The sequence below is a fragment of the Oceanisphaera sp. IT1-181 genome (assembly GCF_033807535.1).
Taxonomy (GTDB): domain Bacteria; phylum Pseudomonadota; class Gammaproteobacteria; order Enterobacterales; family Aeromonadaceae; genus Oceanimonas.
On record NZ_CP136856.1, the window covers coordinates 1,132,852 to 1,190,522 of the forward strand.

The 57,671-nt window shown below is 50.0% G+C and carries 46 protein-coding genes, 4 tRNA genes and 1 riboswitch (2 of these 51 only partly in view); of the genes, 30 read left to right on the forward strand and 20 right to left on the reverse strand.

Annotated features, from left to right (window positions below):
- Positions 1 to 327 carry the end of a class 1 fructose-bisphosphatase gene (fbp, locus tag R0134_RS05260; RefSeq protein ID WP_319783785.1) on the forward strand. The gene continues 693 nt to the left of window position 1, outside the view, so only the last 327 of its 1,020 coding nucleotides appear in the window; its start codon lies beyond the left edge, outside the window; it ends in the stop codon at positions 325 to 327.
- A gap of 422 nt (positions 328 to 749) precedes the next feature.
- On the opposite strand, the gene R0134_RS05265 is transcribed toward fbp, so the two are convergent.
- A complete protein-coding gene (locus tag R0134_RS05265) occupies positions 750 to 2,036 on the reverse strand; it encodes a citrate synthase (RefSeq protein WP_319783786.1) in 1,287 nt (428 codons plus the stop codon).
- 403 nt (positions 2,037 to 2,439) lie between these two features.
- Between R0134_RS05265 and sdhC the strand changes: the two genes are divergently transcribed.
- The 8 genes from sdhC (at position 2,440) to sucD (ending at position 11,986) form a co-directional block, all read left to right on the forward strand.
- Positions 2,440 to 2,838 carry a succinate dehydrogenase cytochrome b556 subunit gene (gene sdhC / locus R0134_RS05270; RefSeq protein WP_319783787.1) on the forward strand — a complete coding sequence of 133 codons (399 nt, stop codon included), beginning with the start codon at positions 2,440 to 2,442 and terminating at the stop codon, positions 2,836 to 2,838.
- Positions 2,832 to 3,176: a succinate dehydrogenase, hydrophobic membrane anchor protein gene (gene sdhD, locus R0134_RS05275; protein ID WP_087034638.1), complete on the forward strand. Its 345-nt coding sequence runs from the start codon at positions 2,832 to 2,834 to the stop codon at positions 3,174 to 3,176. The genes sdhC and sdhD overlap by 7 nt, the downstream gene beginning before the upstream one ends.
- Before the next feature lies 1 nt (position 3,177).
- Positions 3,178 to 4,944, forward strand: a complete 1,767-nt coding sequence (sdhA, locus tag R0134_RS05280) for a succinate dehydrogenase flavoprotein subunit (protein WP_319783788.1) — start codon at positions 3,178 to 3,180, stop codon at positions 4,942 to 4,944.
- Positions 4,945 to 4,958: 14 nt separating this feature from the next.
- Positions 4,959 to 5,675 carry a succinate dehydrogenase iron-sulfur subunit gene (locus R0134_RS05285; protein WP_087034637.1) on the forward strand — a complete coding sequence of 239 codons (717 nt, stop codon included), beginning with the start codon at positions 4,959 to 4,961 and terminating at the stop codon, positions 5,673 to 5,675.
- A gap of 121 nt (positions 5,676 to 5,796) precedes the next feature.
- Positions 5,797 to 8,607: a 2-oxoglutarate dehydrogenase E1 component gene (sucA, locus tag R0134_RS05290; RefSeq protein ID WP_319783789.1), complete on the forward strand. Its 2,811-nt coding sequence runs from the start codon at positions 5,797 to 5,799 to the stop codon at positions 8,605 to 8,607.
- A gap of 18 nt (positions 8,608 to 8,625) precedes the next feature.
- On the forward strand, positions 8,626 to 9,864 hold the full coding sequence (gene odhB, locus R0134_RS05295) for a 2-oxoglutarate dehydrogenase complex dihydrolipoyllysine-residue succinyltransferase (RefSeq protein WP_319783790.1): 1,239 nt from the start codon (positions 8,626 to 8,628) through the stop codon (positions 9,862 to 9,864).
- Positions 9,865 to 9,939: 75 nt separating this feature from the next.
- A complete protein-coding gene (sucC, locus tag R0134_RS05300; protein ID WP_319783791.1) occupies positions 9,940 to 11,106 on the forward strand; it encodes an ADP-forming succinate--CoA ligase subunit beta in 1,167 nt (388 codons plus the stop codon).
- Positions 11,107 to 11,110: 4 nt separating this feature from the next.
- On the forward strand, positions 11,111 to 11,986 hold the full coding sequence (gene sucD, locus R0134_RS05305; protein ID WP_319783792.1) for a succinate--CoA ligase subunit alpha: 876 nt from the start codon (positions 11,111 to 11,113) through the stop codon (positions 11,984 to 11,986).
- A 475-nt stretch (positions 11,987 to 12,461) separates the two neighbouring features.
- Here sucD and R0134_RS05310 read toward each other — a convergent pair whose 3' ends face one another.
- Both R0134_RS05310 and xseA read right to left on the reverse strand, forming a co-directional pair.
- On the reverse strand, positions 12,462 to 13,556 hold the full coding sequence (locus R0134_RS05310) for a transporter substrate-binding domain-containing protein (RefSeq protein WP_319783793.1): 1,095 nt from the start codon (positions 13,554 to 13,556) through the stop codon (positions 12,462 to 12,464).
- A gap of 427 nt (positions 13,557 to 13,983) precedes the next feature.
- Entirely contained in the window at positions 13,984 to 15,339 is a 1,356-nt protein-coding gene (xseA, locus tag R0134_RS05315) for an exodeoxyribonuclease VII large subunit (RefSeq protein ID WP_319783794.1), read from the reverse strand.
- Positions 15,340 to 15,498: 159 nt separating this feature from the next.
- Between xseA and guaB the strand changes: the two genes are divergently transcribed.
- The 4 genes from guaB (at position 15,499) to R0134_RS05335 (ending at position 22,238) form a co-directional block, all read left to right on the forward strand.
- Positions 15,499 to 16,962 (forward strand): IMP dehydrogenase, encoded by a 1,464-nt coding sequence (gene guaB, locus R0134_RS05320; RefSeq protein ID WP_319783795.1) that lies wholly within the window; start codon positions 15,499 to 15,501, stop codon positions 16,960 to 16,962.
- 105 nt (positions 16,963 to 17,067) lie between these two features.
- Complete coding sequence (guaA, locus tag R0134_RS05325) at positions 17,068 to 18,642, forward strand: glutamine-hydrolyzing GMP synthase (protein ID WP_319783796.1); 1,575 nt, start codon at positions 17,068 to 17,070, stop codon at positions 18,640 to 18,642.
- Positions 18,643 to 19,386: 744 nt separating this feature from the next.
- Positions 19,387 to 20,367 carry a TAXI family TRAP transporter solute-binding subunit gene (locus R0134_RS05330; protein ID WP_319783797.1) on the forward strand — a complete coding sequence of 327 codons (981 nt, stop codon included), beginning with the start codon at positions 19,387 to 19,389 and terminating at the stop codon, positions 20,365 to 20,367.
- A 71-nt stretch (positions 20,368 to 20,438) separates the two neighbouring features.
- A complete protein-coding gene (locus tag R0134_RS05335; protein ID WP_319783798.1) occupies positions 20,439 to 22,238 on the forward strand; it encodes a TRAP transporter fused permease subunit in 1,800 nt (599 codons plus the stop codon).
- On the opposite strand, the gene R0134_RS05340 is transcribed toward R0134_RS05335, so the two are convergent.
- Positions 22,235 to 22,789 (reverse strand): hypothetical protein, encoded by a 555-nt coding sequence (locus tag R0134_RS05340; protein ID WP_319783799.1) that lies wholly within the window; start codon positions 22,787 to 22,789, stop codon positions 22,235 to 22,237. The genes R0134_RS05335 and R0134_RS05340 overlap by 4 nt on opposite strands.
- Before the next feature lie 367 nt (positions 22,790 to 23,156).
- Positions 23,157 to 23,266, forward strand: a riboswitch (glycine riboswitch).
- 183 nt (positions 23,267 to 23,449) lie between these two features.
- Here R0134_RS05340 and R0134_RS05345 point away from each other — a divergent pair.
- Positions 23,450 to 24,709, forward strand: coding sequence for a D-amino acid dehydrogenase (locus R0134_RS05345; protein WP_319783800.1), 1,260 nt, complete (start codon positions 23,450 to 23,452; stop codon positions 24,707 to 24,709).
- Between the two features lie 261 nt (positions 24,710 to 24,970).
- Positions 24,971 to 25,423, forward strand: coding sequence for a DUF302 domain-containing protein (locus R0134_RS05350; protein WP_319783801.1), 453 nt, complete (start codon positions 24,971 to 24,973; stop codon positions 25,421 to 25,423).
- 94 nt (positions 25,424 to 25,517) lie between these two features.
- On the opposite strand, the gene R0134_RS05355 is transcribed toward R0134_RS05350, so the two are convergent.
- The gene (locus R0134_RS05355; protein WP_319783802.1) at positions 25,518 to 27,911 is read right to left on the reverse strand and encodes a fatty acid cis/trans isomerase; all 2,394 of its coding nucleotides are present in this window, start codon (positions 27,909 to 27,911) and stop codon (positions 25,518 to 25,520) included.
- Between the two features lie 72 nt (positions 27,912 to 27,983).
- On the opposite strand from R0134_RS05355, the gene R0134_RS05360 reads away from it, so the two are divergent.
- From R0134_RS05360 to R0134_RS05370, 3 genes are all read left to right on the forward strand, one after another.
- Positions 27,984 to 28,265, forward strand: a complete 282-nt coding sequence (locus R0134_RS05360) for a DUF1496 domain-containing protein (RefSeq protein ID WP_319783803.1) — start codon at positions 27,984 to 27,986, stop codon at positions 28,263 to 28,265.
- Positions 28,266 to 28,425: 160 nt separating this feature from the next.
- Positions 28,426 to 28,584, forward strand: coding sequence for a YqaE/Pmp3 family membrane protein (locus R0134_RS05365; protein WP_319783804.1), 159 nt, complete (start codon positions 28,426 to 28,428; stop codon positions 28,582 to 28,584).
- A gap of 7 nt (positions 28,585 to 28,591) precedes the next feature.
- Positions 28,592 to 28,981: a DUF4112 domain-containing protein gene (locus tag R0134_RS05370; protein ID WP_319783805.1), complete on the forward strand. Its 390-nt coding sequence runs from the start codon at positions 28,592 to 28,594 to the stop codon at positions 28,979 to 28,981.
- A gap of 216 nt (positions 28,982 to 29,197) precedes the next feature.
- On the opposite strand, the gene yfaE is transcribed toward R0134_RS05370, so the two are convergent.
- The 5 genes from yfaE to ubiG form a co-directional block, all read right to left on the reverse strand.
- Positions 29,198 to 29,470 (reverse strand): class I ribonucleotide reductase maintenance protein YfaE, encoded by a 273-nt coding sequence (yfaE, locus tag R0134_RS05375; protein WP_319783806.1) that lies wholly within the window; start codon positions 29,468 to 29,470, stop codon positions 29,198 to 29,200.
- Positions 29,467 to 30,600, reverse strand: coding sequence for a class Ia ribonucleoside-diphosphate reductase subunit beta (nrdB, locus tag R0134_RS05380; RefSeq protein WP_087034621.1), 1,134 nt, complete (start codon positions 30,598 to 30,600; stop codon positions 29,467 to 29,469). Before nrdB ends, yfaE begins: the two co-directional genes overlap by 4 nt.
- 48 nt (positions 30,601 to 30,648) lie before the next feature.
- Positions 30,649 to 32,922, reverse strand: a complete 2,274-nt coding sequence (nrdA, locus tag R0134_RS05385) for a class 1a ribonucleoside-diphosphate reductase subunit alpha (protein ID WP_319783807.1) — start codon at positions 32,920 to 32,922, stop codon at positions 30,649 to 30,651.
- A gap of 364 nt (positions 32,923 to 33,286) precedes the next feature.
- Positions 33,287 to 33,964 (reverse strand): HAD-IA family hydrolase, encoded by a 678-nt coding sequence (locus R0134_RS05390; protein WP_319783808.1) that lies wholly within the window; start codon positions 33,962 to 33,964, stop codon positions 33,287 to 33,289.
- Complete coding sequence (ubiG, locus tag R0134_RS05395; protein WP_319783809.1) at positions 33,954 to 34,739, reverse strand: bifunctional 2-polyprenyl-6-hydroxyphenol methylase/3-demethylubiquinol 3-O-methyltransferase UbiG; 786 nt, start codon at positions 34,737 to 34,739, stop codon at positions 33,954 to 33,956. Before ubiG ends, R0134_RS05390 begins: the two co-directional genes overlap by 11 nt.
- Before the next feature lie 259 nt (positions 34,740 to 34,998).
- Here ubiG and gyrA point away from each other — a divergent pair, with 259 nt between their 5' ends.
- From gyrA to aroA, 4 genes are all read left to right on the forward strand, one after another.
- Entirely contained in the window at positions 34,999 to 37,836 is a 2,838-nt protein-coding gene (gene gyrA, locus R0134_RS05400; RefSeq protein WP_319783810.1) for a DNA topoisomerase (ATP-hydrolyzing) subunit A, read from the forward strand.
- 272 nt (positions 37,837 to 38,108) lie between these two features.
- Positions 38,109 to 39,194, forward strand: coding sequence for a 3-phosphoserine/phosphohydroxythreonine transaminase (gene serC, locus R0134_RS05405; RefSeq protein WP_319783811.1), 1,086 nt, complete (start codon positions 38,109 to 38,111; stop codon positions 39,192 to 39,194).
- A gap of 136 nt (positions 39,195 to 39,330) precedes the next feature.
- Complete coding sequence (gene hisC, locus R0134_RS05410) at positions 39,331 to 40,440, forward strand: histidinol-phosphate transaminase (protein ID WP_319783812.1); 1,110 nt, start codon at positions 39,331 to 39,333, stop codon at positions 40,438 to 40,440.
- 146 nt (positions 40,441 to 40,586) lie between these two features.
- Positions 40,587 to 41,867: a 3-phosphoshikimate 1-carboxyvinyltransferase gene (gene aroA, locus R0134_RS05415; RefSeq protein ID WP_319783813.1), complete on the forward strand. Its 1,281-nt coding sequence runs from the start codon at positions 40,587 to 40,589 to the stop codon at positions 41,865 to 41,867.
- A gap of 98 nt (positions 41,868 to 41,965) precedes the next feature.
- Here the strand turns inward: aroA and R0134_RS05420 are convergent, their stop codons facing one another.
- Positions 41,966 to 42,358 carry a MerR family transcriptional regulator gene (locus tag R0134_RS05420; protein WP_087034614.1) on the reverse strand — a complete coding sequence of 131 codons (393 nt, stop codon included), beginning with the start codon at positions 42,356 to 42,358 and terminating at the stop codon, positions 41,966 to 41,968.
- A gap of 134 nt (positions 42,359 to 42,492) precedes the next feature.
- Between R0134_RS05420 and R0134_RS05425 the strand changes: the two genes are divergently transcribed.
- A complete protein-coding gene (locus tag R0134_RS05425) occupies positions 42,493 to 42,987 on the forward strand; it encodes a hypothetical protein (RefSeq protein ID WP_319783814.1) in 495 nt (164 codons plus the stop codon).
- 9 nt (positions 42,988 to 42,996) lie between these two features.
- On the opposite strand, the gene R0134_RS05430 is transcribed toward R0134_RS05425, so the two are convergent.
- The 5 genes from R0134_RS05430 to R0134_RS05450 form a co-directional block, all read right to left on the reverse strand.
- Positions 42,997 to 44,811: an EAL domain-containing protein gene (locus R0134_RS05430; protein WP_319783815.1), complete on the reverse strand. Its 1,815-nt coding sequence runs from the start codon at positions 44,809 to 44,811 to the stop codon at positions 42,997 to 42,999.
- A gap of 110 nt (positions 44,812 to 44,921) precedes the next feature.
- Positions 44,922 to 44,997: transfer RNA gene (locus tag R0134_RS05435), tRNA-Asn, on the reverse strand.
- A gap of 72 nt (positions 44,998 to 45,069) precedes the next feature.
- Positions 45,070 to 45,145, reverse strand: a tRNA-Asn gene (locus R0134_RS05440).
- Between the two features lie 40 nt (positions 45,146 to 45,185).
- Positions 45,186 to 45,261, reverse strand: a tRNA-Asn gene (locus R0134_RS05445).
- Between the two features lie 40 nt (positions 45,262 to 45,301).
- Positions 45,302 to 45,377: transfer RNA gene (locus tag R0134_RS05450), tRNA-Asn, on the reverse strand.
- Positions 45,378 to 46,210: 833 nt separating this feature from the next.
- On the opposite strand from R0134_RS05450, the gene phbB reads away from it, so the two are divergent.
- The 4 genes from phbB to phaC all read left to right on the forward strand — a co-directional run bounded on the left by phbB (position 46,211) and on the right by phaC (position 50,499).
- Entirely contained in the window at positions 46,211 to 46,963 is a 753-nt protein-coding gene (phbB, locus tag R0134_RS05455) for an acetoacetyl-CoA reductase (RefSeq protein ID WP_319783816.1), read from the forward strand.
- Positions 46,964 to 47,008: 45 nt separating this feature from the next.
- Positions 47,009 to 48,217, forward strand: coding sequence for an acetyl-CoA C-acetyltransferase (locus tag R0134_RS05460; protein ID WP_319783817.1), 1,209 nt, complete (start codon positions 47,009 to 47,011; stop codon positions 48,215 to 48,217).
- Positions 48,218 to 48,257: 40 nt separating this feature from the next.
- Complete coding sequence (locus tag R0134_RS05465; RefSeq protein ID WP_319783818.1) at positions 48,258 to 48,590, forward strand: phasin family protein; 333 nt, start codon at positions 48,258 to 48,260, stop codon at positions 48,588 to 48,590.
- Between the two features lie 109 nt (positions 48,591 to 48,699).
- Positions 48,700 to 50,499: a class I poly(R)-hydroxyalkanoic acid synthase gene (phaC, locus tag R0134_RS05470; protein WP_319783819.1), complete on the forward strand. Its 1,800-nt coding sequence runs from the start codon at positions 48,700 to 48,702 to the stop codon at positions 50,497 to 50,499.
- A gap of 47 nt (positions 50,500 to 50,546) precedes the next feature.
- Here phaC and R0134_RS05475 read toward each other — a convergent pair whose 3' ends face one another.
- Positions 50,547 to 51,872, reverse strand: coding sequence for an IS4 family transposase (locus R0134_RS05475; protein WP_319782802.1), 1,326 nt, complete (start codon positions 51,870 to 51,872; stop codon positions 50,547 to 50,549).
- 258 nt (positions 51,873 to 52,130) lie between these two features.
- Here R0134_RS05475 and glnS point away from each other — a divergent pair, with 258 nt between their 5' ends.
- Entirely contained in the window at positions 52,131 to 53,795 is a 1,665-nt protein-coding gene (gene glnS, locus R0134_RS05480) for a glutamine--tRNA ligase (RefSeq protein ID WP_319783820.1), read from the forward strand.
- Positions 53,796 to 53,942: 147 nt separating this feature from the next.
- Here the strand turns inward: glnS and R0134_RS05485 are convergent, their stop codons facing one another.
- Together R0134_RS05485 and fur are read right to left on the reverse strand one after the other, a co-directional pair.
- Positions 53,943 to 55,268 (reverse strand): IS4 family transposase, encoded by a 1,326-nt coding sequence (locus R0134_RS05485; protein WP_319782802.1) that lies wholly within the window; start codon positions 55,266 to 55,268, stop codon positions 53,943 to 53,945.
- Positions 55,269 to 55,433: 165 nt separating this feature from the next.
- Entirely contained in the window at positions 55,434 to 55,871 is a 438-nt protein-coding gene (fur, locus tag R0134_RS05490; RefSeq protein WP_087034606.1) for a ferric iron uptake transcriptional regulator, read from the reverse strand.
- A 175-nt stretch (positions 55,872 to 56,046) separates the two neighbouring features.
- Here fur and R0134_RS05495 point away from each other — a divergent pair, with 175 nt between their 5' ends.
- Together R0134_RS05495 and R0134_RS05500 are read left to right on the forward strand one after the other, a co-directional pair.
- On the forward strand, positions 56,047 to 56,520 hold the full coding sequence (locus R0134_RS05495; protein WP_319783821.1) for a DUF4442 domain-containing protein: 474 nt from the start codon (positions 56,047 to 56,049) through the stop codon (positions 56,518 to 56,520).
- 125 nt (positions 56,521 to 56,645) lie between these two features.
- A complete protein-coding gene (locus tag R0134_RS05500; protein WP_087034604.1) occupies positions 56,646 to 56,885 on the forward strand; it encodes an LPP leucine zipper domain-containing protein in 240 nt (79 codons plus the stop codon).
- A 266-nt stretch (positions 56,886 to 57,151) separates the two neighbouring features.
- Here R0134_RS05500 and R0134_RS05505 read toward each other — a convergent pair whose 3' ends face one another.
- Positions 57,152 to 57,671 carry the 3' portion of a L,D-transpeptidase family protein gene (locus tag R0134_RS05505; protein ID WP_319783822.1) on the reverse strand. It continues 386 nt past the right edge of the window, so 520 of the gene's 906 nt are visible here — the last part of the coding sequence; its start codon lies beyond the right edge, outside the window — the gene reads right to left on this strand; it ends in the stop codon at positions 57,152 to 57,154.

The following is a 57,671-nucleotide window of genomic DNA, read 5'->3' on the forward strand; positions in this document are numbered from 1 at the left end:
GACGACGCCACGCAGCGCCCATATAGCTCACGCTACATTGGCTCTTTAGTGTCTGACTTTCACCGCAACATGCTCAAAGGTGGCATCTACATTTACCCGTCTGGCACCAACTCGCCCAACGGTAAGTTACGTTTGTTGTATGAGTGCAACCCGCTGGCCTTTATGGCCGAGCAAGCCGGTGGTAAAGCCACCGATGGTTTCCGTCGCATCATGGAAATCAAGCCGACCGAATTACACCAGCGCACCCCGTACTTCGTAGGCTCTGTTAACATGGTCGACAAAGCCGGCGAGCTGATGAACGAATTTTCTAGCGTAGAAAAAGCGTAAACTATAGCCAGCGGCTGGTAGAGGCCAATTTATTCGGCCGGTTTTGTGTAGCAAAACTATAAACCAAGCACCCAGCTGAAAATAAAACACCGAGCCCGTAATAGGCTCGGTGTTTTTGTTTGTGCTGGTGTCATATCTGGCTCTGCCGTCGTACCGGGCTCGCTCCGGTATCTCGCTCTTGGTTGTAAAATATCCAGCTACGCTGGCCCGTCGAATAAATTGACGGCTACATGGACAGCTGTCTTTTGTAGGCGGCCGTCTCTTAGGTAAAGAGTCTTCGCTGCTGTTTGTTTTTAGTAAAGTTTTACTACGAAAAACTGGCCTCTACCAAACCGATATTTTCGCCTCACGCCTTTCAGGCATAAAAAAGGCCGACATTACTGTCGGCCTTGTTGTGCGCTAGCGGTTAAGAAAAATGCAGATTATTTCTTAACTTGAGTACGAAACTCGCGCTCAGGGGCACCTGTGTAGAGCTGGCGCGGACGGCCGATTTTTTGCTTCGAGTCCGACATCATCTCATTCCAGTGCGACATCCAGCCTACGGTACGAGACAGGGCGAAGATCACGGTAAACATACTGCTTGGAATGCCAACCGCTTTCAGCACTATGCCCGAGTAGAAGTCCACGTTCGGATACAGTTTACGTTCCACGAAGTAAGGGTCAGACAGCGCAATACGCTCCAACTCCATAGCTACGTCTAACAGTGGATCTTCAACTTTAAGATCGTCTAACACTTCATGACAAGTGTCACGCATTACGGTGGCGCGGGGGTCAAAGTTCTTATACACCCGGTGACCAAAGCCCATTAAGCGGAACGGATCATCTTTGTCTTTGGCGCGTTCGATAAACTCAGGAATACGATCTACTGAGCCAATCTCTTCGAGCATACTCAAGCAGGCTTCGTTAGCGCCGCCGTGAGCAGGCCCCCACAAGGAGGCAATACCTGCAGCAATACAAGCAAACGGATTGGCACCACTGGAGCCGGCTAGGCGCACAGTCGAGGTAGAAGCGTTTTGTTCATGATCCGCATGCAACGTAAAGATGCGGTCCATGGCGCGCTCAACAATCGGGTTCACCTTGTAGTCTTCGCAAGGTATTGCAAACATCATTTGCAAGAAGTTTCCGGCGTAGCTTAAATCGTTACGCGGGTAAACGAAGGGCTGGCCGACCGAATATTTATAGGCCATGGCTGCTATGGTCGGCAACTTAGCGATCATGCGATGCGCGGCAGTTTCCCGATGCGATTGATCGGTAATATCCATAGGGTCATGGTAAAACGCGGATAAACCGGCAATCACGCCACATACAATCGCCATCGGGTGTGCGTCGCGACGGTAGCCCTTGAAGAAGGATGACAGCTGCTCATGCACCATGGTGTGGCGCATAATGACACGTTGAAACTCTTCAAACTGCTTGGCAGTGGGCGCTTCTCCGTACAACAGCAAGTAGCATACTTCGAGATAGTTGGCGTCTTTCGCCAACTGCTCGATAGGGTAACCGCGGTACAGCAAGATACCCAAATCACCGTCTATGTAGGTAATTTCGGACTGGCAGGATGCCGTTGCCATAAAACCAGGGTCGTAGGTAAAGTAGCCATGTGAGCCTAGTGTGCTGATATCGATCACATCATAACCAGCAGTGCCTGAGGCAATAGGAAGCTCAATCGCTTCTTTGCCGGGCAAATGCAGAGTGGCCTTTTGGTCAGCCATAGCACGTCTCCTTCGCTTTTTTATAATTTTATAATAGGTCCGCAGGTAAGCATTTTTACATAGTTTGGGTAGATGTTTAACTACTAATGCGTCCTTCGGTGCGCGCATATTGAAAACAGAATTAACAGTCAATGTCAATTCAGCCGTACATCCTTGTATTTGCCTCGGTTCGTTGTGCGATCGGCTTTACAGATTTAGCAATTGGATCAAGGCCTTCGTTGTAATTACAAATTGCGCTTCATATACTGGCCCACGAGGATATATGAGGCAGTAGTGAGAAGTTGACCTGCGATGAGGCGGACAAATAATGCTCAAGCGTAATTTGTTATTAGCCAAAACGTACGTAGCGTTCTCATTTCGTGTATCTGGGCTGTGTCTATTACAACAATAACTAACGAGCTCAATGGAGCCAAGTGGGCAGACCGTGACTAAAAAACAGAGACCTGTAAACCTCGATCTACGGACTATACGCCAACCTGTCGCTGCAATCGCATCAATTCTGCACCGGGTTTCCGGCGTTATCACCTTATTTTCACTCGCTATCCTATTGTGGCTGCTTAAGTCTTCGCTCTCGTCAGAGACTGGATTTCTGGAAGTCGTGGATATATTAGACGGCTTTTTCGTCTGGTTTATCCTGTGGGGTATTCTGACGGCGTTGGCTTATCACATAGTGGGCGGCATTCGCCACCTCATTATGGACGCAGGCTACGGCGAAAACCTGGAGTCAGGTGCACTCAGTGCCAAAGTGGCATTGGGCGTAACGGCAGTGTTGTCAGTGCTAGCGGGGATAATGGTATGGTAACGAATACGGCAAGCATTGGCCGCAATGGCGTACACGACTTCATTTTGTTGCGTGTAACTGCGGTTATCATGACTTTATACACCCTCTATTTGGTGGGGTTTATTGCCTTTAATGACATTACTTATGATGTCTGGCAGGGCTTTTTTGCCCAAACCTCGACTAAGGTGTTTACGCTATTGGCCCTGTTAAGCGTGTTAATTCACGCTTGGATAGGTGCCTGGCAGGTGCTCTCCGATTATGTGAAATGCGCGCTGTTGCGTGGCGTGGCACAGTTTGGAGTAGTGGTGTTACTGCTGGTTTATGTACTGACCGGAATTGTCGTACTGTGGGGTGTATAAGTTGACTATTACCATTCGCGAATTTGATGCCGTGGTTATCGGCGCAGGTGGTGCCGGCATGCGCGCCGCCTTGCAAATAGCCGAGTCGGGGAAAAGTTGTGCACTGTTATCGAAAGTGTTCCCAACCCGCTCTCATACTGTGTCGGCGCAGGGTGGCATTACTGTTGCTCTGGGCAATACCCATGAAGATAACTGGGAATGGCACATGTACGACACCGTAAAGGGCTCCGATTTTATCGGTGACCAAGACGCCATTGAATTTATGTGCCAAAGCGGCCCTGAAGCCGTGCTTGAGCTAGAAAAAATGGGCTTGCCCTTTTCTCGCCTCGACAACGGTAAAATTTATCAGCGTCCCTTCGGCGGCCAGTCACTGAATTTTGGTGGCGAACAAGCCGCGCGCACAGCCGCAGCCTCTGACCGTACCGGTCACGCGCTGTTGCACACGCTTTACCAGCAAAACGTTAAGCATAAGACAACGGTTTTCTCTGAGTGGTATGCGCTGGATCTGGTGAAAAACGCCGACGGCGATGTGGTGGGTTGTACCGCCATCGATATCGAAACTGGCGAGCTGGTGTACTTTAAAGCCAAGGCCACCATTTTAGCCACCGGCGGTGCAGGGCGTATCTATCAGTCCACCACCAATGCACACATTAATACCGGTGACGGTATTGGCATGGCAGTGCGCGCCGGTGTGCCCTTGCAAGACATGGAAATGTGGCAGTTCCACCCCACAGGTATCGCCGGTGCGGGTACGCTGGTCACCGAAGGCTGTCGTGGTGAAGGCGGTTATCTGCTCAATAAAGATGGCGAGCGCTTTATGGAGCGTTATGCGCCCAACGCCAAAGACTTGGCCAGCCGCGACGTCGTTGCGCGCTCTATGATGATTGAAATTCGTGAAGGCCGGGGCTGTGATGGTCCTTGGGGCCCGCACTTGAAGCTAAAACTCGATCACTTAGGCAAAGATGTACTGGAGTCACGTTTGCCGGGCATTTGTGAACTGGCCCGTACCTTTGCGCACGTGGATCCGGTGTTTGAGCCAATCCCAGTGATCCCGACCTGTCATTACATGATGGGCGGCGTGCCGACCAACGTAAATGGTCAGGCGATTACCGTGGACGGCGAAGGTAATGAGTCGCACGTTAAAGGCTTATTTGCCGTTGGCGAAGTGGCCTGTGTGTCGGTACACGGCGCTAACCGCTTAGGCGGTAACTCACTGCTGGACTTAGTGGTGTTTGGTCGTGCCGTGGGTCGCCACCTAGTGGAAGCACTGCAAGAGCTGGATGATGTGAAAGACGCCACCGAGGCCGACATTCAAGCCGCCATGGCCCGTTATAACCGTTGGGAAAATAACCGCGACGGCGAAGATCCAGTGCAAATTAAGAAAGACTTGCAAGAGTGCATGCAGCATAATTTTTCTGTGTTCCGTGAAGGTGCGGCCATGGCCGAGGGCTTGGCGCAGCTGAAGAAAATCCGCGAGCGGTTAAACAATGCGCGTTTGGATGACACCAGCTCTGATTTCAATACTCAGCGTATTGAGTGTTTGGAATTAGATAACCTACTGGAAACCGCCATTGCCACGGCGGTTGCGGCGAATTTCCGTACCGAAAGTCGCGGCGCGCACTCACGCTTCGACTATCCGGACCGGGATGATGCGAACTGGTTATGCCATTCCTTGTACAGCCCAATTACTGAGTCGATGAGCACCAGACCGGTGAACTTGTCACCCAATCACCGTGAAGCGTTTGAACCCAAAGCGCGGACTTACTAAGAGAGGGGAGCAAGATGCAAGTCACTATTTCGGTTTACCGTTATAACCCAGAAACAGATGCTAAGCCGTATATGAAAGACTATCAGCTGGAAGTGGCTGAAGGTTCCGACATGATGGTGTTGGATGCGCTGTTGGCATTAAAAGAACAAGATCCCAGCTTGTCGTTTCGCCGCTCCTGCCGTGAAGGCGTGTGTGGCTCAGATGGCATGAACATGAACGGCAAGAACGGCTTAGCCTGTATCACGCCCTTGTCTACTTTGCTTAAGCAAGGTAACAAGATAGTGGTACGCCCGCTGCCCGGACTCCCTGTGGTACGCGACTTGGTTATCGACTTAACCCAGTTTTACACTCAGTGGGAAAAAATTAAGCCGTTTCTTATCGCCGATGAAAAGCTGCCACCCGCCCGCGAGCATTTACAAAGCCCTGCCGAGCGAGAAAAGCTGGACGGTCTGTACGAGTGTATTCTGTGCGCTTGTTGCTCGACCGCCTGTCCGTCATTTTGGTGGAACCCCGACAAGTTTATTGGCCCCGCCGGCTTATTGGCCGCCTATCGTTGGTTGTCTGACAGCCGTGATACCGGTACTGAAGAGCGCTTATCGGGCATGGAAGATGCCTTTAGTGTGTTCCGCTGTCATACCATCATGAACTGTACCGATGTGTGCCCGAAAGGCTTAAACCCCAGCAAGGCCATCGGTAATATTAAGTCCATGTTGTTAAAGCGGGCAGTGTAGAATTAATCGCGAAAGGGCAGTAGACCTTAAGCAATGAGCAAGATAATGGCCGCTCGCAAGGGCGGCTTAACCTGACGACCCCCAGACAGTAACCCTGTCGAGACGTTATAAAGGGATAAAAATGCACAATGGCGTTATGCAAGCCTGGCTGGAATCCTCTTACCTGGCCGGTGCCAATGCGACCTATGTCGAAGACCTTTACGAAGATTATCTGGCCGATCCTGAGTCGGTGCCTGAGCAATGGCAAGTCGTGTTTAGCGAATTGCCACCGCAAAAGGATAACGTAGAAGATCTGCCTCATTCACAGGTAAGAGATTATTTTCGCCGTCTTGCTAAAGACACTTCTCGTCATGACACACCAGTTAGCGACCCGCATACGGATGCCAAGCAAGTAAAAGTCTTGCAGCTGATTAACGCTTATCGTTTTCGCGGTCATCAAAATGCGAACCTAGACCCGCTTAATCTGTGGGATCGCAAGGCGGTGGCTGAGCTGGATCCGGCGTTTCATAATCTGACCGGCTCGGATCTTGAGGCCACCTTTAACGTGGGCTCTTACGCCATTGGTCAAGAGACCATGGTGTTAAAAGACTTAGTCGCCGCACTGAAGAAAACCTATTGTGGCTCTGTGGGTGCAGAATACATGCACATCACCAGTACTCGCGAAAAGCGTTGGATCCAAAGCCAGCTTGAGACTGTGATTGGTGAGCCTAAATTTAGCCAAGCGGATAAGCTGCGCTTCTTAGACAGCTTAAACGCCGCCGAAGGCTTAGAAAAATACCTAGGCGCTAAGTTCCCCGGTGCTAAGCGCTTCTCGCTGGAAGGCGGCGATGCGCTGGTGCCCATGACCAAAGAGCTGATCCGTCGCTTTGGTGAAAACGGCGGTAAAGAAGTGGTGATCGGCATGGCCCACCGTGGCCGCTTAAATATGCTGGTTAACGTCTTGGGTAAACGCCCACAAGACTTGTTTGATGCCTTTGCCGGTAAATACGAAGTGCAAAGCTCAGGCGACGTTAAATACCACATGGGCTTTAGCTCAGACTTCGACACGCCGGGCGGCAATGTGCATTTGGCACTGGCCTTTAACCCCTCGCATTTAGAAATTGTTAACCCTGTGGTTATCGGCTCGGTGCGCGCGCGCATGGATCGACTGGACAACCCAGACGGTCGCCAAGTGCTGCCGATTACCATACACGGTGACTCGGCCTTTGCCGGTCAAGGTGTGGTAGCAGAAACCTTTAATATGTCGCTGACCCGAGGCTACGGCGTGGGCGGCACAGTGCGTATCGTTATCAATAACCAAGTGGGCTTTACCACTTCAAACCCAAGAGATACGCGCTCTACCGAATATTGCACCGATATCGCTAAAATGGTGCAGGCGCCGATTTTCCACGTTAATGCCGACGACCCAGAAGCCGTGGTGCAAGTGACCCAATTAGCGCTGGATTATCGTAATGAGTTTGGTCGCGATGTGGTGATTGACTTGGTTTGTTATCGCCGCCATGGCCATAACGAAGCCGATGAGCCAAGTGCGACTCAGCCGTTGATGTACAAAAAAATCAAACAGCACCCCACGCCGCGTAAAATCTATGCGGACAAGCTGATTGCCAACGGCACTATTAGTACTGAAGACACCACTGTCATGATCAACGAGTATCGCGATTCGCTCGATGGCGGTGAGTGTGTGGTGAAAGAATGGCGTTCTACGGACAATATTACCGTTGATTGGACACCGTATCTTAATCACGAATGGGACATGAAATATGATGACCATTATGAGCTTGATGCGCTAAAAGACGTGGCCAAGCGAGTAACGGATTATCCTGAAAGTCATCCGTTACAGCGCCAAGTGGGCAGAATTTACGACGACCGTAAGCTGATGGCCAAGGGCGAAAAGCTCGCCGATTGGGGTTTTGCCGAAGTGTTGGCTTATGCCACCTTGTGCGAGCAAGGCTATGAAGTGCGCTTAACAGGCCAAGACTCCGGCCGTGGTACTTTCTTCCACCGGCATGCGGTGTTGCACAACCAAGAAAACGCCAGTACCTATACGCCTTTGTGTCATTTGTCCGAAGACCAAGGCCAGTTTCAGGTATATGACTCAGTCTTGAGTGAAATGGCGGTCATGGCGTTTGAGTACGGTTATGCGACCGCCGAGCCTGCTGGTTTAACCATTTGGGAAGCGCAGTTTGGTGACTTTGCCAACGGCGCCCAGGTAGTGATTGACCAATTTGTGAGCTCAGGCGAGCAAAAGTGGGGTCGTATGTGTGGCTTAACGCTGTTGTTACCGCACGGCTACGAAGGCCAAGGCCCAGAGCACTCCAGTGCGCGCCTTGAGCGTTTCTTGCAATTGTGCGCTGAGCACAACATGCAAGTGGTGATCCCGACCACCCCGGCTCAGGTGTTCCATATGCTGCGCCGCCAAGTGTTGCGACCCATGCGCCGCCCGTTAGTGGTGATGTCGCCTAAGTCGTTATTGCGCCATCCACTGGCGGTTTCTGACTTAGAAACCATGGCCAACGGCACTTTCTTGAACGCAATTGGCGAAATAGATGATCTGGATCCCAAAGGCGTGAAGCGTGTAGTGCTGTGCTCTGGCAAGGTGTATTACGATCTGCTGGAAGCACGCCGCAAGAACGAACAAACCGACGTGGCCCTAATTCGTATTGAGCAGTTGTATCCCTTCCCGCAGGAAGAGGTGGCCGCCATTTTAGAAGATTATCAACACGTCACCGATTTTGTTTGGTGTCAGGAAGAGCCACAAAATCAGGGCGCTTGGTATTGCAGCCAACACCATTTCCGTGCCGCCATTCCGGCGGGTGCCAGCTTAGGTTATAGCGGGCGTGACGCATCGGCCTCACCGGCAGTGGGTTACACCTCAGTTCACTTACAACAACAAAAAGCGCTAGTCGAAGACGCATTGACGCCGACAGCTTAACGCACTAAGGACATATTGATGACCATCGAAATCAAGGTTCCAGACTTACCAGAGTCCGTCGCCGATGCTACTATCGCCACTTGGCATAAACAACCTGGAGACAGGGTTGAACGTGACGAAGTGATCGTCGACATCGAAACCGATAAGGTAGTGCTGGAAGTGCCTGCACCTGAAGCCGGCATTTTAGAAGCCATTATCGAAGAAGAAGGCGCCACCGTACTGGGCCAGCAATTAATTGGTCGCTTAAAAGTGGGTGTCGCCGCCGGCGAAGCCACCAAAGAAAAAACCGCCTCTGCAGACAGCAAAGCGGATGCCGCATCAAACGATAAGTCAGACGCAAAATCAGACGTTAAAGGCGACGATGACAACTTAAGCCCAGCGGTACGCCGCTTAGTGGCCGAGCACAATATCGACGCTGCTCAAGTATCGGGTTCAGGTAAAGGCGGTCGCATCACCAAAGAAGACGTGGAAGCCTTTATCAAGCAGGGTGGCAAAAAAGCGCCCGCCGCTGCCTCAGCAAAGGCTGCTAGCCCTGTTGTTGAAGTGGCACTGGGTGAGCGCACCGAAAAGCGCGTGCCCATGAGCCGCTTGCGCAAGCGCGTGGCCGAGCGTCTGCTCGAAGCGAAAAACACCACCGCCATGTTGACCACCTTTAACGAGGTGAACATGGGTCCGATTATGGCATTGCGCAAGCAGTACCAAGATCAGTTTGAAAAGCGCCACGATGTGCGTTTAGGCTTTATGTCGTTCTATGTGAAGGCAGTGGTGGAGTCCCTCAAGCGCTTCCCAGAAGTGAATGCCTCACTGGATGGCGATGATATCGTCTATCACAACTTCTTCGACGTCAGCATTGCTGTGTCCACGCCGCGCGGCTTGGTGACACCGGTACTGCGCGACTGCGATCGCTTAAGTCTGGCCGATATCGAGAAAGATATTAAAGCGCTGGCCATTAAAGGTCGTGATGGTAAGTTGACGGTTGATGATATGACCGGCGGTAACTTCACTATCACCAACGGTGGTGTATTTGGCTCACTGATGTCGACGCCCATTATTAACCCGCCGCAAAGCGCCATCTTGGGTATGCACAAGATTGAAGACCGCCCAGTGGCCGTAAATGGCCAAGTGGTGATCCAGCCGATGATGTATTTGGCATTGTCGTATGACCACCGTATGATTGATGGCCGTGAGTCGGTCAGCTTCTTAGTTTCGATTAAAGAGCTACTCGAAGACCCGACGCGTCTGTTGTTAGACGTGTAACAATAATAATAAAAAGGTCGGACTTAGTGCCGGCCTTCTTTTTACTCTAAAACCCTCATAAAACGGAAACTCAACATGAATTTGCATGAATATCAGGCAAAGAAATTGTTTGCTGACTACGGGTTACCCGTGTCAAAAGGCTATGCATGTGACACTCCACAGGAAGCAGTGGACGCCGCCGATAAGTTAGGCGGTAGTATGTGGGTGGTTAAATGTCAGGTTCATGCCGGAGGCCGTGGTAAGGCGGGCGGCGTTAAACTGGCTAAGACGAAAGAAGAAATCAAAGAGTTTGCTCAACATTGGCTTGGTCAACACTTGGTCACTTACCAGACCGACGCCAAAGGCCAGCCGGTTAGCAAAATTTTAGTGGAAGCCTGCAGCAGCATTGCCAAAGAGCTGTATTTAGGCGCAGTGGTCGACCGTAGTACCCGCCGTGTGGTCTTTATGGCCTCTACCGAAGGCGGAGTAGAAATAGAAACCGTTGCCAAAGAAACGCCAGAATTAATCCACAAAGCGGCCATCGATCCGCTCGTGGGTCCGCAAGCCTATCAAGGCCGAGAGCTGGCTTTTAAATTGGGACTAGAAGGCAAACAGGTAAAGCAATTTACCCACATATTTTTAGGTTTAGGTCAGATGTTTAACGACCTGGACTTCGCATTATTAGAAGTGAATCCGCTGGTGATCACAGGTGAGGGCGATTTATTGTGCCTCGATGGCAAAATCAATATCGACTCCAACGCCATGTATCGCCAGCCAACATTACAAGAAATGCACGATCCCAGCCAAGATGATGCCCGTGAAGCCCATGCGGCCAAGTTTGAGCTGAACTATGTGGCACTCGATGGCAACATCGGTTGCATGGTGAATGGCGCGGGGCTGGCCATGGGCACCATGGATATCGTGAATCTGCACGGTGGATCCCCAGCTAACTTCCTTGATGTAGGGGGCGGTGCTACTAAAGAGCGCGTGACTGAAGCCTTTAAGATTATTCTCTCTGATCCTAACGTAAAAGCGGTATTGGTGAATATCTTTGGCGGCATAGTACGCTGCGACATGATAGCCGACGGCATTATTGGTGCGGTAAAAGAGGTGGGTGTTGAAGTACCGGTCGTGGTACGCCTTGAGGGCAACAACGCCGCTGCTGGCACGGCAAAGCTTGCCGAGTCAGGCTTAAACATCATTGCCGCCACCAGCTTGAGCGACGCCGCCGAGCGCGTGGTTCACGCCGCACAGGGGAAATAAACTGATGAGCATTTTAATTAATAAAGATACTAAGGTCATTTGCCAAGGTTTTACCGGCGATCAGGGTACGTTTCACTCTGAGCAAGCCATTGAATATGGCACCCAAATGGTCGGCGGTGTATCACCGGGCAAAGGCGGCACCACGCATCTAGGTCTGCCCGTGTTTAATACGGTGCGCGAAGCCGTTGAAGCCACCGGTGCCACGGCCTCGGTGATTTATGTGCCAGCGGCCTTTTGTAAAGACGCCATCTTAGAAGCCATAGATGCGGGCATTGAGCTGATTGTGACCATTACCGAAGGCATTCCAACACTGGATATGCTGGACGTAAAAGTGAAGTTAGAGCAAACCGGCGTGCGCATGATTGGCCCTAACTGCCCCGGTGTGATCACGCCCGGTGAAAGCAAGATTGGCATTATGCCCGGCAGCATTCATCGCAAAGGCCGCGTGGGTATTATCTCGCGCTCCGGCACCCTGACCTATGAAGCGGTGAAGCAAACCACAGACGAAGGCTTTGGTCAGTCAAGCTGTGTGGGTATTGGCGGCGACCCTATTCCGGGTTCAAGCTTTATCGATATTCTAGAATTGTTCCAAGAAGATCCCGAAACCGAAGCCATTGTGATGATTGGTGAAATTGGCGGCACCGCCGAAGAAGAAGCTGCCGCCTACATCAAGGCCCACGTCACTAAGCCGGTGGTGTCTTACATTGCGGGTGTTACGGCACCAGCCGGTAAGCGCATGGGCCACGCGGGTGCCATTATCTCTGGTGGTACGGGCACGGCAGATGAAAAGTTTGCCGCACTGGAAGACGCCGGCGTAAAAACCGTGCGCTCACTGGCCGATATCGGCAGCGCCTTGCGCGAAGTGACCGGTTGGAAATAGTGTACCGAGCGCGCTAGCTCTTAATGCTGTAGCGCATTAGCGACCCGAACAATACAAGGAGCCTCACGGCTCCTTTTTTATTGCTGATTAATTAAGCAACACCCAGAGTAAGACCAAGTAAAAAACCGAGCCTAACAGCTCGGTTTTTTTATGCCGTCATCCTGACGCACGTCAGGATCTCGTTGTACGTAGTCCTTTAAATTCTGAAGCCAACAACCGACACCATACTTGTAGCCGCCCGTCTCTTTGGTAAAGAGGACTTCGGCGGTCCTGCGAAGCAGGATGTTTTTAATCATAATAATCCCAAAACCATACCTAATACTCTTTATCTACGATACGGGCACACTACAAAACATCACTTTTGTTGGCTCTCGTAAACTCCGCAATACGCATAAAAAAACCGAGCTTATGAGGCTCGGTTTTTATTTTTATCTGCGCAATATTCACAGCTAGATTTTCTTAGCTTTTAGAAGGGCTATTGTTCTTTTCCCAAGTAGGTGGCTTGCACATCGCTCCAGTCGCTGTCTTCGGTGATCCTCAACACTTGCTGGGAGATTTGGGCACGCAACGGGCTGTGCTCTGGCAATGCCAAAGCATACAACTGCTGGGCAAATACGCCGGGCAGTACGGTGAGCTTTTGGCCTAGTTGTAAGTTGCGGTATTGCAGTAGCGCACGGTCATAAACAATGGCGTCTGTTTCACCGTTAATCACCGACTGCATGGCGGTAGTCAAATCCGGATAGGTTTGATAGCGAATGCGCTCTTCTTCCAAAAAGCGCTCGCTGGCGGTTTCGGGAATGGTGGCTACCAGCTTGCCGGGCAAGTCGTTAATACCTTGAATACCGGTACGCAGATTGCTCACGGTTAACGACGAGGTAATGGCGGCGGTAAAGCTGGCCACCATTATCATGCCGGCAAACATCCATACCAGACCGATAATACGCCCAGCAAAAGAGGCGGGGGCTTTGTCGCCGTAGCCGACCGTGGTCATGGTGACCGCAGCCCACCAAAAACTGGCACCTATACCTTGGGCGGGGGTACCGCCAAATTGTTCCGGATTCGCGCGTCGTTCAGCCAGCCACAACAGAAAACCCGCCGCTAACAGCAGGGCGCTCAGTGCCAGTACCACACTTAAAAACTGCCAGCTGAGCAGTGCCTTAAAACTGGAAAGTAGGCTGTGCGTCGGCACCTCGGGCACCGCAATCGACAGGCCGGTTTGATAGAAGGGATGGGTGAAATCAAAGCGCGTATCTCGGTCTGCAGTCATGGTTAATGCGCCGACGGCTACGTCTACCTCGCCGTTTTCAACCGCATCCAGCAAGGCACTAAATTTCATGGGCAGCAATTCAAACTCGCGATCTAGCCCTGCGGCTATGTCTTTCCAAAGATCGATACTGATGCCTTCCCAGCGGCCGTCTTCGGCTTGCATCACAAAGGGCGGCACTTCGGTAATACCGACTTTTAACACAGCTTGCTGAGCTTGCTCTTGCGCCAGAACTTGAGCTGAAAGACCAAACGTAGTGAATAACAGGTAAAAAACAATTTTTATAAGCTTCGTATTTCTAAACATAGAGATTCTAAACATGGCGTTATGGACCAGAAACGGCCTTCCCTGATGATTGGTAAGAAGTGACGACTCTGAACAGCCGCAGTTAGATAGTGGAAGCAATAAGCCCCAAGTGGAGAATACCGACTTGGACTGCAGATTTGAACCGCGGAAGCCGAAAGCAGGAAAAACAATGGTGGAGGTATTGAGCAGTTTGTCTTAAAGACTCAACACTTATTAGCAACGGAAGAACGCGGAACGCACGGAAAAATAGCGATTAAATCTGAAAGGTATTTAATAGTTAAGAGCTAATGCCAAGCCTTAAGCCGTCATCCAGATGACAATCAGGATCTCGCTTTAGGTGTTAATACTAAAAACGAGATACTGGGGCAAGCCCAGTATGACGGCTAATGCTGACGTACGGCGTAACGCGTTTAACGTTACTCATTCGTTATTCAGTAACTTGCTCTACGCGACTCACCACTTCACCTTGGGCTAAGCGGGTACGCAGTTTATCGCCCACCTGAACTTGGCTGGCGGCGGTAATTACTTGGCTATTTTGTGTATTAGTCTCATTAAGCGTAATACTGTAACCGCGCGCCAGTGTTGCCAAGGGGCTGATGGCATTCAAGCGAGAGCCCGCCAGTGCCAATTGATGTTCGCCGCGGGCTAAGCGGGTTTTCATCTGAGTTTGCAAGCGCTGCTGTAAGGCTTGTAGCGTCGCTCTGCGGCTTTGTAAGTGCTGAGCTGGATGTTGGTGGCTTAAGCGCAGCTTGCTTTGCCCTAGGCGCTGCTGGGCCTGACTAAAGCGTTGGCGAAACGCGCGTTGTAATCGAGACTGCAGTTGATCCAGCTGTTGTGCTTGTTGTTGTAGTTGCTGGCGCGGATGCTGCAGCTGTAAGCGCGCGCTTAAGCGGGCCAGCAGTTGGCCACTTTGTAACAGATAACGACGCTGAGCTTGTTGCAAACGCTGTTGCCACTGCTGATATTGCGCTTGCTGGGCATTGCCATCACGGCTGATTAATTCGGCGGCGGCAGAGGGCGTAGGTGCGCGCATATCTGCGACCAAATCACTTAAGGTGAAGTCCACCTCATGGCCCACGGCGCTTACTATCGGCAAATGAGAGGCGGCCATGGCGCGTATCAGGCGTTCATCGTTAAAACACCATAAGTCTTCTAATGAGCCACCACCGCGCGCCAAAATAAGCACGTCTGTCTCGGCGCGTCGATTGGCAGTTTCAAGCGCGGCGACTAACTGCATCGCTGCCGGCTCGCCTTGCACTTGGGCAGGGTAAATAATCACCTGCAAGTGCGGCGCGCGCCGTGCCAGTACGCTTAAAATATCCTGCAGTGCGGCACCGGTGGGTGAGCTAATAATGCCCACTCGGCTGGGGTGGGCGGGTAACGGCTGCTTCAGTGAGTCTGCAAACAAACCTTCTTCAAACAGGCGCTGTTTGAGCGCTTCATATTGTTGCTTAAGCAGGCCTTCACCGGCGGGCGCCATGGTTTGCGCCACCAGTTGATAATCGCCTCTGGGCTCATATAAGGTCACTTTACCGAAGATAAGCACCTGATCGCCGTTTTTCGGCCGAAAAGCCACGCTGCGGTTATTGCCTTTAAACATGGCGCAACGTAATTGTGACTGACTGTCTTTCAGCGAAAAATACCAATGCCCCGAGCTTGGGGTAGAGAGGTTGGAAATTTCACCGCTAATGGCCACCGTGCCCAGCTCGCCTTCAAGCAACAAGCGCGCATGCCGATTGAGGTGGGTGACCGTATAAACCTGAGTTGACGTTTCTTGCTGCAAAATGGCCTCGGAAGAGTATCTTTATGTGAAAGTAAGCCCTTTTAAGGCCTATTTTGCGCTTTATTGGCCAAAATAACAAAAATAGCTTTACCGACAAGGCCGACATGCCTAAAATTCTACTGCAATATTTTTACCCCCCCAACTATGGTGAATATTGCGATGCTAAGAATTATTCAAGACGCCTTAACCTTCGATGATGTACTGCTAGTTCCTGCCCATTCTACTGTGCTTCCCAACACTGCAGACCTTAAAACGCGCCTCACGCGTGACATTACGCTTAACATCCCCATTGTTTCTGCCGCCATGGACACCATCACCGAAGCTGACCTCGCTATTGCGCTTGCTCAAGAAGGTGGTATTGGCTTTATTCATAAGAATATGTCCATCGAAGCCCAAGCTGCCCAAGTGCGCAAAGTAAAGAAATTCGAAAGTGGTGTGGTTTCCGACCCCGTTACCGTGCGCCCAGAAATGACCATAGGTGATGTGCGTGAACAAACCCTGATCAACGGCTTTGCCGGTTACCCCGTAGTCACCGCAGCGGGCGAGCTGGTCGGTATTATTACCGGTCGTGATATGCGCTTCGTGCAAGACATGAGCAAGCGTGTTGACCAAGTGATGACCGAAAAATCCCGCTTAGTCACCGTAAAAGCCGGTGCCCCTCGTGACCTCGTTGAATCCCTGATGCAACAACACCGCATAGAAAAAGTGTTGGTAGTGAGCGAGCAAGGCCTGTTAACCGGCATGATCAGCGCGAAAGACTTCCAAAAAGCCGAAAGTAAGCCTAACGCTTGTAAAGATGACCAAGGTCGCTTGCGCGTAGGTGCGGCCGTGGGTGCGGCTCCAGGCAACGAAGAGCGCATTCAAGCGCTGGTTGACGCCGGGTTAGACGTGCTGTTAATTGACTCCTCTCACGGTCATTCCGAAGGCGTACTCGAGCGCATTCGTGAAACCCGCCGTGCATTCCCAGACTTGGCTATTGTCGGTGGCAACGTGGCCACCGGTGCTGGTGCTTTGGCCTTGGCCGAAGCGGGCGCCAGTGCCGTTAAAGTGGGCATAGGTCCGGGTTCTATTTGTACTACCCGTATCGTGACCGGTTGCGGTGTGCCGCAAATTACTGCAGTTGCGGACGCGGTAGACGCGCTAAAAGACTTAGGTATACCTGTGATTGCCGATGGTGGCATTCGCTTCTCCGGCGACATCGCCAAGGCCTTGGCTGCTGGCGCTCATTGCGTGATGATGGGCTCTATGTTTGCGGGCACCGAAGAATCACCCGGCGAAATTGAATTATTCCAAGGTCGCTCTTTTAAGTCGTACCGAGGTATGGGATCCTTAGGCGCCATGAGCAAAGGCTCCAGCGACCGTTATTTTCAGACCGATAATGCGGCGGATAAGCTGGTCCCTGAAGGTATCGAAGGCCGCGTACCTTATAAAGGTAAGCTGAAAGAGATTATCCATCAGCAAATGGGCGGTCTGCGCAGTGCCATGGGATTAACTGGCAGTGCGACTATAGATTGTCTGCGCACCAAAGCAGAATTTGTTAAGATATCGGGCGCCGGCATTCAAGAATCGCACGTGCATGATGTGACCATCACCAAAGAAGCCCCTAACTACCGGTTGGGGTAATCTAAAAAAGCAGTAGACGGGGGGCTGATTCCCCCGTTTTTCTATTGCCGTCTGCCCCCCATAGGCGGTCCTTGTAATGAATAGAAAGTAACGAGTAGGAAGACAATGATCAAAAACATTCATGATAACCGGATCTTGATCCTGGATTTCGGCTCGCAATATACTCAACTGATAGCCCGCCGCGTTCGGGAGTTGGGTGTGTATTGTGAGTTGTGGCCATGGGACGTAACCGATGCCAAAATCCGCGACTTTAAGCCAAATGGCATTATCTTGTCTGGGGGGCCTGAGTCCGTTACTGAAGCTAACAGCCCACGCGCACCGCAATATGTGTTTGACGCCGGCGTGCCAGTATTTGGTATTTGCTACGGCATGCAAACCATGGCCGAACAGTTAGGCGGCTCTGTTGCCGGTTCAACTGAACGCGAGTTTGGTTATGCTCAAGTACAGCGCGTTGCTGACTGTGCTTTGTTTGCCAATATTGAAGACGCCATCGACGCTAACGGTCAGCCGTTACTCGATGTGTGGATGAGCCATGGCGATAAAGTCGTGAGCTTGCCTGAAGGCTTCGAGAAAGTGGCGCAAACGGGCAGCTGCCCATTCGCCGCCATGGCTGATGAAAAGCGCAAGTTCTACGGCGTACAGTTTCACCCAGAAGTGACCCATACTCGCCAAGGCGCGCGTATGCTGGAGCAGTTCATTCATGATATCTGTGGTTGCGAAGCGTTATGGACGCCTTCCACCATTATCGACGACGCAGTTGCACGCTTACGCGAGCAAGTAGGCAGCGACAAGGTTATCTTAGGTCTGTCGGGTGGTGTAGATTCATCCGTTACCGCTATGCTGTTGCACCGCGCCATTGGCCCGCAGCTGACCTGTGTGTTCGTGGATAACGGCTTATTGCGCCTAAACGAAGCCGAGCAGGTGATGGATATGTTTGGTGATCATTTTGGTCTCAATATTATTCACGTACCCGCAGAAGACAGGTTCTTGTCTGCTCTTGCCGGTGAATCTGAGCCAGAAGCCAAGCGTAAGATCATTGGTCGCGTGTTTATCGAAGTGTTCGACGAATATGCGGGCAAAATTCAAGACGTGAAATGGCTGGCTCAAGGCACCATCTACCCAGACATTATTGAGTCTGCAGGTGCCGGCGGTAAGGCGCACGTGATCAAGTCTCACCATAACGTGGGTGGTTTACCTGCCGACATGAAGATGGGCTTGGTTGAGCCGCTTAAAGAGCTGTTCAAAGATGAAGTGCGTCGCATTGGTTTAGAGCTTGGCCTGCCATACGACATGCTGTATCGCCATCCGTTCCCAGGCCCAGGCCTAGGTGTGCGGGTATTAGGTGAAGTGAAGAAAGAATACTGTGACCTGTTACGCCGCGCCGATGCCATCTTCATTGAAGAGCTGCACAAGCACGACTTGTATAACAAGGTTAGTCAGGCCTTCACCGTGTTCTTGCCAGTACGTTCAGTGGGCGTTATGGGCGATGCCCGTAAGTACGACTGGGTAGTGTCACTGCGTGCCGTAGAAACTATCGACTTTATGACTGCACATTGGGCACACCTGCCTTATGACTTCTTAGGCCACGTGTCTAATCGCATCATTAATGAAGTAGATGGCATCTCCCGCGTGGTTTATGACATCTCTGGTAAGCCACCGGCGACCATTGAGTGGGAATAAGCCAGCTGCCTGATTAGGGCAAATTGCTAAATGAGAAGGGCGCTTAGGCGCCCTTTTTAATATCTAAAGGAACCGGTTGATAAGACAATTAGGTCGCTCAGGTGCTGGTGGGGAAGTCAGAGGGCACTGCTCAGCTGACCATCTGCGCCAGGGATGGCGCGGCTGAGCAGTGCCCTCTGCCTGACTTACGCCACCCATATCAACAAAAACGTGTGACTCAGTGACATACCGTCAGCTTTAAGTGCACAGCCATAGATAAACCCTAAGCTCGAAGGTTTTTAAAGGCTAACAGGCCACCCATACGAGTGAGCTTTTTCGTTTGGTATCTACACTTTAAAGGTTCGAGTTTAGGCTTTTGAGGAGGTTTTTTTGTGCGGAGTTGATGATTACGTTCTCCTCATCAATATGGGCACTCCTTTTAGCATTGCCGAGACTAGATAGAGCAGCGCTTGTTGCCGCTATCTCAGGTATTCGCCATTGATATGCCGCTTAATGTCGTCATGTTCAATCACGTGCATGCAGTGTTGAGAATTGATGTGGATACCGCACAAACATAGTGACGTTAGTTGAAGTAACCCCAGCTAAATTTACTGAAACATGGCTGAGCGTTATGAGGCATTAGGTGGTGCTAAGCTTTGCCCGCTTAGGCGCAGTCGTGCTATGTTGAGTCCCGCCATATTCATGGTTTGACAAGATAAAACGAGGCCTGTTGGAAAACGGTCGCTGAATATATTAAGGAAAATAATGATGCGCAATCCCTTTCGTTCATTTCGTCGCACACTGGGTGTATCGGCGGCCACGCTAGCACTGGTAACTGCGGCTTTCTCTGCTCATGCTGAAACCCGCGTGACCTATAAATCGGCCTCCGCTGGTACCGCTTATTATCAGATGGGCGTAGAGCTTTCTGAGGCAATACGTCAGGGCACGGATGGCGCCATTATTCTGACCCTAGAAGAGAGTCAGGGCTCGGTACAAAATGTGATGGAAGTGATGGCTCGCCAAGGTAACTATGTGTTTACCACGCCACCCGCATTAGTTGGCCAAGCCATGGCCGGAGAGGGCGTTTTTGCCAAGCGCCAGAATCCTCGCTTTCAAGAGATCCGAGGTTTGTTCCCTATTCCCTCTATTACCATGCACTTTGTATTAGCGGGTGACGAGGGCGTGACCGATATTAGTGCACTGAAAGGTAAGCACCTATTGATTGGTCGAGGCACTTTTGGTGCTCGCGAAGCCGCTCGCTACCTGGAACTGTTTGGTTTGGAAGACAGTGTGAAAATTGCCGATGCCGCTATTGGCAGTGGGCCCGATGCGCTCAAAAACGGTCAGGTTGATGGCTTTGCGACCGCCAGTTCTTTTCCCTCGCCCAACGTGATTGAAACGGCCGCCAGCATGCCGGTGACCTTGATCAGCCTGACCGATGAACAAATCACACAGACCGGTGCCCCACGACAAACCATTCCTGCTGGTACCTATCCCGGCGTTGATAAAAACGTAGAGACCACGTCGCTACCGGTTATTGCTTACACGACGACGGCGATGGATAGCGACACCGCTTATACCTTGACCAAAACGTTTTGGGAGCGCCGCGATGCCATGGCTGAAGAAGCCGCGTGGTGGGGAAGTATTACTCCCGACATGCTAGAGAATATGGCCGGCAAGCTTCACTCTGGTGCGCTTCGTTACTACGACGAAATTGGGGTTGTGGTGCCAGACACCTTGCGTTAATCCTTTTCGTTTCGCTGTTCACTGCCACGGCACAAGCCTCGTGGCAGTGTTGTATTGATAGGTACACAGGCATGCGTGTTTTTACTTCGTCGCAAGCGGCGACCCCTGCGGATGATGACTCAATAGCGTCTGGTTGGATGGCGTTAGGCGCGGTTAGTGTCGTATTTCATCTTGGATTAATTTTTTATGGTTTAACGCCTGCGCTCGTCAGTCGGCCGCTACACATGGCGCTGTTGTTGCCGTGGGTTTTAATTTATATGGCTAACACCCCAGCGCAACGGATCAGTGGTTGGTTGCTGACGGTATTAGGCATTGCCGCGTGTGGCTATATTGCCGTTAATGAGTCTGTGTTAGCGGATCAGTACGGTTTTATTGATAACTACCTGCAAATGGCCATAGGCTTATTTTTAATCGCATTAGCGCTTGAGGCGGCACGCCGAGCCATTGGCTGGCCATTACCGATGGTTGCCCTACTGTCTTTGATGTACGGCGCTTTGGGCCAATATATTCCGGGGTCTTTCGGCCATCCTGGGCTACCGCTACCAAGCATGGTCGGCACCTTGACGATTGCCGAAGGCGGGTTATGGGGCTCGCTAACGGGAGTGAGTGTTAGCGTGGTTGCCATTTTTGTGATTTTTGGTGCCGTACTGAATGCCGGTGAAGCGGGCCAGGGTTTTATGAATCTAGCTAGCGCGGTAGCGGGTCGGCTCACGGGAGGGGCGGCCAAGGTGGCGGTGATTTCCTCCGCACTAATGGGGTCTATATCAGGCTCGGCATCGGCTAATGTGGCATCCACAGGGGCCATCACTATTCCCTCAATGGTGCGCCTGCGCTACCCACGTTCGCTGGCCGGTGCGGTGGAAGCGGTTGCCTCCTCCGGCGGGCAAATCATGCCGCCACTAATGGGCGCGGGTGCCTTCGTTATGGTGGAGCTAACGGGTACACCTTATACGCAAATTATGGCGGCGGCCATGTTGCCTGCAGTGCTCTACTTTTTGACTGTTTGGGTGGGAATTAATGCTTATGCGACTCGCCATGATTTAAAGCCCATGGCCGAAAGCGAACGTCCGAGCGCGAAAGAAGTATTGATAACGTCGTTGTTTTTTGCCGTCCCATTTGTGCTGCTGTTAGAGCGTATTTTTAACGGCGGTTATACGCCGCAGTACGCCGCGAGCATTGCGATTTTCGCCGGTATGGCGCTGCTGTTCTTTGATGTTACGCTGCGTTTTTCGCTGCCCGGTTTTGTTAAGCGTTTATCAAACGCTGCGGTAACCGCGGGGCGTCAAATAGCCGTGATTGGTGCCATCATTCTGTGTGCCTCGCTGGTCGTCGGTGTGTTGTCGTTGACCGGATTAGGCGTCAAGGTTACCTCGGGTATTCTTTCGCTCGCTAACGACATGCTATGGCCTGCGCTGCTATTAACGGCATTAGCTTGCTTGATTTTAGGGATGGAAGTGCCGACGACCGCCGCCTATGTTATCTGCGTATCTGTTGCAGGGCCGGCGTTGATCTCGTTGGGCTTGGAGCCGCTCTTGGCACACCTCTTCGTCTTCTGGTATGCGCTACTCTCCACCATTACACCGCCGGTGTGTGGTGGGGTATTTATCGCTGCGGGAATGGTGGGGGAGAATTGGCTAAAAGTCGCGTTTAAGGCAATGGCGTTAGGCATAGGGCTATATATTATTCCCTTGGCGATGGTCGCTAACCCAGAGTTAATCCAGTTAGCCGTTAACCCTTCAGCCGCTGTGTTTAATGGGCTGAAAGTGGCGATGGGGTTAGCTGCTATCTCTTATGGTGTTATTGCACGTAAAGCGCTGTGGCAACGAGGCGCGTTAATCGTGACAGGGGGCATCCTGATCTTCGTGCTTTAATATTCGGCATTTAATAGTAGTGGTGAAGAGCTCGGCAGCGGCTGGCGAGCAAACATCACCCAAGTATCCAGCGCAGGCCCCAGTGACTGTATTAAACGCAGCTGCTCGGGAGCCTGCGCTATCACCTCTTCGGCGCAAATACCGGCCTCAAAACGCCTCGCAAGCAGGCCCTCTGCCACTGCCACTATGGTAGGAACATCAATGATCTGATATTCCGTTAAGTCGGTGTAGTAGCGAGTAGCTGGTTGCAGTGCCACTTGCGTAGGGTGAGTAATAGCGCGTTGTGCAATCAGAGCAAGTGGCTTGCTGCCCGCAATAAAGGTATCCACGGGGTAAGCTCGATGCATATAACGGCCTACGCAATCGCCATGGGTTGCATGGGCGGTGCACTGCAATACGTGACTCACTTGTCCCGTCACCAGTGCTTGAAACGCATCTTCGAACTGTGTGAATAGTGCCACGCTGCCCTCGTTTAAACGGCGCACTTTAAGATAGCGTTTGGCAATCATTTCGTGGTTGCTACCACTAGGCCCTAACGTTGCAATTCGCATGGTGCTCCTTATCAATTCACAGTTGTCTTAAACAATTAATGGGTAAAAACCAAAGAGACTTCCGGCCACCTGATCTGATCCCCATGACTAACCTGTCGCAGATACCGCGAAAGGTCAACAGACCCTAATCGTGCCTCATTTGTTCGTCGAATTTCACTTTGCTCTTGTTAGGCGTTCTGCGTCAGTCGATTGCTAACGAAAACGTTGTGATGTGAAGCCGATAAATGGCTGTGTCTCATCGTTGAGCAGATTTTCTGTCTGAAAACTCCGTGAAAAGGAGACTAATATCACAAGGTGATATTTTGTTGCTTGGCATTGAATGATTGGGAGTTGAACTGTTAACTTTTTGTAATTATGATGTGGGTGATCAAGCCAGCCGGGAGAGAGCACTAAGAGAATGTCGCAAGACACTCACTCTGTGCCGCCGAAGGAGCAACGACCCCGTAAACTCTCAGGCAAAAGGACCGGTGGCTGTAGACATATCCGAAGAGCGGTCTTGGCACTGTTAGACCCGCCGAAGGAGCAAACCAATCTATCAGGGATAGAGCTGGTGAATCTCTCAGGCTCCATGACGGATGGGGAAGTCAGGCAAATAAATTGCGTAGCTATTTCTCGTTAATCACACGATGCGCAACGCCTGCACAATAAGAGTGCACTTTCATGTCAGAGATGAAAAAGGTAGCTGTATTAGGTGCCGGTATCACCGGTATTACCACCGCCGCTAAGTTAATTGAGCAGGGTTTTGAAGTCACTGTGTTCGACAGACAGCGTTATGCTGCCATGGAAACCAGTTTCGCCAATGGTGGCCAGCTTTCAGCTTCTAATGCTGAGGTTTGGAATACCTGGGCCACGGTATTAAAAGGTGTTAAATGGATGCTACAAGCGGATGCGCCGTTACTGGTGAATCCAAAACCGAGCTGGCATAAACTGAGCTGGATGCTCGAATTTATGCGCCATATCCCCGATTACCAGCGTAATACCATTGAAACCACACGTCTTGCCATTGAAGCGCGTCAGCACCTAACGGCGCTGGGGCAAAAATGGGGCGTTGGGTTTGATCATTCTGATTGTGGCATCATGCATTTTTATAGTAATCAAAAAGATTTTAAGCACGCTTGTGAAGTTACCAAACTGTTGAAGCAAGGCGGATTAGATCGCCAAGCACTCACCGCTGGCGATATCAAACTGAAAGAGCCACGGCTACAAGGTGACTTTGTGGGTGGCTTTTGGACACCGAGTGATAGCACCGGCGATATCCATAACTTTACCTTTGGTCTGGCCGAAGCGATTCGTAAAGCGGGCGTTACATTTTGCATGGAAACCGAGCTTACAGATGTGAGTATCGAAGGCAAGGGCGTCCGGGTTACTGATGATAAAGGTAATTCAAACCACTTCGATGCGGTGGTGGTGTGTGCGGGTGTAGGCAGTCGTGCATTGGCGAAAAAATTAGGCGACCGAGTCAATATTTACCCGGTGAAAGGCTATTCCATTACGGTTAATTTGCGTGACCAGCTGAGTCAAGATAGTGCCCCGCTTATTTCTTTGTTGGACGATGAGACAAAAATCGTGACCAGTCGTTTGGGAGTAGATCGTTTCCGTATTGCCGGCACCGCCGAGTTTAACGGTAACAATCGCGATATTCGCCATGATCGCATTGAGCCACTGGTGAAGTGGTGCAATCGACACTTCCCCGATGTGTCTACCGAAAGTGCGGTGGCTTGGGCTGGCTTACGGCCGATGATGCCGAACATGATGCCCAAGGTTGGCCGAGGTCGTCATCCTCAGGTGTTTTACAACACCGGTCACGGCCACTTGGGATGGACATTAAGTGCAGCCACCGCTGAAATGGTGGCGGGTGTGATGGCTGGCGTGCGAGATGAAAGCACAAGCAGCAGCTACTCAACAGTGGTGACGAGTTAAGGTTATCAACACTTAAAAAGATCGCTTAAAAGATAATGCCAGTCAGTTTAACTGACTGGCATTTTTTAGGTCTGCAAAAAACATGGGGATAATTGAAGCGTAATAGCAATCTGAGAAAGTAACTGATCTATTTAGCTGCACTGTAGAAGCCGAACAAAGGGTCAACTCCACCGACACGCAGCAAGCACCTCTCTGGATCGTCTAGACTCAACACTGCATTGTTACCCTTACTGTGCTTTTATTCCATTTAAGGAAACTCCGATGAAAACGACACTTTTTACTGCCTTTTTGACGCTGTTGGTGGCGACTTCGTCACTGGCAGGCGAGGGCATGATCAATATTGAAAGTGCATTTGGCGTCACAGAAACGGCAGATCGACTAGAGGCGACCCTGAAAGAGAAAGGCATGACGGTGTTTAACCGCATTAATCATGCACAGGGGGCTGAGAAGGTTGATATCAAACTAAGAGGCACGGAGCTAATTATCTTTGGTAACCCTAAGGTAGGTAGCCCGTTAATGCAGTGCCAGCAAAGTGTTGCCCTCGACTTGCCACAAAAAATGCTGGTGTGGCAAGACGCTAGCAGCAAGGTGTGGTTATCCTATAACGACCCTAGCTACTTGGTACAAAGGCACGAGATTAACGGGTGTGAGCAAGAGATAGCGACCGTAGCAAAGGCCTTGGCGGGTATTAGTCATAGGGTAGCAACCAAGTAATAAAAAACACCGAGCGTTAGGCTCGGTGTTTTGGTTTTTACGTATAGCGATAGCTGTGTTTGCGCACAGTTGGGCGTTCGGTGCTTATTTAAGGTTACAAGTTTTCATAACGGTTCATATCCAGCATACCTGCTTCTATGGGATTGGTTTCTTGCATGTAGCTGTGCATATCATGAAAGTAGAACCAAAAATCCGGATGGGTGCGACGGATCCCGTATTGGTCGGCCACAGTATGAAGTTCTTTGGCGTCTTGCATGGAGGTCAGGGCGCTAATGAAGTCTGCCAACTGCTCCTGCTTTACGTTGAAGATGAAGTTCGGGTAGCTGCTGATAATACCCGGTAACACGCTTAAGGTGTCGTTGTCTGGGCGCAGGCGTAAGTCTTCACCCAACAAAAAAGCCACGTTGCTGTGGTCGCGGTTATGGATCAAGCTATACACCTGGCGCTCTTTAGGGTTCTCACCTTCGATGCGCAGCAAGGTGACTTCGGGTAACCACTTAATCACCGGTAACAGGCGCCCAGTAAAGCCAGTTAAACGTCGCAGTTGATCATCAATGCGCGCTTGTTGCTGCTCTAGCTGCGGCATTAATGGCAGTTGCTCGCCGATGGCGGCGTTGCAGTCTGCTTGCTGGCAACGGTTGAGCATATCTTGCGGGCCAGCTACGGCCGCCAACTGACTAAACACTTGTTGGCTAAAATCGACTAAGGTGCGCTTAGCATCCGTTTGAATGCGGCTTGGCGTGGTCTCATCTACGTCCGCATAGCTGGTAAAGAGCTTAATGCGGCCACTGTTATCATACCAACGGTGTAACAAGGTGTTACGTTGCTCTGGGGGTAAAAAGCGCAATAAGTTGGCTTCGGCGCCGTTGCGGATCAAGTCAAAGTAGAGGCGCGTTTTGGCTTGGTGCGACACACTGCCATAGACATTAAAGTTAGCCACTAATGCATAGTAGGTACGCTCAAGCAGCGGATAGTCCATCACCCACATGGTGCTAGGAGTATCGCCTTGCCAACCTTTTATCACACTGGCGCTGTCGTGATGGCGAAATACCGTGAGCAGCGCTTGGCTGTTATGACCGTCGCCGTCCCATAAGTGCTCCAGATCTGGCCCTTGTGGATACTGTTTGGCATAGGCTTTTTGACGATAGGTTAAGTAGCGATTTCTGTCGCTGCTGTAAGAAATCCAATCTGGGCCTAGGCTGAGTAAGTCTGAATTTAGGCCGGGCAGGGTGAGCCAGTCGCGCACCTTGGTTTGATGGTTGGGTTGGGTAATAAATAAGTCATGCTCGGGCGCTTGAAAGCTGACCCAAAACTGGTCGCGGATCACGTCGGTGGCAATTTGGCCACGGCACACGGGGCCGCGAATAAACGAGCGCACAAAGTATTCTGCGTCATCGAGTAGAAACTGATAGCGGGCCTTGGGTGGAATTGCCGCGTAAGTGAAAAAGGGGTTGGCCGCATAATCCACATGATAATCGGGCAGCTTATTGATGGTCCAATCATCGGTAAAAAACAGCTGTTCGAGGTGATCTATTTTATCGCCATTTAGCGCATAGGTGATGTGCGTTTTATGGATACGACTTTCGAGACGCGGGCGCAATCGATAATAAAATTCATCGCCCGGTGAGTCGGTGGGCCGCTCGGTGGCGATCACTTCAATGGGTTGGCCGGTAGGCGTACGTGAACGTACAACTTCAAAAAAGGTGTCTTGATCCGGTGTTGATAGGTCACTGAAATACAGATGCGCTAAAAACCAGTGCTCATACAAATAGCGCGCCACCAATTGATGGCGAGGTGCATCACGGTTAAGCCAGCTTTCCCAACGTATTTGTGCCCACTCTAAAGCAGGCGACAGTTGAATGCTTTGTTCGGGTACTTTGGCGCCTTGGCTTAGCCAGTCTTGTACCAATTGATATTCGGGGGGCGTTAACCCCGTGACCGCAAAAGGCATGCCCGCTTGAGGATGCTTGCTTGCAAAGTCATCAAACTCGCTCGCTTGGCTACATTGGTTGCGACGGGTAGGAGAGATGTTTAGGTCTTCGGGCAGACGTTGGTTGTCGCCCCAGGTGTTGCCTTGGCCTAATGCCAGCATGCGTAACATCAGTGAGGTTTGAGCATCGGGCTCATCGAGTACGCTAAAAAAGCCGCGTGTGCGCCATGCGGACTCGCCATGAGCATCAAAATGCAGTCGGCTGGGCTTGGCATCTTTGGTACGTGCACCGTCGTAAACCGGCAGCTTGCTGGCACCGCGCACTAAACCTTCATTACTGGTGAGCTTGAGTTGGCAGGGCGCATCGTAGCAGGCATGGCAGGCAATGCATTTTTGCTCAAAAATAGGCTTAATGTCTTGCTCATAATCCACCGTGCTGGGTAAGGCGGTGAGCGTATTAGGTAAAGCGGCGAGCGTATTAGACCACGCGAGCGGGGCGAGAAAAATGCTCAACATGAGCCATGCAAGCAGCGCTAATCGCCGTGAAAGAGTGTTCATTATTATACCTTATCTTATGTTTCTAATAGGGTGGTAACATGGGACTCGCTTAAGGTAAAGAGGAGCAAGACCATGATGAGACTGACCATTGGTTTTTTACTGCTGGGTTCAACGGCGGTGTTCGCCGCACCACATATTATCCACACTCCACCTGCCTTGGAGCTGAATGTGAATTCAGACTTAGCGCCGGCCTGCTTTTATGCGGACCAGCGCTACTCTAAGGGCGCTATCATCGAAATGGCGAAGCAGCCGTATATCTGTGAAGGAGAAAAGTCCTTTGAGCAAAATGGCCGGTTAAGTTGGCAGCCGTTCCCGCTGAGTGTACAGATAGAGCAGAAGCTGACCATACCTTAAAGCCCAAGTGGATGTGTATGATGAAGGATCTTGACTAATATTACTCACATAGTTGATGCTGATAGTGAGACGGGTAGTTAAAAAGGTTAAACAGACAGTTAAACAGACAGTGATATGAGGTAGTGATACGAATACTAATGAATCACCATAGGAGCGCGTTATGGATATTATTCGGGTTATTATTGCCATTTTATTGCCGCCGCTTGGCGTGTTTTTACAAGTGGGCTTGGGTAAGCACTTTTGGATTAATATTATCCTGACACTGCTGGGCTACATCCCAGGCATAGTGCACGCGGTGTGGGTGATTGCTAAAAAGTGAGTCGCTAATGAAGGCTAAATCCGCAAATCCCAATGCTGCAAACTCAAATGCAGTAAATAACGGTCATGCTGCGACCAGTCAGCGATTGGCACGCTTAGCATGGATGCTCGACAGCTCTATCCGCTTACCGGGTGGCTTTAGAGTGGGATTAGACGGCATTATCGGCTTGATTCCGGGTATTGGTGATTTAATCGGGGCGGGTTTATCGTCTTATATTGTGGTGGAAGCCGCACGGCTCAAAGTGCCGTTTCGGGTGCTGGCGCGCATGGGCTTGAATGTATTGATTGAACTGGTGGTCGGCATAGTGCCGATCTTCGGGGATATATTCGATTTTGCTTTTAAAGCCAACCTGCGCAATGTGCGGTTGTTGAATGAGTATTTAAGCAAAAACGCGTGAAGGGTAAAGAGAACGTAACAACCCAAACCTAAAAGTGAAAAACATATTTTTGCCACGGAATACACGGAAGAACACGGACGTAGAACAACAATACACATCTATTATAAGGTCTTAACTACTCAAGATTATCCGTTAGTCTTTATTTACTTTCACTTTTCTGTGTTGTTCCGTGTATTCCGTGGCGAGAGGCTCTTTAGTTTTTAAGTCGAGAGTTAATTAAGCTTGTTTCTTGATTGCTTCGGCATCGATGTCTAGTACTACTTCACCTTCAGGGCGAGCGCAGCAGGGCAAGACTTCGCCGGCGGCGATAAAGGCGAGCGGGGTGCTTTGATAGCTGACTTCGCCACTGATAAGAGTGGTACGACAGGATCCGCAATAGCCGCCACGGCATTGGTATTCTACCGCGTGGCCGGTGCGCTCTAAGCCAGCGAGCAGGCTTTCACCTGCTCGCAACTCAAAACTTAATGCTTGGGTCGTGACTCTACTCACAGCTCAAAATCACCTAGGTCGTCATGGTTCATTTGCGAGTCAATTTGGCCGATCAAGTAAGAGCTGATCTCGACTTCTTGCGGCGCTACCTGCACGTTATCAGAAGATAACCAGGCATTGATCCACGGAATTGGATTTTGCTTGGCGTTAGGGAACGCCGGCGTTAGGCCCACGGCTGTCATGCGCAGGTTAGTGATGTATTCCACATACTGACACAGAATATCTTTGTTCAGGCCAATCATAGAGCCGTCTTTAAACAAATATTCCGCCCACTCTTTTTCTTGAATGGCCGCGTCGCGGAACAGCTCAAAACATTGCTGCTCACACTCTTGGGCGATTTGCGCCATTTCTGGATCGTCTTCACCGCTGCGCAAAATATTGATCATGTGCTGAGTGCCCGTTAAGTGCAGCGCTTCGTCACGGGCGATCAATTTGATGATTTTGGCGTTACCTTCCATCAGCTCGCGCTCGGCAAAGGCAAACGAACAAGCAAAGCTGACGTAAAAACGGATCGCTTCCAAGATGTTGACGCTCATCAAGCACAAGTAGAGCTTCTTCTTCAACTCATAGCGGTTGATATCAACAAGCTTGCCTCTGTGCTCTTGCTTACCTTCACCAAACAAATGATAGAGGCTGGTGTAGCGGATCAAGTCGTCATAGTAACCGGCAATGTCGGCGGCGCGTCTGAGGATTTCTTCGTTGGCCACTATGTCGTCAAACACTATGCCGGGATCGTTCACGATATTACGAATAATATGCGTGTAAGAGCGCGAGTGAATGGTCTCAGAGAAGGTCCAGGTTTCAATCCAGGTCTCAAGCTCAGGCAACGACACAATCGGCAGCAACGCCACGTTAGGGCTGCGGCCTTGAATGGAGTCGAGCAGAGTTTGATATTTCAGGTTGCTGATGAAAATATGTTTTTCATGATCCGGCAGTGCCTGATAGTCGATACGGTCTTGAGACACGTCAACTTCTTCTGGGCGCCAGAAGAAAGAAAGCTGCTTTTCGATTAGCTTTTCAAAAATATCGTACTTTTGTTGGTCATAGCGGGCCACGTTCACGGAATTCCCGAGAAACATCGGCTCTAACATATGATCATTTTGTAACTGACTAAAAGTTGTATAAGACATGTCGTTCTTCCACGCAAAGGAAGGCGAGGATTAACCTCGCCTCACCCATTAAATTTTACAAGCGCCACCGGCACAATCGTCTTCTTGCATATCATTTTGGGCGTCGGCCGCACCGTCACGCGTATTATGGTAATACAGCGTCTTTAAGCCGAACTTATACGCGGTGAGCAAGTCTTTTAATAGCTGCTTCATCGGCACTCGGCCCCCTTCAAAACGGGTCGGGTCGTAGCTGGTGTTAGCAGAGATAGCCTGATCGACAAACTTCTGCATCACGCCCACTAAATGTAAGTAACCGTCGTTAGAAGGCATTTGCCACAACAATTCATACTGATCTTTCAGCTCTGCGTACTCAGGCACTACTTGCTTTAAGATGCCGTCTTTTGAGGCTTTCACCGATACCAAGCCGCGCGGTGGCTCAATGCCGTTAGTGGCATTGGAGATCTGGCTTGAGGTTTCTGACGGCATTAAGGCGGTCAGAGTACTGTTGCGCAAACCTTTGGTTTTAATCTCTTCGCGCAAGCCTTCCCAATCTAAATGCAGCGGCTCTTGGCAAAGCGCATCCAAGTCTTTCTTATAGGTGTCTATTGGCAAGATACCCTGGGAATAAGTGGTCTCATTAAAGGCAGGACAAGGACCAAACTCTTCCGCCAACTTCACTGACGCTTTCAGCAGATAATACTGAATCGCTTCAAAGGTGCGGTGGGTTAAGCCCAGCGCGCTACCATCGGAATACTTAACGCCATTTTTAGCCAAGTAGTAGGCGTAGTTGATCACACCTATGCCTAAGGTACGGCGATTCATGGAGCCATTTTGCGCGGCCAATAACGGGTAATCTTGATAATCGAGCAGGGCGTCCAGCGCACGCACGGCCAAATCTGCCAGCTCTTCCAGCTCGCTTAAGTCGTTAATGGCGCCCAAGTTAAAGGCCGACAACGTACACAGGGCAATTTCGCCCTCAGCGTCGTTCACGTCGGTCAGTGGCTTAGTTGGCAAGGCAATTTCTAAGCACAAGTTGCTTTGGCGAATTGGCGCTACCGTCGGGTCAAACGGGCTGTGAGTGTTGCAGTGATCCACGTGTTGAATGTAGATACGACCGGTGCCGGCGCGCTCTTGCATCATCAGTGAGAACAAATCCACGGCCTTTACGGTGCGCTTGCGAATACTGGAGTCTTGCTCGTACTGTTCGTACAGCTTTTCAAACTTAGGCTGATCTTCAAAGAAGGCGTCGTACAGGCCGGGCACGTCGGACGGCGAGAACAAGGTAATGTCGCCGCCTTTAATCAAACGATGGTACATCAGGCGGTTAATTTGCACGCCGTAGTCCATGTGGCGCACGCGGTTTTCTTCCACGCCGCGATTGTTTTTCAATACCAGCAGTGATTCAACTTCTAAGTGCCACATCGGGTAGAACAAGGTGGCCGCACCGCCGCGCACGCCGCCCTGAGAGCAGCATTTAACGGCCGTTTGAAAGTGCTTATAAAACGGAATACAACCGGTGTGAAACGCTTCACCACCACGAATGGGGCTACCAAGCGCACGAATGCGCCCGGCGTTAATGCCAATGCCCGCACGCTGAGACACGTAGCGCACGATGGCGCTAGAAGTCGCGTTGATAGAATCAAGGCTGTCACCACATTCGATCAGTACGCAAGAGCTGAACTGACGAGTTGGGGTGCGCACGCCGGCCATAATAGGCGTGGGTAACGACACTTTAAATTGAGAAGCCGCATCGTAAAAACGCGTGACATAATCCAGGCGCGTTTCTTTTGGGTACTTAGAGAACAAGCAGGCGGCCACCAGCATATATAAGAACTGTGGGCTTTCGTAAATGTCGCCATTAATGCGGTTTTGTACCAGATATTTGCCTTCTAACTGCTTCACTGCTGCATAAGAGAAGGTCAGGTCGCGGTCGTGATCGATGTAGTTATTTAAGGCGTTAAATTCGTCACGGCTGTAGTCGGCCAAAATATGTTGGTCGTATTTACCGGATTCGGTCAGGCGCGTGACATGATCATAAAGATGCGGTGGCGTAAAACGGCCATAGGCTTTTTTACGCAAATGGAACACCGCGAGGCGGGCGGCCAAATACTGGTAGTCAGGCGTCTCTTCCGAGATTAAGTCGGCGGCGGCCTTGATGATGGTCTCATGAATGTCTTCGGTACGGATACCGTCATAAAACTGAATGTGCGAGCGCAGTTCTACTTGAGAAACGGAGACGTTATCCAAGCCTTCTGCTGCCCAATCGAGTACACGATGGATCTTATCCAGATCGATCGGTTCTTTGGCGCCTGAACGCTTGGTGACCAGCAGACTTTTATTCATGAGTTAGAGATTCTCCGTGATTTTCTAGTAGGTAGTACGCGGTCTTTAAAGGCTCAAGGCCAGACATGCGGATAAAATCAAAGGCACTATATAATGTGTTTGATTTTCAGTAGAAGCACTACATCTAGTTATGTGGGTTGGTGACAAGCACAATATAGAGTGTTGTAGACATTTTCTCAAGGGACCCAAATTAGCTGACCCTGTGGATAATCTGTGTTTAGCGGCGTGTGAGTTTGTGGTCGCTAACGCCTATCCCTTGAGGAGGCTGGCGTTAGCGATTCGCTGGCGTTTTTATGCACGGCTCTAAAGATTTTTAAAAATAATTGGCTTGCAAAAACCGCTTTTTAGGAATTTGTTGCTTCTTTCAGCGCTTCACATCTACGGCATCTTTTAGCCAATTAAACAAGCTTAAAACGGTAGGGGTTTGATGATCCGCTTGCCAGTTATTGGGGTCTTCACCGGCCGAGATATAACCCCAAATAGCGGCGATGGTGGTCATGCCCGCGGCGCGCCCGGCTTCAATGTCGCGTTTATGATCACCTATATAGACGCACTGCTGGGGTGCCATCACTAATCGTTCGGCGGCAAACAGCAAGGGCGCAGGATGGGGTTTTTTAAAAACCAGCGTATCTGAGCTAACGGTAACGCGACAATTATCAAACAGGGGTAACTCGGCCAATAACGGTACAGTGAGCGCCGAGGGCTTATTGGTGACGATACCCCACGGAATATCATACCGATTGAGCCAATCGAGTAGCTCGGGCACGCCCTCATAAGGACGGGTGTGGTGGCACAAGTTTTGACCATAAAAGGCCAGCATTTGGCCGCGCAACACTTCAATGCCGTGTTGCTCGATTAAGGCTTCGTCAATGCCGGCTCTTAATAGCGCATAAGAGCCGTCTGAGGTGGTGCATTGCAGTACGTCATCTGACAAGGTCGGCAAGCCGAGGCTGGCGATCACATGGTTGGCCGCCGCGCCCATGTCGCCGGCGGTGTCGAGCAAGGTGCCGTCTAAATCAAACAGTACCCCTTTAATGCTCATCTTGGTCATCGCTTTTTTCTACCATACTGTCAGCGGCTTTATTCTCTAAGCGCTGTGTGTTCAAAACAGCGTCCGTAGCCACGGGCTTAACCGCATGCACCATGTAGTTGACGTCGGCATCACGACTTAACTTAAAGTCGCCACTGAGTGGGCGATAGACCACGCCTGAGATGTCTTTCACGATTAAGCCGGCGGCTTCTATATAGCGGCACAGCTCGGCAGGGGTAATAAACTTCTTATGATCGTGGGTGCCTTTGGGCACCATCTTAAAAATATGCTCGGCGGCGGCGATCATCATCAACCAGGCTTTAGGGTTGCGATTAATGGTGGAGAACACCAAAGTCGCGCCCGGTTTGGCCAAATCTGCACAGGCTTGCACCACTGAGGCTGGCGAGGGCACATGCTCCAGCATCTCCATGCAGGTGACCACGTCAAACTGTTCGGGCAGCTCAACCGCTAATTGCTCGGCGGTGCCTTGACGATAATTCACACTTACGCCCGTTTCCAGTGCATGCAAGCGCGCCACGGCCAAGGGCTCTTTGCCCATGTCCACACCCGTCACCTCTGCGCCGTCGCGGGCCATGCTTTCACTTAAAATGCCGCCACCACAGCCAATGTCGATAACCTGTTTACCAAATAAACCACCGGCGTTATCGGCAATCCAGCTTAAGCGCAGTGGGTTGAGTTGGTGTAGCGGTTTAAAGTCGCCGTCTAAGTCCCACCAGCGGGAAGCCATGGCATCAAATTTTTCAATTTCTTGTTGATCTACATTCATGGACGGCGCCTCTATTGCGAATGAAATAAAAAGTGAAATAAAAAGAGAAATGAAAATGCGAGCGGCCATTATAGTCAAGCAGATGCTCGCTACTAGACCCTAAGGCACTTTACTACGGCTAAGCTACCTACCCTCTCGACCCTAATGCGAATTCCTAGTGCGCTTGTGTGCGCCTTATATGCTCCCTGAGCATATTTGTATGGTAGAATGGCGCGTTATTTATTGCGATATCAACAATAAACTGGGGACAAGACTTGCTATGACCGATCTGGCCCGAGAAATCATGCCGATAAACATTGAGGATGAGCTAAAACGCTCCTACCTAGATTACGCCATGAGCGTAATCGTAGGGCGTGCGCTTCCCGATGTACGAGATGGTTTGAAGCCAGTGCACCGCCGCGTGCTGTTTGCCATGAACGAACTTGGCAACGACTGGAACAAAGCATACAAGAAATCGGCCCGTGTGGTGGGTGATGTAATAGGTAAATACCACCCACACGGAGACAGTGCCGTTTACGACACTATCGTGCGTATGGCACAGGAATTCTCTATGCGTTACACCTTGGTCGATGGCCAAGGCAACTTCGGTTCAGTAGACGGCGACTCCGCTGCTGCGATGCGTTATACCGAAATACGTATGGATAAGATCGCCCACGAATTACTGGCAGATCTGGATAAAGATACCGTTGACTGGGTGCCGAACTACGATGGCACCGAGATGATACCGGCAGTGATGCCGACTAAAGTGCCCAACCTGTTGGTGAACGGCTCCTCCGGCATCGCCGTGGGCATGGCCACCAATATTCCACCTCATAACTTAAATGAAGTAGTCGACGGTTGTTTGGCGCTGATCGAAAACGAACACATCACTATCGATCAATTGATTGAGCTGATCCCAGGTCCGGATTTTCCGACTGGCGGCATCATCAATGGTCGTTCAGGCATCATAGATGCCTATCGCACGGGCCGTGGCAAAATCTACGTGCGTGCGGTAGCAGAAGTGCAAACCGATGAAAAAACCGGTCGCGAAACCATTATCGTCTCCGAGCTGCCTTACCAGGTGAACAAAGCGCGTTTGATTGAAAAAATCGCCGACTTGGTAAAAGAAAAGCGCATCGAGGGTATTACTGCTCTGCGTGATGAGTCTGATAAAGACGGCATGCGCATCGTGATTGAAGTACGCCGTGGGGAAGTGGGCGAGGTTATTTTGAATAACCTGTATTCACAAACCCAGATGCAGAATGTGTTCGGCATCAACATGGTGGCACTGGATAACAATCAGCCGCGCATCTTTAACTTAAAAGATATGCTGGAGTGCTTTATCCAGCACAGACGCGAAGTGGTTACCCGCCGCACCGTGTTTGAATTGCGCAAAGCGCGAGATCGCGCTCATATTTTGGAAGGTCTGGCGATCGCCTTGGCGAACATTGACCCCATTATTGAGTTGATCCGTGCTTCCTCTACTGCGGCCGAAGCGAAAGCGGGCTTAATCAGCCAAGGCTGGCAGCTGGGGCACGTGGCCGCCATGCTTGAGCAAGCAGGTGACGATGCGGCGCGTCCTGAATGGTTAGATCCGGAGTTTGGTATTCGTGATGGTATTTATCACTTAACCGAGCAACAGGCCCAAGCGATTTTGGACTTGCGTCTGCACCGTTTAACCGGTCTTGAGCACGAAAAGATTCTGGAAGAATATAAAGGTCTGCTGCTGCTGATTGCTGAGCTGCTTTATATTTTGAACACCCCTGAGCGGTTGATGGAAGTGATCACCGAAGAGTTAGAACTGATCAAAGTGCAGTATGGCGATGCTCGTCGTACCGAGATCACCAACTCTAGCTCTGAGATCAATATCGAAGACTTGATCACACGTGAAGACGTAGTGGTCACCCTTTCTCATGAAGGGTATGTGAAGTATCAGCCGGTCACCGACTACGAGGCTCAGCGTCGTGGTGGACGCGGTAAGTCGGCCACGCGCATGAAAGATGAAGACTTTGTGGAGCGCTTGTTGGTAGCCAACACCCACGACACCATTTTGTGCTTCTCGACCGCAGGTAAGGTTTACTGGTTGAAGGTGTATCAGTTGCCAGAAGCCAGCCGTGCCGCACGCGGTCGTCCGATCGTTAATATGTTGCCATTAGGTGCTAACGAGCGGATCACCGCCATCTTGCCGGTGCAGGAATACTGTGACGATAAGTACGTGTTCTTTGCCACTGCCGATGGCACCGTGAAGAAGACCAGTCTGTCTGCGTTCCGTCGTCCGTTAGTCTCGGGTATTCGTGCCATTAATCTTCGCGATGGCGATGAGTTGATTGGCGTGGACATTACCGATGGCAGCAACGAGATCATGTTGTTCTCGGATGCGGGTAAGGTAGTACGCTTTGCCGAAGGCAGTGGCCATGATGAAGTTGAAGTCATGGCAGCCGAGGTGATTGATGGCGAGGTCGTTGAGCTGGAAGAGAGCGAAGCGGTTGAGCTGGTCGACGGCGAAGAAGCCGACGTTGACGCTGAAGAGACTGACGTTGCCGAAGCCGGTGACAGCAAGCCCTTTAAGGGCGTACGCCCCATGGGTCGTACTGCGGCTGGTGTGCGCGGTATTCGTTTAGGTGCCGGTGATAAAGTGGTGTCCTTGATTATTCCGCGCGGCGAAGGTCCGATCTTAACCGTGACCGCCAATGGTTACGGCAAGCGTACCGCGCTGGTGGAATACCCAACGCGCAGCCGTGGCACCATGGGCGTATTGTCCATTAAAGTGGGCGAGCGTAATGGTGCAGTAGTGGGCGCGATTCAGGTCGATGATACCCACGAGATTATGCTGATCACCAATGGCGGCATTTTAGTGCGCACCCGCGTATTAGAAGTGAGCCTTATTGGTCGTAACACCGCAGGCGTGCGTTTGATCCGCACCGGAGCAGACGAGCTAGTGGTGGGCCTACAGCGCATTGAAGAACCCGAAGAAGAAGAGTTGTTGGACGAAGCAGACACAGAAGGTGAAGTCGCTGATGCAACTGATGCAGATACGACTGAACAATCTGACGCTGACGACCAAGAGCAAGACGCTGCGGATGAAGACGATGCAGACGAAGAGCCTAAGCAAGAATAATCACTGATAATGATAACAAGGGGCCTATGTGGCCCCTTTTGTTTATCTAAAACGCAGTTTATATTTATTTAAAGGTGCTGCTTGGGGTATCTAAAGCAGCAATCAGTAAAATCTCTTTGACTTAAACGCCCAGCGGTGTAAAACGATCATATTAAGATGATGGTTCGCTATGATGATAATGCAGAGCTTGCAACCCTTGAGTTTCAAGGAGAACACTCTGCGCTCAATGGGCGTTTTTATTGAATATTAAGCAGACAGGATAACGCAGGGAAATGGCAAACATGGTTTATAACTTCAGTGCAGGTCCGGCTATGCTGCCGGTGGACGTGATGCAGCAGGCACAAGCTGAATTTCGTAATTTTAATGACTTAAGCGTGTCTGTGATGGAGCTGAGTCATCGCAGCAGTGATTTTATTGCGGTGGCCGCCGCGGCCGAGCAAGACTTGCGCGACTTAATGCAGATCCCAGACAGCTATAAGGTGCTGTTCTTGCAAGGCGGCGGCCGTGGCCAATTTGCCGCCGTGGCGATGAACCTGTTGGGAAAAAATGCCAAGGCTGACTATATCGTGACCGGTCAGTGGTCCAAATCTGCGGTAGAAGAAGCAGAAAAATTAGGCACGGTCCGCGTATTAGATGGTTTTGGTGACGTCGAACAAGGCTTGCGCCCACTGGCCAGCAGCTGGGATCTAGACCCCACCGCCGCTTATGTACATTACTGTCCGAACGAAACGGTAGACGGCATCGAATATCACTTCGTGCCAAAGACTGGTTCAGTGCCTTTGGTGGCGGATATGTCTTCTACTATTTTATCACGCCCGATAGATGTGACCCAATTTGGCCTGATTTATGCTGGCGCCCAGAAGAACATAGGGCCGTCTGGCTTGGCGGTAGTGATCGTTCGCGAAGACTTGTTGGACCAAGCTTTTGCCCATACGCCGGTGATCATGGACTATGCGGCCATGGCTAAAGCCGATTCTATGGTGAATACGCCGCCGACCTACGCCTGGTACTTAGCGGGCTTGGTATTCAAGTGGTTAAAGCGCCAAGGTGGCTTAACCGCCATGGGCGAGCGCAACAAAGCCAAAGCCGACTTGCTCTATAACTACGTGGATGCCAGCAATTTTTACGGCAACAACGTACACCCAGACGCGCGTTCTTGGATGAACATTCCGTTCCAACTCAAAGACGAAAGCTTAAATTCGGCCTTCTTGAAAGAAGCAGAAGCGGCCGGTTTACTGGCACTGCAAGGCCACCGTTTAGTGGGTGGCATGCGTGCCAGCGTTTACAACGCCATGCCCATCGAAGGCGTACAGGCGTTAGTCGACTTTATGAATAAGTTCGCCAAGCAACACGCTTAAAACAGCATATGTGAAGGGTAAAGAGTGAAGGGTAAAGAGGGCGACATAACCCCTAACCTGAAGGGTGGGGGTTATGGGTAATGCCTCACACCTCACCCTTTACTCTTCACCTTGATTTAAATTGTAAGGATCCCTTGTGAGTATAAATTATCTGGCCTTGGCGAATGCTGGGGTTGAAAAGTTGCACCCTTATCAGCCGGGTAAACCGGTGGAAGAGCTAGAGCGTGAGCTGGGCATTAGCAACAGCATTAAGCTGGCTTCCAATGAAAATCCGTTAGGCTTGGGGCCTAAGGCGCGGGCCGCCATTGAGCGGGCGCTGCCTGATTTGGCGCGTTATCCGGATGCCAATGGTTTTGCTTTAAAGTCTGCATTGGCGGAAAAACTGGCGGTGAATACCGACCAGTTGATCTTGGGCAATGGCTCCAATGAGCTGATCGACTTGGTGTATCACACCTTCGTCGCTGCAGGCCAACAAGTGGTCTATTCCCAGTACACCTTTATTGTCTACGCATTGGCCACGCAAGGTCACGGTGCCGAGGCCATAGTGGTGCCTGCGAAAGATTTAGGTCATGACTTAGATGCGATGGCGGCGGCGATTACTGAGCGCACTAAATTGGTATGCATCACTAACCCCAATAATCCGACCGGTACTTTCTTAACCAAAGCGGAATTAAACGCTTTTTTGGCTAAAGTGCCCAGCCAAGTGTTGGTGATATTAGATGAAGCCTATACCGAGTATGTAGCGGAAGATGAACGTCATCCGTCTATCGACTGGTTGGCGCAATATCCGAACTTGATCGTCTCGCGCACCTTCTCTAAAGCCTATGGATTAGCGGGTTTGCGGGTCGGTTATATGGTGGCGCACCCTGAATTAATCAGTGTGTTAAACCGAGTGCGTGAGCCCTTTAACTGCAACAGCTTAGCGCTGGCTGCCGCCGAAGCCGCCTTGGGTGATACTGAGTACTTGAGTGAGGCTGTAGGCTTAAATCAGCGAGAAATGGCACGCTATGAAGCCTTCTTTGAAAGCCAAGGCATTAGCTACGTAAAATCCCGCGCTAACTTTATTACCCTGGACCTTAAGCGTGATGCGACTCCTGTGTATGAAGCTTTGTTGCGCGAAGGCGTGATAGTGCGACCCATCGCCGGCTACGGCTTACCGACGTGCTTGCGCATCAGTATTGGACTTGCACAGGAAAATCAACGCTGCATAGAAGCGTTGGCTAAGGTGTTGAGTAACGGCGCTTAATGTCAGGTTTTTAATTAAAGCGCTGAATTAAAGTGCTTAGCTAAACCGGTGCGATGGCGCGCAGGGCCAGTAAGCTTGCCCTGCGCCACCCCTCCTGTTAACGTCTTCATAGCTCAGTTGTGTTTATTCTTACCTCTAGGAATCATATGGAAAGCCTTAAACTATCTCCCATTGCTCGGGTGGAGGGCACGGTTAATTTGCCCGGCTCTAAATCATTGTCAAACAGAGCTCTGTTGCTGGCGGCTCAAGCACAGGGTATTACGCACCTGACCAACCTGCTCGACAGTGATGACACGCGTTATATGCTAGATGCGCTTAGGACGCTGGGGGTGCAGTATGAATTGTCGGCTGATAAAACCGAATGTGTGGTGCATGGGTTAGGGCGCGCGTTTAGTGCTGTTGAGCCCATATCGCTGTTTTTAGGTAATGCGGGTACTGCCATGCGCCCCTTATGTGCGGCGCTTTGCTTGGGCACAGGCGAGTTTACCCTGACCGGTGAGCCTCGCATGTGGGAGCGACCTATCGGGCACTTGGTAGAAGCCTTGCGTGAAGCGGGTGCAGAAATTAGCTATTTAAAAACTGACGGTTATCCGCCGGTATTTATTAATGGCAAGGGCTTGTGGGGCGGCGATGTGCATATCGATGGCTCTGTTTCAAGCCAGTTTTTAACGGCGCTGTTAATGGCCGCTCCCATGGCCTCAGGCGATACCCGGGTGCACATTAAGGGTGAGCTGGTCTCTAAGCCCTATATCGACATTACCTTACATGCCATGAGTCAGTTTGGTGTCGAGCTTGAACATGACAATTACCAAACCTTTTATATCAAAGGCAATCAGACCTACGTCTCACCAGGGCAGTTCTTGGTAGAAGGGGATGCCTCGTCGGCTTCTTACTTTTTAGCCGCGGGTGCCATTAAAGGTAAAGTCCGGGTTACGGGCGTGGGCAGTAACAGCATTCAAGGTGATGTGAAGTTTGCGGATGTATTGGAAGCCATGGGTGCCAAGATCACTTGGGGCGATAACTTTATTGAAGCGGAAAATATCGGTCCACTGCGCGCGGTTGATATGGACATGAACCATATTCCCGATGCAGCCATGACGATTGCGACCACCGCCTTGTTTGCCACCGGTACCACGCGCATTAGCAACATTCATAACTGGCGGGTGAAAGAAACCGACCGTCTGTATGCAATGGCGACCGAGCTGAGAAAGTTAGGGGTAGAAGTCGAAGAGGGCGAAGATTACATAGTCGTAACACCGACGGCTGAGTTACAAGAGGCGGAGATTGCCACTTATAACGACCATCGCATAGCCATGTGCTTTTCGCTGGTGGCATTAAGCGATACCGCTGTGATCATCTTAGATCCTAAGTGCACAGCAAAAACCTTCCCTGATTACTTCGAACAGCTAGCCAGTATTAGCTGTTAACCAAATAGCGCCGAGCCCCAAGCGCCCGGCGCCCAGTTAAAAGAAAACACTGTTCTTTGTTTTCCTTGGTGCTGGGCGCCAGGCGCTTAATGCTATGTCTAATGATGCTTCATTTTTTCTAGCGTCTCACGAGCTTTAATTTCTGCCGCATCCAGTTCGGCCAGCACTTTAGCAATATCTGCTTGCTGCTGGCGTAAACTGGCGCGCTTCTCTGCGATCATGGCCACCATGGAATGCAGCTGGGGGCGAGATCTGTGCTCGGCGTCATATAGTTCAAATAATTCACGCATTTCGGCCAAACTAAAGCCTAGGCGTTTACCGCGTATGGTGAGGGCCAGTCTAAATTTATCTTTGTGGCTGTAAATGCGCGCATTGCCTTTGCGTCTTGGAGACAAAAGGCCAAGCTCTTCATAATGGCGCAAGGTACGAGGAGTAATTTCGAACTCATGAGCCAATTCAGAAATACTAAAGGTCACTTCCATATTGGGCATGACGAACTCCTTACTAACTAGCCAAATATCTTGAGGGCAGACCATACACCTATATCAGGGGGCTGTGAAGTCCGACTTTGACTCCTCAGCGAGATTACGCCAAGATGGTCATTACTGACAATAGGGGAATAAACGTGTTTATATTCAAGGTGCAGGGGGCGGATGGTGGCCAAGCTGAAATTCGCATACAAGCACTCGATTGGAGTGAGCAGGGCACTATTACTTTTAGCTGCGATACGGATAAACTGGCCGTGGTACTGCTGACTGATTGTCGCTCTGGTAAAGGATACTTTGATTTGCTGGCCGGCACTAAGCCGATGTACGTGGAGCAATGGTTAGAGTATTTACAAGAGGCCAAGCAGTTAAGCCAAGTTGAGGTCACTATTCATAGCCCACTGGAAGCAGGCTATGAAGAGATATGCGGGCTGGACTCGGAGCAAGTAAAAACGCTGCTTAACTTGGTGTATCAAGTAGGGGGCTTTAATCGCCTACAAATTATGCGCTATCTCAAACATCGTCATAGCTCAGCCACTATGTCGACTCATTATAACGCTGAAGAGCTCAAGCGTTACCGGCACTTAGGCCAATTGATTAATCAATTAATCCGTTTTAAGACGCCTACACCTTAATAACTGACCTCAAGACAGGGCCTTAAAGTGAGTAAAGTCACTGGGCTTCGCAATTAAGTAGCCCTGTACCCCATCGATATGCATGGACTCTAGCAATTGCTTTTGCTCCATGGTTTCCACCCCCTCCGCAATCACACGACAGCCTAAGCGCTGAGCTAAATCGATAATCATGCGTACAAACTGCTGAGTGGTGTGGTCTTGATGCAACAGTTTCACCAGTAAACCATCAAGTTTGACGTAGTCTGGCTTGATCTCTTGTAATAAACGAAACGAGCCATAACCATGACCAAAGCGGCTCACCGCATAGCGAGCGCCGGCACGACGGATCACCTCGAGTAAGCGCTTATTGACCTCAAGTTGATGCTGTAATACTTGCTCGTCTAACTCAAACACTAACTTTGAAGTAATATCGCGCTCTCGCAATAAAATGCGTTCTAACCAAATTAAAAATGAGCTTTGCTGCAAACTGGCGGGGGTGAGATTAATGGCCCAGCGTTGCCCCGTTAACGGTGACTGCTTAATTTGCGTCAAGATCACTTCAATGATTTTCTGCTCGAATTGCATCGACATATTCAGGCGCTGCAACATGGCGAACACTGTGCTGGCGGGATAAGTGCCGCCACTGGTATTGGGGAAGCGCGTATAAATCTCGTTATAACCCTGCATTTCCGACTTATAAATTTGCGCGGGCTGTACTTGCAATAACACTTGATTGTCATCCAGCATGCTTTGTAAACGCTGACGCCATTGGCTCTCACCCATAGACTCGTCTTCGTCTTGCTTAAGCAACATGCTCCAACTATTAGGCTCCTCGCCCTGTGCTTGTGCCAGCGCTAAATCGGCGCGTGTGAGTACATGCTCAGCGCTTTGCCCGGGCAATAATTGAGTAAAGCCAATGTAAGCGGCGCAAGTCAGCTCATGAATATGCTGATAATGATATAACTCTTGCTGCAACCTATCCCCAAGGCGGTGGGCTAAGGGCTCACATTGCCCTTTAAACAACACGGCGATGTCTGTGCCACTGATGCGATAACCGTGAGCGCCTATCTCTGGCTGAATGACCTTGCGCACGATCTTGACGATGTCTTGTAAGTACTGATCGCCGGCCTGAAAGCCTTGCTCGATATTAATGCTTTGCAGACTACTGGCGCGCACTATCATCAAAGTGGAACTGGCCAGATGATTGTCGTCGTTGAGCAGCAGCGCCAAGTCGCGGCGAAAGGCAAAACGGTTACCGAGCAGCGTTAGGCTGTCTTGAAAGCTTTGCTGTTGTGCCGCGTGTAATTCTCGCTTAAAAATACTAAGCTGCTGATCATAGTTTTGATGTAAGTTAACAATAGCGTTGGCAATGGGATGCTCGTGACGGAAGTTATTGGCTTCTGGGTCTAGCAGCATATTCTGCAAGTGAGCATGCTCAACGTTATAAATCTGACGCCAGCGACGATAGAGTGTGATAAAAATCAGTAGATTGGCCACTAGCAAGGGTAGGGTAACCCAAACCCATTGCTGATTAGCGGCCTTGGTATCAAGCCGATAAAATAGGAGCGTTTCACCTTGAGAGTATTGTTGGTTGGCACCTAATTGGCCAAACCACCAAGCGGGTGCGGGATCGGTTAAGGGCTGATCGCTTGTGGTATTAACTAATCCGGCCAGAGCGGCAGTTGCAGAATCAGAGCTTGAAGTGGCGGTTAATTGACTGCTGATAATTTGCGCTTGTTGCTGCAAGGCGGAGTAGCTGGCCCACCAAGGCACTAAGATGCTGAGTAACAGCATAATAAAACCAGATAGCAGTAAAGCCTGACCAAAGGGAGCTCGTTCCCGCATAGCCACAATCCTTGTTAAAACGGGGTATATAAAGAGGTGATGAGTATAACTGAGACAGTGTTACATAAAACGAAAGGAGTGCTTTCTAGGACGTAGGATAAGATAGAAATTGGCTCCCCTTGCTGGACTTGAACCAGCGACATACGGATTAACAGTCCGGCGTTCTACCAACTGAACTAAAGGGGAAGAGGTTTACACTTAGTTTGCCTTGCTGTTTTTGTTACTAATTTTTACTACTAGTTTCTTCATTACTAAAATTGGCTCCCCTTGCTGGACTTGAACCAGCGACATACGGATTAACAGTCCGGCGTTCTACCAACTGAACTAAAGGGGAACAGGTAAACTTTTTATTACTGTTTTCTTACTACTAAAATTGGCTCCCCTTGCTGGACTTGAACCAGCGACATACGGATTAACAGTCCGGCGTTCTACCAACTGAACTAAAGGGGAACAGGTAAACTTTTTATTACTGTTTTCTTACTACTAAAATTGGCTCCCCTTGCTGGACTTGAACCAGCGACATACGGATTAACAGTCCGGCGTTCTACCAACTGAACTAAAGGGGAATTGCATTGCTTGAATGCGAGCCGAATGTTAATGGCTACCCCGTTAGCTGTCAACACTCAAAGTCGCTTTGTCATTGAAATTAGTTTGTTTGCTGCAAGAGTAAGCAAAAGCCGCTGAAATCTGCAGCACTTGGCGAGTAGTGCGCCAATTTAACTGTGTGCTGATTGTTTATTGACCAGTCATTGGGGGGGACGTTAATGCTGCAAGCAGGGCATGGTAACCGAGTAGCCTTACTCTACAATTGCGATGATCTGCTGACACTTTCAATACTGTAAAGAGCAGGTGTGTTTGGGCGGCAGAAAACGTGAGCGTATTCCTGCTTACTATTAAACAGCCTCAATATAGCGCAAAAGGATGGCGAGCTTAATGGGTGAGCGTAATTATTTTATTTAGAGTGCTTACTCCAGTAAAAGATTAAAGGGATATCAGGGCAAAGGCAGATTAGTAAACTAATGGGCGTTGGTGTCATCTTTCTCTGTCATGTGAATGTAGTAAACACACCGTAAGATATAGGTTTAAATTTAACGGCTTGGTAGTCTGGTGATTCAAGTGAATATGAAAACTAACGGCATGCAATTTTATCACTGGGTACTGCGTTTTCCTTAATGAGATTAAGTACTTCTGTGGAGCGGCTTGGATGTAAATTTTGATTTGTTTTTTAAGTGCTGTTAAATAAATTTCATTTGTTATGAAAATAAGATTATAGTGTTCTGGTTACTGAGTGTGAATAGTTGACTTTCGGGTCTGGTATTAATAAAAACGCGCAGAAAAATAATAAACAGCTCAGTATGGAACTGAGCTTGTGCAGTAATCCCACACAAGGAGTGATTTAATGACGGATAAGAAAATTGTACTGGTTACCGGCGCCGCTGGCGGAATTGGTACAGAAGTATGTCGCATGTTCTTAACTAATGGCTACAAAGTAGTTGCGACTCACCGCCCAGGTAAAGAAAAAGAAGCACAGGCTAAACAATGGCTACAAGAAGAAAAACTGGACGGACAAGATATTCAATTATTAGCTCTGGATGTGAGTGATCATAGTGCCGTGAGTGAAGTGCTGGCCGAGAAGCTACGTGAGCTGGGTCGTATCGATGTATTGGTGAACAATGCGGGTATTACTCGTGACACCACCTTCAAGAAAATGACGTTGGACCAATGGCAGCAAGTCATGGATACCAACCTCAACAGCCTGTTCAGCGTAACACAGCCGGTATTTAACCAAATGTGTGAGCAAGGCTCTGGCCGCATTATCAATATCTCTTCAGTTAACGGCTTGAAAGGTCAATACGGTCAGGTGAACTACTCAGCGGCTAAAGCCGGCATGATTGGTTTTACTAAAGCCTTAGCGGCCGAAGGCGCGCGTTTTGGTGTGAGTGTAAACGCAGTTGCCCCAGGTTACACAGCGACACCAATGGTTACCGCTATCCGCGAAGACGTACTGGATTCTATCAAGGCGACTATCCCCCTTAAGCGCCTAGCAACCACGGAAGAAGTTGCTGGTGCGGTACTGTATCTGGCAGGTGAATACGGCGGTTACGTGACAGGCGAAACGCTGTCCGTGAACGGCGGCCTGTACATGCAATAAGCACTAAAATTCGGCTATTTATTATCAATGGAGTGAAAGTTATTTATGTCTGAACCTGTATATATTGTTGCTGCAAAGCGTACCCCGATTGGTAGTTTCTGTGGTGCATTAAGAACTGTTCCCGCCGCAGAGCTGGCCGGTATTGCGATTAAAGGTGCGTTGGCTCAAGCAGGCCTGGCACCTGAGCACGTTAATGAAGTGATTGTTGGCAACGTGATCAGTGCCGGTCAAGGCATGGGCATTGGTCGTCAAGCGGCACTGGCTGCGGGCATTCCCGTTGGTGTTCCAGCCTACAGCCTGAACATGGTGTGCGGCAGTGGTATGAAAACCTTAATGGACGCTTGTGCGCACATTAAAGCGGGCGATGCGGATATCGTGGTTGCTGCGGGTTGTGAAAACATGTCACAAATCCCTTTTATCGCTAAGGGTGATTTGCGTAACGGCCATAAAATGGGCGACATGGCCTTGAGTGATCTACTGATCAATGACGGCTTAACCGATGTGTTCAATAAGTACCACATGGGTGTGACCGCCGAGAACGTAGTTGCGCAAGAAAATATCAGCCGTGACGAGCAAGATGCCCTTGCAGCCGCGAGCCAAAACAAAGCGGTAGCCGCGATTAAAGCGGGTCATTTTAAAGATGAAATCGTGCCGGTAGAAGTTAAAACGCGTAAAGAAACCATTACCGTTGATACAGATGAATATCCGAAAGACGGCACCACTGTTGAGTCTTTAGGACGCTTGCGCCCTGCATTTAAAGCCGATGGTTCAGTAACAGCAGGCAATGCCTCTGGTATTAACGACGGCGGCAGTGCCATTATCGTGGCTAGCAAGTCAGCGGTTGAAAAGTATGGCTTAACTCCGCTCGCCGAAGTGGTTGGCTACGGTCAAGGTGGCATAGACCCTACCATTATGGGTCTGGGTCCAGTACCTGCTATCAAGCAAGCGTTATCACGCGCTAACTTGACGCTGGCACAAATGGAGCGCTTAGAGCTTAACGAAGCCTTTGCTGGCCAAGCTTTGGGTGTGGTAAGACAGTTATCCACTCAGCATGATATTGCCGAGCAGACGTTATTGGAAAAAACTAACGTCAACGGCGGCGCCATTGCTTTGGGTCACCCCTTGGGGGCGTCAGGTAACCGAATTTTGGTTACTTTGCTGCACGAATTGCAACGCAGCCAAACTGAGCTAGGCTTAGCGTCATTGTGTGTTGGCGGCGGCATGGGTACGGCTGTTATCCTCAAGCGAGTGTAATACACGCAGTTATTGGCTTCTTTAAGAAGGAAATAAAGCAATGTATACCAATATGTTCCAGAATTTTAATAAAGACAGCGACAAGACCTTTGCGCCGGTGCTGAAATTTAACCAGTTGGTCGCAGATAACTTTACGGCATTGACTAATTTGCAATTGGATGCAGCACGTCAATACGCTGAAATTGGTCTGGCGCAGCTGCAGTTAGGTAGTCAGGTTAAAGATGCGCAGTCGTTAGTTAATATGGGGACTAAGCAATTAGAAACCATGACCCGCATAAGCCAGCAAATGATGGAAGATGCTAAAAAATTAGCAGATCTTGCACAAGAGTTTAAAACTGGACTAGAAACTATAGCGACCGACGCACCAAAATAAATTCGGTTTAGGGTTAGCCCTTCAGCTAGAACATATTGTTGGGAAGGGGTCTTAAGGCTCCTTCCCATTCTTGTTGTAGGGGCTCTGCAATCTCTATCAGGGAAAAGCAATGCTACAAAATACGTTTAACAATCAAGACCCCATAGGGCAGTTTTTTAATTGGAATGAAACTATGTGGTCAGAAATGCAAAAGGCCAAGTGGGGCGATGACCCAGTTAGTGACGCCTTATCTCAAGTTAACTCTGACGATTTACAACTGTTCTATAAAGCCATATCGAGCAATCCGATGCATTTGCTCGATATGCAGATGCAGTGGTGGCAGGGGCAGTTAGCTATTTGCCAAAACAGTATGATGAAAAGTTTAGACAGCGGCGCTGCCAGCATAGTGGCGGATCCTCCGGGTGATCGCCGTTTTAAGCACAAAGCATGGACAGAAAACCCGCACTTTGACTTCATACGTCAGTCTTATTTGCACTTTTCTAAGTCGTTAACCGACATGCTGGACGTGGTCGAAGGTGTGCCAGACTCGGTACGTGAGCGCTTAAAGTTCACTTTTCGCCAAACCATTAACGCACTTTCTCCCACTAACTTTATCTGGAGCAATCCAGAGGTGCTATTGCGCACCATAGAAGAGAAAGGGGCGAACCTAGTAAAAGGCATAGCCCTGTATCAAGAAGACATGGCCGCCAGTGCTGACATGTTAAAAATCCGCATGACACGCCAATCTGCGTTCACCTTAGGTGAGAACTTAGCAGTGACGCCGGGCGATGTGGTGTTTAGAAATGACATTTTTGAACTGATCCAGTATGCGGCTACCACTAAAACGGTACATAAAACGCCATTGCTGATCATACCGCCGTTTATTAATAAGTATTATATCCTAGACTTAACCGAGCAAAAATCTTTGGTGGCTTGGCTGCGCGACCAAGGACATACGGTGTTTATTATGTCGTGGCGTAATCCAGGAAAAGAGCAGGCGAACATCAGTTTTTCTGACTTGGTGCAGTCTGGCACCATGGAAGCCATTCGCGTTATTGAGCAGGTGACCAAAGAGAAAGAAGTAAACGCCATCGGTTACTGCATTGGCGGTACCTTATTAGCGGCTACGCAGGCTGCGTATGTGGCTAAGGGTGTTAAGTCGCGGGTGAAGAGCGCTACCTATCTGACTACCTTGCTCGACTTTACGCAGCCAGGTGAAGTGGGTGTGTTTATCAACCCGCCGGTCATCAATGCCATGGCACAAATGAACGAAGCCCAAGGCTACTTTGATGGCCGCAAAATGGCCGTAACCTTTAGTTTGTTGCGTGAAAACAGTTTGTACTGGAACTATTACATTGATAACTACCTGAAAGGCGAAGAGCCCTCAGAGTTTGATATCTTGTATTGGAACAGTGATAGCACCAACTTAAGTGCCACTTGTGCTAACTTCTTGCTACGCGACTTGTATCTCAATAACAGTTTGAGTGAAGCGGGTGCGGTTAAGATTGGCGACGTTGCCATCGATCTTGGCAAAGTTACCACTCCTAGCTACTTCTTATCGACCAAAGAAGATCACATCGCGCTGTGGGACGCCACCTTCAAGGGCTCTAACCTCTTGGGTGGAGACAAAACCATGGTGTTGGGTGAGTCAGGGCACGTGGCCGGTGTGGTTAACCCGCCAAGCAAAAATAAGTATGGTTATTGGCTGAGTGAGTCGAAGTTCGACAATCCAGAGCAGTGGTTAGCGACAGCTAAACGCGAAGACGGCTCATGGTGGACACATTGGCAGCAGTGGGCGACGCCTTTCTTAGGTGAAAAGCAAGTGCCTGCTCGCACCGTGGGTTCGGTGGAGTGTCCTGCGTTAATGCCAGCACCTGGGCGTTATGTGACGCAAAGCTTACCGATAGCAGCAGTTGAAGAAACCGCATAAAGTTATGATTTAGTTTAATCAGCCGCCGCAAGGCTAACACCATTCAGTTAAGCGTGTTTAGAGCGAATGGGGTACCGAGTTTTTGATATCCGAACGGTCCTACTCTTGGGCCGTTTTCTTTTTTCAGGCAAAATATAGCGCTTCACTCGCTCGCGCATGGCCCTCAGCTTTTTGGGGATCGTGCCGGGGGCGGCGATGGCACACCACATTACTTCATCCTGAATATCTCTTAACGCCATCATAAAACTAATCCGCAGCGGTGAGACGTCTGCCTCGTGAGCAATGCGGCTGATCTCCACCCGCACTAAATTGTAGGCAAGTAAAATCCCCCACAGCTCCTGCGTGACACCTTCAACCGACTGACTGCGCAATAAAATCGTATCCTCCAGCATCCGATGTTTAATTTCCCCATAACTATTTTCGATCTCCCACCGCTCAAAATAGACATCCAGTAACGCTTGGCCTGAGTGCTGCTGTCCATCGACTAACGAGCACAGTACGCCCTTGATATGGTTGCTGCTAACCGGCTCAGGGTAAAGTACCAGCCGCGCTTGCCAGTGCTCCGGCAAGGAAGGATCTAATTTTCTTGCCTGAGGTGACACTTTCATTTCCACCAGATGATCGCACTCTGAAAACGAGTGCAGCACCGTATATTGGGTGTTACTTTTTATGGGTACCATCCAGTGCGCGTGAGGATGCTGGCGTTGCCAGTTAATCAATAATTCTGCACTGAGATAACAACGGTCAAATATCGTTAGGCTGTGATCGGGGACATGCGCAAGCAGTTGCTTAGTATAAGTGACTTCTCCCTGATGACTCGGGCCAAAAGCAACATGATGAACCATGCGACTACGCAGAGAACTAAAGGCACACAGACGAACAACGGGGTATTCAGTATGGGCCGTTTTACTGTGTTTAACGTAACCGAAGTGTTTGGCTAACTCGGGGGTATCCGCAGTGCGAAATTGGGTGCCGTCGACAGAATAAAGTCGAAGTCCATGCCAGGTATCCTTACCGTCTTCTTCTGCAATCCAACGCGCAGCCGTGAGGTTAAACAAGGCGGCTAATGGCTCGCTAGTCAGACGTTGTCTAGCTTGGGGAATGGCACTGGGCGCGACGGACTCTCCCAGCTTATTGGTCAGTTGAAGATCTAACTTGTCTACCACATCACTAATCGAACGGTCACGAAATAATCCCATGGCGATAACCAACCAGACCACCAGCTCGGCGGGGAGCTTTCGCCGCCTGACACTCGCTTTATCCGTTTGCTCTAGCGCGGTATGAATCCAGTCCAGAGGAAGGTGTTTGTGAAAGGTCGATAACGACTCAGGAACGGCAAATGTATCGGTGTCGAGTAACCAGTGAGCAAGCAAAAAAATACCCTCATACCATGTGGTGATGAGGGTATTCTGACGCCGTATAAGGATCGGTCAACCGATCGCCAAAATTTCTTAACTGATCGGTGTTAGCCGCAAGGCGGCTTTTTTATTGTTAAATGGCGCGAGTAAACCGGCGGTTGTGGTGTAAAGGTCGGGCACAACTCAATTATTGTGTGCTGGCACTTGAGCCGTGGCCGTAGATCATGGATCATAGTCGTTTGTAAATGCCATTCCCACGTTCGAGGTGTATGAATGAGTCAGGTGGACCCAAGTCCTAGCAATTTTATTCGCCAAATCATTAATGAAGATTTGGCCAACGGCAAACATCAGTCAATACAGACGCGTTTTCCGCCAGAGCCCAACGGCTATCTTCATATTGGCCATGCCAAATCCATCTGTCTGAACTTTGGCATCGCTCAAGATTATCAAGGTCAGTGTAATCTGCGCTTTGATGACACTAACCCAGAAAAAGAGAGTGTAGAGTACGTTGAGTCGATTCAACGTGATGTACGCTGGCTTGGCTTTGAGTGGAGCGGGGATATTCGCTACTCTTCAGACTATTTTGAACAGCTCTATGGCTACGCCGTTGAATTGATTGAAAAGGGTCTGGCCTATGTGGACGAGCTCACGCCCGATGAGATTCGCGAATACCGTGGCACATTAACCAGTCCTGGTCGCAACAGTCCGTATCGTGAGCGCTTGCCTACCGACAGCTTAGAGCTGTTTACTCGTATGCGTAATGGTGAGTTTGCGGAAGGCACGGTTTGCCTGCGCGCTAAAATCGACATGGCGTCGCCTTTTATGGTGATGCGCGACCCTGTGTTGTATCGCGTGCGCTTTGCTCATCACCATCAAACCGGTGATCAGTGGTGCATCTACCCTATGTATGACTTTACCCATTGCATCTCAGATGCGCTGGAAAACATCAGTCATTCATTGTGTACGCTGGAGTTTCAAGATAACCGTCGTTTGTACGACTGGGTATTAGATAACATCAGTATTGACTGTCATCCCCGTCAATATGAGTTCTCTCGCCTTAATCTTGAATATACGGTGATGTCGAAGCGCAAGTTGAACCAGCTGGTGGTAGAAAACTATGTAGAAGGTTGGGATGATCCCCGCATGCCGACTATCTCTGGCTTGCGCCGTCGCGGGTATACACCAGCGGCGATACGTGAATTTTGTTTGCGCATTGGGGTAACGAAGCAAGAAAATACCATCGAAATGGGCATGTTAGAAGCCTGTATTCGTGACGATCTCAATGAGAATGCACCGCGTGCCATGGCAGTTTTGCGCCCCGTACGCTTGGTGATTGAAAACTTAAGCGAAGATCACGAAGAAATTTTGCAAGCACCACGTCATCCGAGCAATCCAGAAATGGGCACGCGCGAGTTGCCGTTTAGCCGCGAAATTTTTATCGATGAAGCGGATTTTCGCGAAGAAGCGAATAAAAAGTACAAGCGATTGGTGTTGGGTAAAGAAGTGCGACTGCGTAATGCCTATGTGGTTAAAGCTGAGCGCATAGAAAAAGACGCGGCGGGTAATATTACCACCATCTTCTGTAGCTACGACCCCGACACCTTAGGTCAAGATCCTGCTGATGGCCGCAAGGTCAGAGGTGTGATCCATTGGGTGTCGGCACGTCACTGTGTACCTGCAGAAGTGCGCTTATATGACCGACTGTTTAATGTGCCAAACCCAGGCGCTGCAGAGTCGTTTGAAGAAGCGCTAAACCCTGACTCACTGCAAATACTCAGCGGTGTGATGGTGGAGCCTTCTTTAGCTACTGCAGTCGCAGAAGAAGCCTTCCAGTTTGAGCGTGAAGGTTATTTCTGCCGCGATAGCAAAAGCGAAGCTTTGGTATTTAACCTAACGGTTGCGCTGCGCGATTCGTGGGGTAAAGAAGATCAATCTTAAGACAAAGCTGTCAGATAAGTAATAAGGCGTGAGGCGTGAAGGGTAGTAGCCACGTCTATAAACGCGGTGTCTTTCACCTCACGCCTTACTCTTCACGATATGAAAACCAGACACAAAAAAGCCGCAACGTGTGCTAACACCATTCAGTTAAGCGTGTTTAGAGCGAATGGGGTACCGAGTTTTTGATATCCGAACGGTCCTACTCTTGGGCCGTTTTCTTTTTTCAGGCAAAATATAGCGCTTCACTCGCTCGCGCATGGCCCTCAGCTTTTTGGGGATCGTGCCGGGGGCGGCGATGGCACACCACATTACTTCATCCTGAATATCTCTTAACGCCATCATAAAACTAATCCGCAGCGGTGAGACGTCTGCCTCGTGAGCAATGCGGCTGATCTCCACCCGCACTAAATTGTAGGCAAGTAAAATCCCCCACAGCTCCTGCGTGACACCTTCAACCGACTGACTGCGCAATAAAATCGTATCCTCCAGCATCCGATGTTTAATTTCCCCATAACTATTTTCGATCTCCCACCGCTCAAAATAGACATCCAGTAACGCTTGGCCTGAGTGCTGCTGTCCATCGACTAACGAGCACAGTACGCCCTTGATATGGTTGCTGCTAACCGGCTCAGGGTAAAGTACCAGCCGCGCTTGCCAGTGCTCCGGCAAGGAAGGATCTAATTTTCTTGCCTGAGGTGACACTTTCATTTCCACCAGATGATCGCACTCTGAAAACGAGTGCAGCACCGTATATTGGGTGTTACTTTTTATGGGTACCATCCAGTGCGCGTGAGGATGCTGGCGTTGCCAGTTAATCAATAATTCTGCACTGAGATAACAACGGTCAAATATCGTTAGGCTGTGATCGGGGACATGCGCAAGCAGTTGCTTAGTATAAGTGACTTCTCCCTGATGACTCGGGCCAAAAGCAACATGATGAACCATGCGACTACGCAGAGAACTAAAGGCACACAGACGAACAACGGGGTATTCAGTATGGGCCGTTTTACTGTGTTTAACGTAACCGAAGTGTTTGGCTAACTCGGGGGTATCCGCAGTGCGAAATTGGGTGCCGTCGACAGAATAAAGTCGAAGTCCATGCCAGGTATCCTTACCGTCTTCTTCTGCAATCCAACGCGCAGCCGTGAGGTTAAACAAGGCGGCTAATGGCTCGCTAGTCAGACGTTGTCTAGCTTGGGGAATGGCACTGGGCGCGACGGACTCTCCCAGCTTATTGGTCAGTTGAAGATCTAACTTGTCTACCACATCACTAATCGAACGGTCACGAAATAATCCCATGGCGATAACCAACCAGACCACCAGCTCGGCGGGGAGCTTTCGCCGCCTGACACTCGCTTTATCCGTTTGCTCTAGCGCGGTATGAATCCAGTCCAGAGGAAGGTGTTTGTGAAAGGTCGATAACGACTCAGGAACGGCAAATGTATCGGTGTCGAGTAACCAGTGAGCAAGCAAAAAAATACCCTCATACCATGTGGTGATGAGGGTATTCTGACGCCGTATAAGGATCGGTCAACCGATCGCCAAAATTTCTTAACTGATCGGTGTTAGCAACGTGTGCGGCTTTTTTATGTCTTAAATTTTTATGCCCTATATTTTTCAACCTTAGGCAACGTCAGACTAGTTATCTTCGTCGTTATGACGACACGGCTTGTCATGGCAATGACCATACAGATATAAGCTATGATTCGTCAATTTGATATTAAATTGACTGGCCACCACTTGTTGGCGTTCTTCGATAATTTCATCATGAAATTCGATAACTTTGCCACAGTCCAAGCACACCAAGTGATCGTGGTGCTCTTGAGATGCTAATTCAAATACAGACTTGCCGCCTTCAAAATGGTGGCGCGCGACCATACCTGCATCGTCAAATTGGTTTAGCACACGATAAACGGTAGCTAGACCAATTTCTTCACCCTGATCGAGCAACATTTTGTACAGGTCTTCTGCACTTACATGTTCAGTATCAGGATGTTGGAGCAACTCAAGGATTTTTACGCGGGGGAGCGTCACCTTGAGGCCTGCTCTTTTCAAAGCTTGATTGTTGTCAGCCATAAGAATAAAGTTTCGCAATTCGTGTGTTTATTGCCTTCATTGTGCTTCTTTCTACCTTTAAAGGCAACCGCAATCTAGTTTTGTGAGCCGGTGCCATGATCTAGGGCAATAAGCCTGTTAGTGCAGTTTGTTTTTGCTACTATCGGTGATTATTGATACTGGTCGGATGAGATAGATGCAGCAGATATTTGCTCGCCCCCGCTTACTTAAATTCCTGATGAACTGTTGGCCGCCTTTTTGGGGGGCTGGCATTCGCATTGAACACCTAAGCCAAGACTACCGCGAGTGTCGTATCGGTTTGGTATTACGCTGGTGGAATAAAAACGCCAACCGTACCCAATACGGTGGCAGTTTGTTCTCCATGACAGATCCTGTCTACTCAATGCTATTAATGGGAATTCTTGGCAATGGCTACTATATATGGGATCGCGCAGCCAAAATCACCTTCATTAAGCCAGGTAAAGGCCGTGTATATGCGGATATTCATTTGAGCCAAGACCAGCTAAGTGAGATACTCAAGGCGACCCAATATGGTCATAAGCACTTTCCCCATTTTCGTATTAATATTATGGATGAGGAAGGCGCACTAATCGCTGAGGTGGAACGAACGCTCTATGTGCGAAAAAAAGTACGAATCAATGATAGTTAAGAGCTTTGAGCAAAATTTCCTAACGTCATGGTTTGTAAAATAATTTGCGAACATAGGGGAACTTCGTCCATACTTAGGGTGACTAAGTGGTCTTAGAGACTATTCATAGAAACAAGGAGCATGTAATGCGCAATAAAATGATGTTAGTAGCAGTAGCTGGTACTTTGATGTTAGCTGGTTGTAGTTCAAACACCGCTACCGAAACCAAACTGGACGGTATCGCACAAGACTTACAAGCAGTTCAACAGGGTCAGCAAGCTAACTCTGCTAAAATCGATCGTTTGGCTGCTGATGTTGCTGAAGCTCGTGCTTCTGCAGATCGCGCTAACTCTCGTCTGGACCAGATGGGTCGTTACACCAAGTAATTTTATTGGTGCAACTGAAAAGCCTGACTTCGGTCAGGCTTTTTTTTGCCTATAATTTAATATTGCCTCACGCCTCACGCCTCACGCCTCACGCCTCACGCCTCACGCCTCACGCCTCACGCCTCACGCCTCACGCCTCACGCCCCTCGCCCCACACATATACAATATGCGGCTTACCGCGCACTCTTGGCCTTAGTAGAGCTGTTTAATGGGCATAAAAAAGCCCAGCGCTTGGCTGGGCAAATAAGTTAATGATAGATGGCGAACTAGTTCACCTGACCGGCCAGCTGCGGCGTAGCCTGATGGCTACCAATGATTTGTCTGATGGTCGCTTCATCAACGCCTTGCTCAAACAAAGGTGCTAAGTCGCTCATGTCCAGCGGGCGGGTATCAGCGGTGCCTTCTGTGGTTAACGGCTCATGAGACTCGACGAAGATTTGGCCATATTCGTCGGTACTGACTTTAAGCGATTGGTTAACAATTTGTACTTGAGTACCGGTATCTACTTGAGCAAACAGCCACTCTACGTGCTCAGGGTACATACGAATGCAACCCGCACTGGAGCGTAAGCCCATATCTTTTGGATCGTTAGTGCCGTGAATTAAGTATTCACCGCTGCCATAAGCCAAGCGCATTGCGTATTCGCCCAATGGGTTATCAGGGCCCGCAGGCACGACTGCCGGTAAGGGTTTGCCCATGGCAGCATACTCGCGATGAGTGTTGGCGGTAGGCGTCCAGGTAGGATTTTTCCGCATCTGGCTAATGCTGGTAGTGGTGAGCGGGGTG

Excerpts from the sequence above, each read along its gene's own strand:
- R0134_RS05350 (WP_319783801.1), top strand. The coding sequence starts at position 24,971 with ATGAAAACGACACTTTTTACTGCCTTTTTGACGCTGTTGGTGGCGACT.
- R0134_RS05355 (WP_319783802.1), bottom strand. The coding sequence starts at position 27,911 with ATGAACACTCTTTCACGGCGATTAGCGCTGCTTGCATGGCTCATGTTG.
- sdhC (WP_319783787.1), top strand. The coding sequence starts at position 2,440 with ATGGAGCCAAGTGGGCAGACCGTGACTAAAAAACAGAGACCTGTAAAC.
- gyrA (WP_319783810.1), top strand. The coding sequence starts at position 34,999 with ATGACCGATCTGGCCCGAGAAATCATGCCGATAAACATTGAGGATGAG.
- aroA (WP_319783813.1), top strand. The coding sequence starts at position 40,587 with ATGGAAAGCCTTAAACTATCTCCCATTGCTCGGGTGGAGGGCACGGTT.
- nrdA (WP_319783807.1), bottom strand. The coding sequence starts at position 32,922 with ATGAATAAAAGTCTGCTGGTCACCAAGCGTTCAGGCGCCAAAGAACCG.
- guaA (WP_319783796.1), top strand. The coding sequence starts at position 17,068 with ATGATCAAAAACATTCATGATAACCGGATCTTGATCCTGGATTTCGGC.
- nrdB (WP_087034621.1), bottom strand. The coding sequence starts at position 30,600 with ATGTCTTATACAACTTTTAGTCAGTTACAAAATGATCATATGTTAGAG.
- odhB (WP_319783790.1), top strand. The coding sequence starts at position 8,626 with ATGACCATCGAAATCAAGGTTCCAGACTTACCAGAGTCCGTCGCCGAT.
- glnS (WP_319783820.1), top strand. The coding sequence starts at position 52,131 with ATGAGTCAGGTGGACCCAAGTCCTAGCAATTTTATTCGCCAAATCATT.
- R0134_RS05330 (WP_319783797.1), top strand. The coding sequence starts at position 19,387 with ATGATGCGCAATCCCTTTCGTTCATTTCGTCGCACACTGGGTGTATCG.
- ubiG (WP_319783809.1), bottom strand. The coding sequence starts at position 34,739 with ATGAATGTAGATCAACAAGAAATTGAAAAATTTGATGCCATGGCTTCC.
- R0134_RS05285 (WP_087034637.1), top strand. The coding sequence starts at position 4,959 with ATGCAAGTCACTATTTCGGTTTACCGTTATAACCCAGAAACAGATGCT.
- serC (WP_319783811.1), top strand. The coding sequence starts at position 38,109 with ATGGCAAACATGGTTTATAACTTCAGTGCAGGTCCGGCTATGCTGCCG.
- R0134_RS05430 (WP_319783815.1), bottom strand. The coding sequence starts at position 44,811 with ATGCGGGAACGAGCTCCCTTTGGTCAGGCTTTACTGCTATCTGGTTTT.
- R0134_RS05365 (WP_319783804.1), top strand. The coding sequence starts at position 28,426 with ATGGATATTATTCGGGTTATTATTGCCATTTTATTGCCGCCGCTTGGC.
- R0134_RS05390 (WP_319783808.1), bottom strand. The coding sequence starts at position 33,964 with ATGAGCATTAAAGGGGTACTGTTTGATTTAGACGGCACCTTGCTCGAC.
- R0134_RS05265 (WP_319783786.1), bottom strand. The coding sequence starts at position 2,036 with ATGGCTGACCAAAAGGCCACTCTGCATTTGCCCGGCAAAGAAGCGATT.
- R0134_RS05335 (WP_319783798.1), top strand. The coding sequence starts at position 20,439 with ATGCGTGTTTTTACTTCGTCGCAAGCGGCGACCCCTGCGGATGATGAC.
- sucC (WP_319783791.1), top strand. The coding sequence starts at position 9,940 with ATGAATTTGCATGAATATCAGGCAAAGAAATTGTTTGCTGACTACGGG.
- sdhD (WP_087034638.1), top strand. The coding sequence starts at position 2,832 with ATGGTAACGAATACGGCAAGCATTGGCCGCAATGGCGTACACGACTTC.
- sucD (WP_319783792.1), top strand. The coding sequence starts at position 11,111 with ATGAGCATTTTAATTAATAAAGATACTAAGGTCATTTGCCAAGGTTTT.
- phbB (WP_319783816.1), top strand. The coding sequence starts at position 46,211 with ATGACGGATAAGAAAATTGTACTGGTTACCGGCGCCGCTGGCGGAATT.
- R0134_RS05460 (WP_319783817.1), top strand. The coding sequence starts at position 47,009 with ATGTCTGAACCTGTATATATTGTTGCTGCAAAGCGTACCCCGATTGGT.
- R0134_RS05340 (WP_319783799.1), bottom strand. The coding sequence starts at position 22,789 with ATGCGAATTGCAACGTTAGGGCCTAGTGGTAGCAACCACGAAATGATT.
- sucA (WP_319783789.1), top strand. The coding sequence starts at position 5,797 with ATGCACAATGGCGTTATGCAAGCCTGGCTGGAATCCTCTTACCTGGCC.
- fur (WP_087034606.1), bottom strand. The coding sequence starts at position 55,871 with ATGGCTGACAACAATCAAGCTTTGAAAAGAGCAGGCCTCAAGGTGACG.
- R0134_RS05345 (WP_319783800.1), top strand. The coding sequence starts at position 23,450 with ATGTCAGAGATGAAAAAGGTAGCTGTATTAGGTGCCGGTATCACCGGT.
- phaC (WP_319783819.1), top strand. The coding sequence starts at position 48,700 with ATGCTACAAAATACGTTTAACAATCAAGACCCCATAGGGCAGTTTTTT.
- R0134_RS05310 (WP_319783793.1), bottom strand. The coding sequence starts at position 13,556 with ATGTTTAGAAATACGAAGCTTATAAAAATTGTTTTTTACCTGTTATTC.
- R0134_RS05465 (WP_319783818.1), top strand. The coding sequence starts at position 48,258 with ATGTATACCAATATGTTCCAGAATTTTAATAAAGACAGCGACAAGACC.
- R0134_RS05500 (WP_087034604.1), top strand. The coding sequence starts at position 56,646 with ATGCGCAATAAAATGATGTTAGTAGCAGTAGCTGGTACTTTGATGTTA.
- R0134_RS05495 (WP_319783821.1), top strand. The coding sequence starts at position 56,047 with ATGCAGCAGATATTTGCTCGCCCCCGCTTACTTAAATTCCTGATGAAC.
- guaB (WP_319783795.1), top strand. The coding sequence starts at position 15,499 with ATGCTAAGAATTATTCAAGACGCCTTAACCTTCGATGATGTACTGCTA.
- R0134_RS05360 (WP_319783803.1), top strand. The coding sequence starts at position 27,984 with ATGATGAGACTGACCATTGGTTTTTTACTGCTGGGTTCAACGGCGGTG.
- R0134_RS05370 (WP_319783805.1), top strand. The coding sequence starts at position 28,592 with ATGAAGGCTAAATCCGCAAATCCCAATGCTGCAAACTCAAATGCAGTA.
- R0134_RS05420 (WP_087034614.1), bottom strand. The coding sequence starts at position 42,358 with ATGCCCAATATGGAAGTGACCTTTAGTATTTCTGAATTGGCTCATGAG.